51 protein-coding genes and 1 pseudogene (1 of these 52 running past the window's edge) are annotated in these 55,853 nt (G+C 73.4%); 28 read left to right on the top strand and 24 right to left on the bottom strand.

The features are described 5' to 3' along the window. The 3 genes and pseudogenes from ACFOVU_RS13780 to ACFOVU_RS13790 form a co-directional block, all read left to right on the top strand. Positions 1–351, top strand: a pseudogene (locus tag ACFOVU_RS13780) (succinate--CoA ligase subunit alpha); the annotation flags it as partial. Positions 352–708: 357 nt separating this feature from the next. After that, a complete protein-coding gene (locus tag ACFOVU_RS13785; protein ID WP_378533581.1) occupies positions 709–1,350 on the top strand; it encodes an NAD(P)-dependent oxidoreductase in 642 nt (213 codons plus the stop codon). 422 nt (positions 1,351–1,772) lie between these two features. Continuing rightward, positions 1,773–3,434: a cell division protein PerM gene (locus tag ACFOVU_RS13790; RefSeq protein ID WP_449289735.1), complete on the top strand. Its 1,662-nt coding sequence runs from the start codon at positions 1,773–1,775 to the stop codon at positions 3,432–3,434. Between the two features lie 250 nt (positions 3,435–3,684). Here ACFOVU_RS13790 and ACFOVU_RS13795 read toward each other — a convergent pair whose 3' ends face one another. Further along, complete coding sequence (locus tag ACFOVU_RS13795) at positions 3,685–4,104, bottom strand: DUF4190 domain-containing protein (RefSeq protein WP_378533583.1); 420 nt, start codon at positions 4,102–4,104, stop codon at positions 3,685–3,687. A 282-nt stretch (positions 4,105–4,386) separates the two neighbouring features. Here ACFOVU_RS13795 and purN point away from each other — a divergent pair, with 282 nt between their 5' ends. The 3 genes from purN to ACFOVU_RS13810 are packed head-to-tail and all read left to right on the top strand — an operon-like array spanning position 4,387 to position 7,507. Beyond that, positions 4,387–5,040, top strand: a complete 654-nt coding sequence (gene purN / locus ACFOVU_RS13800; RefSeq protein ID WP_378534038.1) for a phosphoribosylglycinamide formyltransferase — start codon at positions 4,387–4,389, stop codon at positions 5,038–5,040. Then, positions 5,037–6,605, top strand: coding sequence for a bifunctional phosphoribosylaminoimidazolecarboxamide formyltransferase/IMP cyclohydrolase (gene purH, locus ACFOVU_RS13805; RefSeq protein ID WP_378533585.1), 1,569 nt, complete (start codon positions 5,037–5,039; stop codon positions 6,603–6,605). Before purN ends, purH begins: the two co-directional genes overlap by 4 nt. A gap of 50 nt (positions 6,606–6,655) precedes the next feature. Then, positions 6,656–7,507, top strand: a complete 852-nt coding sequence (locus ACFOVU_RS13810; RefSeq protein ID WP_378533587.1) for a bifunctional methylenetetrahydrofolate dehydrogenase/methenyltetrahydrofolate cyclohydrolase — start codon at positions 6,656–6,658, stop codon at positions 7,505–7,507. A 129-nt stretch (positions 7,508–7,636) separates the two neighbouring features. Here the strand turns inward: ACFOVU_RS13810 and ACFOVU_RS13815 are convergent, their stop codons facing one another. Next, positions 7,637–8,242 carry an FHA domain-containing protein gene (locus ACFOVU_RS13815; RefSeq protein ID WP_378533589.1) on the bottom strand — a complete coding sequence of 202 codons (606 nt, stop codon included), beginning with the start codon at positions 8,240–8,242 and terminating at the stop codon, positions 7,637–7,639. A gap of 506 nt (positions 8,243–8,748) precedes the next feature. On the opposite strand from ACFOVU_RS13815, the gene ACFOVU_RS13820 reads away from it, so the two are divergent. Beyond that, positions 8,749–9,132, top strand: coding sequence for a DUF3017 domain-containing protein (locus ACFOVU_RS13820; protein WP_378533591.1), 384 nt, complete (start codon positions 8,749–8,751; stop codon positions 9,130–9,132). 252 nt (positions 9,133–9,384) lie between these two features. Further along, positions 9,385–10,602 carry an NADP-dependent isocitrate dehydrogenase gene (locus ACFOVU_RS13825; RefSeq protein WP_378533593.1) on the top strand — a complete coding sequence of 406 codons (1,218 nt, stop codon included), beginning with the start codon at positions 9,385–9,387 and terminating at the stop codon, positions 10,600–10,602. 487 nt (positions 10,603–11,089) lie between these two features. Here the strand turns inward: ACFOVU_RS13825 and ACFOVU_RS13830 are convergent, their stop codons facing one another. The 3 genes from ACFOVU_RS13830 to ACFOVU_RS13840 all read right to left on the bottom strand — a co-directional run bounded on the left by ACFOVU_RS13830 (position 11,090) and on the right by ACFOVU_RS13840 (position 13,361). Continuing rightward, positions 11,090–12,292, bottom strand: coding sequence for an LCP family protein (locus tag ACFOVU_RS13830; RefSeq protein WP_378533595.1), 1,203 nt, complete (start codon positions 12,290–12,292; stop codon positions 11,090–11,092). Between the two features lie 119 nt (positions 12,293–12,411). Next, positions 12,412–12,846 carry a spore-associated protein A gene (locus ACFOVU_RS13835; RefSeq protein WP_378533597.1) on the bottom strand — a complete coding sequence of 145 codons (435 nt, stop codon included), beginning with the start codon at positions 12,844–12,846 and terminating at the stop codon, positions 12,412–12,414. A 275-nt stretch (positions 12,847–13,121) separates the two neighbouring features. Then, positions 13,122–13,361, bottom strand: coding sequence for a DUF6364 family protein (locus ACFOVU_RS13840; protein WP_378533599.1), 240 nt, complete (start codon positions 13,359–13,361; stop codon positions 13,122–13,124). A 110-nt stretch (positions 13,362–13,471) separates the two neighbouring features. Here ACFOVU_RS13840 and ACFOVU_RS13845 point away from each other — a divergent pair, with 110 nt between their 5' ends. Then, a complete protein-coding gene (locus ACFOVU_RS13845; protein WP_378533601.1) occupies positions 13,472–14,176 on the top strand; it encodes a class I SAM-dependent methyltransferase in 705 nt (234 codons plus the stop codon). Between the two features lie 66 nt (positions 14,177–14,242). On the opposite strand, the gene ACFOVU_RS13850 is transcribed toward ACFOVU_RS13845, so the two are convergent. Continuing rightward, entirely contained in the window at positions 14,243–14,404 is a 162-nt protein-coding gene (locus ACFOVU_RS13850) for a hypothetical protein (protein ID WP_378533603.1), read from the bottom strand. Between ACFOVU_RS13850 and ACFOVU_RS13855 the strand changes: the two genes are divergently transcribed. Together ACFOVU_RS13855 and ACFOVU_RS13860 are read left to right on the top strand one after the other, a co-directional pair. Beyond that, a complete protein-coding gene (locus ACFOVU_RS13855; protein ID WP_378533605.1) occupies positions 14,403–15,278 on the top strand; it encodes a helix-turn-helix domain-containing protein in 876 nt (291 codons plus the stop codon). The two genes, ACFOVU_RS13850 and ACFOVU_RS13855, sit on opposite strands and share 2 nt — an antisense overlap. Then, positions 15,275–15,451, top strand: coding sequence for a DUF397 domain-containing protein (locus ACFOVU_RS13860; protein ID WP_378533607.1), 177 nt, complete (start codon positions 15,275–15,277; stop codon positions 15,449–15,451). Before ACFOVU_RS13855 ends, ACFOVU_RS13860 begins: the two co-directional genes overlap by 4 nt. Positions 15,452–15,457: 6 nt before the next feature. On the opposite strand, the gene ACFOVU_RS13865 is transcribed toward ACFOVU_RS13860, so the two are convergent. From ACFOVU_RS13865 to galT, 4 genes are all read right to left on the bottom strand, one after another. Next, the gene (locus tag ACFOVU_RS13865; protein WP_378533609.1) at positions 15,458–17,629 is read right to left on the bottom strand and encodes an alpha-galactosidase; all 2,172 of its coding nucleotides are present in this window, start codon (positions 17,627–17,629) and stop codon (positions 15,458–15,460) included. A 137-nt stretch (positions 17,630–17,766) separates the two neighbouring features. Continuing rightward, a complete protein-coding gene (galK, locus tag ACFOVU_RS13870; RefSeq protein WP_378533611.1) occupies positions 17,767–19,038 on the bottom strand; it encodes a galactokinase in 1,272 nt (423 codons plus the stop codon). A 101-nt stretch (positions 19,039–19,139) separates the two neighbouring features. Further along, positions 19,140–20,126 (bottom strand): UDP-glucose 4-epimerase GalE, encoded by a 987-nt coding sequence (galE, locus tag ACFOVU_RS13875; RefSeq protein ID WP_378533613.1) that lies wholly within the window; start codon positions 20,124–20,126, stop codon positions 19,140–19,142. Then, positions 20,123–21,256 (bottom strand): galactose-1-phosphate uridylyltransferase, encoded by a 1,134-nt coding sequence (gene galT / locus ACFOVU_RS13880; RefSeq protein ID WP_378534040.1) that lies wholly within the window; start codon positions 21,254–21,256, stop codon positions 20,123–20,125. Before galT ends, galE begins: the two co-directional genes overlap by 4 nt. A 330-nt stretch (positions 21,257–21,586) precedes the next feature. Here galT and ACFOVU_RS13885 point away from each other — a divergent pair, with 330 nt between their 5' ends. The 5 genes from ACFOVU_RS13885 to ACFOVU_RS13905 all read left to right on the top strand — a co-directional run bounded on the left by ACFOVU_RS13885 (position 21,587) and on the right by ACFOVU_RS13905 (position 27,430). Continuing rightward, complete coding sequence (locus ACFOVU_RS13885; protein WP_378533615.1) at positions 21,587–22,732, top strand: YihY/virulence factor BrkB family protein; 1,146 nt, start codon at positions 21,587–21,589, stop codon at positions 22,730–22,732. A gap of 477 nt (positions 22,733–23,209) precedes the next feature. Beyond that, complete coding sequence (locus tag ACFOVU_RS13890) at positions 23,210–24,463, top strand: glutamate--cysteine ligase (RefSeq protein ID WP_378533617.1); 1,254 nt, start codon at positions 23,210–23,212, stop codon at positions 24,461–24,463. Continuing rightward, complete coding sequence (locus ACFOVU_RS13895; protein ID WP_378533619.1) at positions 24,450–25,688, top strand: M20 family metallopeptidase; 1,239 nt, start codon at positions 24,450–24,452, stop codon at positions 25,686–25,688. The genes ACFOVU_RS13890 and ACFOVU_RS13895 overlap by 14 nt, the downstream gene beginning before the upstream one ends. 51 nt (positions 25,689–25,739) lie before the next feature. Beyond that, complete coding sequence (locus ACFOVU_RS13900) at positions 25,740–26,837, top strand: adenosine deaminase (RefSeq protein WP_378533621.1); 1,098 nt, start codon at positions 25,740–25,742, stop codon at positions 26,835–26,837. After that, complete coding sequence (locus ACFOVU_RS13905; RefSeq protein WP_378533623.1) at positions 26,834–27,430, top strand: PH domain-containing protein; 597 nt, start codon at positions 26,834–26,836, stop codon at positions 27,428–27,430. The genes ACFOVU_RS13900 and ACFOVU_RS13905 overlap by 4 nt, the downstream gene beginning before the upstream one ends. 551 nt (positions 27,431–27,981) lie before the next feature. Here the strand turns inward: ACFOVU_RS13905 and ACFOVU_RS13910 are convergent. Then, entirely contained in the window at positions 27,982–28,782 is an 801-nt protein-coding gene (locus tag ACFOVU_RS13910; protein WP_378534042.1) for a purine-nucleoside phosphorylase, read from the bottom strand. A 155-nt stretch (positions 28,783–28,937) separates the two neighbouring features. Beyond that, positions 28,938–29,390: a gamma-glutamylcyclotransferase family protein gene (locus tag ACFOVU_RS13915; RefSeq protein ID WP_378533625.1), complete on the bottom strand. Its 453-nt coding sequence runs from the start codon at positions 29,388–29,390 to the stop codon at positions 28,938–28,940. Positions 29,391–29,545: 155 nt separating this feature from the next. On the opposite strand from ACFOVU_RS13915, the gene ACFOVU_RS13920 reads away from it, so the two are divergent. Then, positions 29,546–30,931: an NAD(P)H-quinone dehydrogenase gene (locus ACFOVU_RS13920; RefSeq protein ID WP_378533627.1), complete on the top strand. Its 1,386-nt coding sequence runs from the start codon at positions 29,546–29,548 to the stop codon at positions 30,929–30,931. A gap of 79 nt (positions 30,932–31,010) precedes the next feature. Here the strand turns inward: ACFOVU_RS13920 and ACFOVU_RS13925 are convergent, their stop codons facing one another. The 6 genes from ACFOVU_RS13925 to ACFOVU_RS13950 all read right to left on the bottom strand — a co-directional run bounded on the left by ACFOVU_RS13925 (position 31,011) and on the right by ACFOVU_RS13950 (position 37,691). Beyond that, positions 31,011–32,282: a chemotaxis protein CheA gene (locus tag ACFOVU_RS13925; protein ID WP_378533629.1), complete on the bottom strand. Its 1,272-nt coding sequence runs from the start codon at positions 32,280–32,282 to the stop codon at positions 31,011–31,013. A gap of 157 nt (positions 32,283–32,439) precedes the next feature. Further along, complete coding sequence (locus tag ACFOVU_RS13930) at positions 32,440–33,909, bottom strand: dicarboxylate/amino acid:cation symporter (protein ID WP_378533631.1); 1,470 nt, start codon at positions 33,907–33,909, stop codon at positions 32,440–32,442. 118 nt (positions 33,910–34,027) lie between these two features. Then, positions 34,028–34,108 (bottom strand): putative leader peptide, encoded by an 81-nt coding sequence (locus tag ACFOVU_RS13935; protein ID WP_378534044.1) that lies wholly within the window; start codon positions 34,106–34,108, stop codon positions 34,028–34,030. A gap of 112 nt (positions 34,109–34,220) precedes the next feature. Continuing rightward, positions 34,221–35,567 (bottom strand): hypothetical protein, encoded by a 1,347-nt coding sequence (locus ACFOVU_RS13940; RefSeq protein ID WP_378533633.1) that lies wholly within the window; start codon positions 35,565–35,567, stop codon positions 34,221–34,223. Beyond that, complete coding sequence (locus ACFOVU_RS13945; RefSeq protein ID WP_378533635.1) at positions 35,557–36,909, bottom strand: hypothetical protein; 1,353 nt, start codon at positions 36,907–36,909, stop codon at positions 35,557–35,559. The genes ACFOVU_RS13940 and ACFOVU_RS13945 overlap by 11 nt, the downstream gene beginning before the upstream one ends. Before the next feature lie 11 nt (positions 36,910–36,920). Next, the gene (locus tag ACFOVU_RS13950; RefSeq protein WP_378533637.1) at positions 36,921–37,691 is read right to left on the bottom strand and encodes a hypothetical protein; all 771 of its coding nucleotides are present in this window, start codon (positions 37,689–37,691) and stop codon (positions 36,921–36,923) included. A 76-nt stretch (positions 37,692–37,767) separates the two neighbouring features. Between ACFOVU_RS13950 and ACFOVU_RS13955 the strand changes: the two genes are divergently transcribed. Then, a complete protein-coding gene (locus tag ACFOVU_RS13955) occupies positions 37,768–38,010 on the top strand; it encodes a hypothetical protein (protein WP_378533639.1) in 243 nt (80 codons plus the stop codon). An 82-nt stretch (positions 38,011–38,092) separates the two neighbouring features. Here ACFOVU_RS13955 and ACFOVU_RS13960 read toward each other — a convergent pair whose 3' ends face one another. From ACFOVU_RS13960 to ACFOVU_RS13970, 3 genes are all read right to left on the bottom strand, one after another. Next, positions 38,093–39,856, bottom strand: a complete 1,764-nt coding sequence (locus tag ACFOVU_RS13960; protein ID WP_378533641.1) for an acetyl/propionyl/methylcrotonyl-CoA carboxylase subunit alpha — start codon at positions 39,854–39,856, stop codon at positions 38,093–38,095. Positions 39,857–39,948: 92 nt separating this feature from the next. Next, positions 39,949–40,200 (bottom strand): acyl-CoA carboxylase epsilon subunit, encoded by a 252-nt coding sequence (locus ACFOVU_RS13965; protein ID WP_378533643.1) that lies wholly within the window; start codon positions 40,198–40,200, stop codon positions 39,949–39,951. Positions 40,201–40,263: 63 nt separating this feature from the next. After that, the gene (locus ACFOVU_RS13970) at positions 40,264–41,868 is read right to left on the bottom strand and encodes an acyl-CoA carboxylase subunit beta (RefSeq protein ID WP_378533645.1); all 1,605 of its coding nucleotides are present in this window, start codon (positions 41,866–41,868) and stop codon (positions 40,264–40,266) included. A gap of 319 nt (positions 41,869–42,187) precedes the next feature. Here ACFOVU_RS13970 and ACFOVU_RS13975 point away from each other — a divergent pair, with 319 nt between their 5' ends. From ACFOVU_RS13975 to ACFOVU_RS14010, 8 genes are all read left to right on the top strand, one after another. Beyond that, the gene (locus ACFOVU_RS13975) at positions 42,188–44,746 is read left to right on the top strand and encodes a phosphoenolpyruvate carboxylase (protein WP_378534045.1); all 2,559 of its coding nucleotides are present in this window, start codon (positions 42,188–42,190) and stop codon (positions 44,744–44,746) included. 88 nt (positions 44,747–44,834) lie between these two features. Beyond that, positions 44,835–45,716 (top strand): biotin--[acetyl-CoA-carboxylase] ligase, encoded by an 882-nt coding sequence (locus ACFOVU_RS13980; protein ID WP_378533647.1) that lies wholly within the window; start codon positions 44,835–44,837, stop codon positions 45,714–45,716. A gap of 269 nt (positions 45,717–45,985) precedes the next feature. After that, entirely contained in the window at positions 45,986–46,315 is a 330-nt protein-coding gene (locus ACFOVU_RS13985; protein WP_378533649.1) for a hypothetical protein, read from the top strand. Positions 46,316–46,533: 218 nt separating this feature from the next. After that, positions 46,534–46,785: a hypothetical protein gene (locus tag ACFOVU_RS13990; protein ID WP_378533651.1), complete on the top strand. Its 252-nt coding sequence runs from the start codon at positions 46,534–46,536 to the stop codon at positions 46,783–46,785. 115 nt (positions 46,786–46,900) lie between these two features. Beyond that, the gene (locus ACFOVU_RS13995) at positions 46,901–47,764 is read left to right on the top strand and encodes a hypothetical protein (RefSeq protein ID WP_378533653.1); all 864 of its coding nucleotides are present in this window, start codon (positions 46,901–46,903) and stop codon (positions 47,762–47,764) included. Positions 47,765–48,548: 784 nt separating this feature from the next. Continuing rightward, positions 48,549–49,553, top strand: a complete 1,005-nt coding sequence (locus tag ACFOVU_RS14000; protein WP_378533655.1) for an adenylate/guanylate cyclase domain-containing protein — start codon at positions 48,549–48,551, stop codon at positions 49,551–49,553. 326 nt (positions 49,554–49,879) lie between these two features. Continuing rightward, complete coding sequence (locus tag ACFOVU_RS14005) at positions 49,880–50,965, top strand: S-(hydroxymethyl)mycothiol dehydrogenase (RefSeq protein WP_378533657.1); 1,086 nt, start codon at positions 49,880–49,882, stop codon at positions 50,963–50,965. After that, positions 50,966–51,613 (top strand): MBL fold metallo-hydrolase, encoded by a 648-nt coding sequence (locus ACFOVU_RS14010; protein ID WP_378533659.1) that lies wholly within the window; start codon positions 50,966–50,968, stop codon positions 51,611–51,613. It begins immediately after the preceding gene. 32 nt (positions 51,614–51,645) lie between these two features. Here the strand turns inward: ACFOVU_RS14010 and ACFOVU_RS14015 are convergent, their stop codons facing one another. The 3 genes from ACFOVU_RS14015 to ACFOVU_RS14025 form a co-directional block, all read right to left on the bottom strand. Then, complete coding sequence (locus ACFOVU_RS14015; protein ID WP_378533661.1) at positions 51,646–52,932, bottom strand: sensor histidine kinase; 1,287 nt, start codon at positions 52,930–52,932, stop codon at positions 51,646–51,648. A 61-nt stretch (positions 52,933–52,993) separates the two neighbouring features. Continuing rightward, positions 52,994–53,662 carry a response regulator transcription factor gene (locus ACFOVU_RS14020; RefSeq protein WP_378533663.1) on the bottom strand — a complete coding sequence of 223 codons (669 nt, stop codon included), beginning with the start codon at positions 53,660–53,662 and terminating at the stop codon, positions 52,994–52,996. A 213-nt stretch (positions 53,663–53,875) separates the two neighbouring features. Then, complete coding sequence (locus ACFOVU_RS14025; RefSeq protein ID WP_378533665.1) at positions 53,876–54,346, bottom strand: GtrA family protein; 471 nt, start codon at positions 54,344–54,346, stop codon at positions 53,876–53,878. Positions 54,347–54,492: 146 nt separating this feature from the next. On the opposite strand from ACFOVU_RS14025, the gene ACFOVU_RS14030 reads away from it, so the two are divergent. Continuing rightward, a complete protein-coding gene (locus ACFOVU_RS14030; RefSeq protein ID WP_378534047.1) occupies positions 54,493–55,626 on the top strand; it encodes a 5-(carboxyamino)imidazole ribonucleotide synthase in 1,134 nt (377 codons plus the stop codon). Beyond that, on the top strand, positions 55,623–55,853 hold the 5' end (the start) of the coding sequence (gene purE, locus ACFOVU_RS14035) for a 5-(carboxyamino)imidazole ribonucleotide mutase (RefSeq protein ID WP_378533667.1). 309 nt of this gene lie beyond the right edge of the window; 231 of the gene's 540 nt are visible here — the first part of the coding sequence; the start codon lies at positions 55,623–55,625; its stop codon lies beyond the right edge, outside the window. The genes ACFOVU_RS14030 and purE overlap by 4 nt, the downstream gene beginning before the upstream one ends.

Consider the following 55,853-nt stretch of genomic DNA (forward strand, 5'->3'; position numbering starts at 1 on the left):
TCCACCGCGGTGGGCATCGGCGGCGACCCGGTCATCGGGACCACCCACATCGATGCCCTGGCCGCGTTCGAGGCCGACCCGGGCACGGATGCGATCGTGATGATCGGCGAGATCGGCGGCGACGCCGAGGAGCGGGCGGCCGATTACATCCGCGAGCACGTGACCAAGCCCGTGGTGGGGTATGTGGCCGGGTTCACGGCTCCCGAGGGCAAGACGATGGGCCACGCGGGCGCGATCGTGTCGGGTTCGGCGGGTACGGCGGCGGCGAAGAAGGACGCGTTGGAGGCGGCCGGGGTGAAGGTCGGCAAGACCCCCACCGAAACCGCCCAACTCGCCCGCGCCCTGTTCTGACCCGCACCCGGTCCGACCCGGCCGGTCCGAACCGGATCCGGCCTGTTCAGGCGGCCACAGCCGCCTGAACGACCGGCCGGCCGCCGTCCCGAGGTGCCGCACGACCCGGGATGGCACCGGCCACCGCGCGACCCCGGCCCGGTCCGCCACCGATCCACCGGTGGCGGACCGGGCCGTCGGCGTCTCCGGGGACCGCCGCCCCCGGCGCCTGACCCGCCGTGGCGCCCCATGGACGGTGTTTTCGGGGGATCTCACCTACCATGTTCACCGACGCACCTCCGCAGGCGGCGCCCACCGCGACCGCAGACCAGGCAGGGTCCGACCGGACGCGGCGTCGCATCGGGAAGGCGGAGCGACATGGGCGGCACGCTGGTGGTCTTCGGCGCGAGCGGGGGGACCGGGCGTGCGCTCGTCGACCAGGCCCTCGCTCGCGGGCAGGACGTCACCGCAGTGGTGCGCGACCCCGCGCGGCTCGAGGTCGACCATGAGCGGCTGACCGTCGTGACCGCCGATGTGGCCGACCCCGGCGAGGTCGCCGACGCCATCCGCGGCGCCCGGGTCGTGGCCTCGGCGCTCGGGGGCGCCTCACGCGCGACCCCCGCGGTCTGCGCACCTGCCGTGGCCAACATGATCAAGGCCATGCGCGGCGGTGCGGCGCGCCGCCTCCTGGTGGTCAGCGCGGCCCCGGTCCAGCACGGCGGCGCGGGCGAGCGCCTGCTCTACCGGGCCACCGTCAAGCAGGTCCTGCGCGCCGTCCTGCGGCGGAACTACGCCGACCTCGCCGCCATGGAGCACGAGGTGCGCGCCAGCGGGCTGGACTGGACGATCTTCCGGCCGCCGCAGCTCACCGACGGCCCGGCGACCGGCCACTACCGGACCGCCGCCGACGCCAACGTCCCCGGCGGCTACGTCATCTCCCGTGCGGACCTGGCCGCCGAAATGCTCCGCGCCGCCGAGTCCCCCACCACCATGGGCCGCACGATCGGCATCGGCTACTGACTCTTGTCGGCCGGAACCCCCGCCGCCCCCTGTCGCCTGGATAGGCGCCCGCGGAATCGATCCGTGGGCGGCCGGTCAGACCGAAGGTGAGGGCCGGGCGGACGGTGAACCCGCCGGACCTGGGCGGCCTCCCGGGATGTGGGGGCGACCGCGTTAGCATCGCGGGCCGCCGGAGGGGAAGCGCGACACTCCGACACGCCTGGAGCAAAGCCCCGCGAGACGGTCATAAGGCTGGCAGCATGGGCGGGGTGAGCGCGCCCGCACAGCCTTCCCCACAGCCTTCCCCGAAAGGCGGCCCCGCCGCGCAGTCCGGCCGGTCGCGGCCCAACGGCCGCGGACGGCCCCCCGAGCGGTCCGACGCCGGTCCCCGCGACCGCCGTGCGGGGGAGGGCCGGCGTCCCGGGCGCGGCGGCGGGCCGCCGGTGCCGCCCCCGCCCGCCGATGGCGATCAGCCGCGTCCGCTCTACACCGCCGGGGGGATCGCCGCCGCCTGGGCGGCCGGGGTCGGGCTGGTCGTGATCATGACCCTGACCGTTGTGGGGTGGGTGGCAGCGCCGCACGGCGCCTTCGGCGAGGACTTCCTCGACGTCTTCCGCACCGCGGTCCAGGGCTGGCTGGTCGGGCACAACGTCGGGTTCGCCATCCCCGGCGGCCGGGTCACCATGCTCCCGCTGGGCCTGGTGGTCCTGCCCGGCCTGCTGCTGTACCGGGCCGGGCGCTGGCTGGCGCGCAGCTGTGAGCTGCCCCGGCTGCGCCACGTGTTCCGGGCCGCCCTGGCGATCGCCGGCCCCTACGCGGCCATCGCGGGCACCCTGGCGCTGATCGGCCAGACCGAGGTGATCCGGCCGAGCATGGTGCAGGCGCTGATCGCCGGGTTCGTCCTGGCGTTCCTGGCGGGCGGGCTGGGCGCCCTGGTCCAGCTCCTCAAGGACAAGGGCATCCCGCGGCGCCGGCTGCTGCGGCTGATGCCCGACCGCCCCCGTTCGCTGCTGGTGGGCACGGCCAGCGCCACCGGCCTCCTGCTGCTGACCGGCGCCGTGCTGTTCTGCGCGTCGCTCATCGCCGGGTTCGACGAGGCGGTGGCGACCACCCGCGAGCTGGAGCCGGGGATCATCGGGGGCGCGCTGCTGCTCATCATGCAGTTGGTCTACGTGCCCAACGCGGTCGTCTTCGGTGTCGCCTACGCGGTCGGCCCCGGCTTCGCGGTGGGGGCGGGCACGATGGTGGCGCCCACCGGGGTGGCGGTGGGTCCGCTGCCGCTGTTCCCGATGCTGGCCGCGCTGCCGGAGAACGGGCCCGCGCCCGCGCTGTCGATCATCGCGCTGGCGGCCCCGTTCGTCGCCGGGGGCGTGGCCGGCGTGCTGACCCAGCGCAGCGCGCCGACCGTGGTCAGCGAGGCGGCGCCGCTGTGGGGGTTCGTGTGCGGGGTGACCACCGGACTGGTGTGCGCGGCTCTGTCGATCCTGGCCGGCGGGCCGCTGGGGGCCGACCGGCTGGCGACGGTGGGGCCGTCGGCGTGGCAGGTCGGGCTGATCACGGCGCTGGAGGTGGGGGTCACCGCGGCGATCTCGGCGTGGGTGGCCAACTGGCGGCACTTCCGTGCGACCGGGGCCGAGGAGGGCGCGGGTCCCGATGACGACGCGGCCGGCGGCGACGGCGTGGACGGCGAGACGGGGTACCGGCCGCCCGCGGCGGCACCGGAGGCCGCGGTGGTCCGTCCGATCCGCCCCGCCGCGGCGGACGGCCCCCGAGCGAGGCGGACCGGCCCCGTTGTGCCCGTCCCCGCCCCCGTTGCGCCCGCACCCGCCCGGCCGGCGCGGCGGCCCGTTGCGCGGCCCGAGCCGGACCCGGACCCCGTTCCGGTGGCGGAGGGCGGAGAGCCGGAGGAGGCGGGTCCGCGCCCCGCGCGCCGGGGCCTGCGGCTGCCCGCGGCGCTGCGGTGGCCCGGCAGGCGCAGGGCCGGGGCGGCCGAGGATGAGGACGACGCCGAGGAGCTGTACGGCATCACCTACGAGGCCGGGCCGGATGTGCCCGACCCGGCGGGCGCCGATGCCCCGCAGGAGCGCGACGCCCCTGCCGGGTGAGACCGGCCAGGGCTCCCGCGCGGCCGCGGCCCGGGCAATCCCCCCCCGGCCCCGCGTCCGCCGTCGCTCCGGAAGAGCGCGACGCCCCGCCGGGTGAACCACGGCTCCGGCTCCCGCGCGACCGCGGCGGCGCGGTAGCGCGCACCGGCCCGTGCGTCCCGCGCAGCGGGCCCGGGGCCGGCCTGACGGGGGGCGAAGGCGGCTGTGGCCGTTCTCACGGCCGAGGCGGGCCGGGTCCCGGACCCCCGGCTCAGCCCCCCGCGGTGATCTGGGGGACGCTCTCGACGGGGACCCCGGCGCGTTCGGCGATGCCCTCGCGCAGGGCGAGGTCGCACGCCTGCTGGGAGCTCTCGGTGTGGGCGCGGGCCGTGCACGCGCGGTATTCGGTGTACTCCTGCCAGAAGACCGCGTAGCCGATGAGCGCGAGGATCGAGACGGCCACGCCGATCCACCCGAGGACCTGGCTCAGCAGCGCCCCGGGCGCCACGCCCTTGGCCTGCTTGGCGGCCTTGCGGGCCCGGTGCCCCTGGAAGATCCCCAGGACCGACAGCACGACGCCGAACGGGGGCAGCAGGAGCCCGGCGGCGGCGAAGAAGAGCCCCCACAGTCCGCCTCGTTCCACGGTGGGCTGCTGCCCGTCGGTGCGCGGCTCCGGCGGCTCGATGGTCACAAGGGCTCCTCGGGGAAAGTGCCTGTCGGCGGAAGCGGATCGAACGGCGACCCTAGCGGTGCCCCCGCGGGCCCGCGACACGGGTCTCTTCGAGTAGACGCTACCTGGCGAGATAGGCTGGCCACGCGGACGGGCCGAGGTGTCCTCGCCCGGTCCCGTTCCGGGGGCCGTCGACGGCCCGCCCACAGGCACACCCGGCCCGGATGCCGCGCGCCCGCTCGCGCCCCCGGGGCTGACGGGAACGCGCTGTTCCCGCTGGTTTTCCCATGAGGAGGAAGCACACTGTCGGCGCGAGTAGTCGTTCTCATCTCGGGCACGGGCAGCAACATGGCCGCCCTGCTCGACGCCGCGGCAGACCCGGACTACGGCGCGAGCATCGTCGCCGTCGGGGCCGACCGTGCCAGCGCGAAGGGCATCGTCGTGGCGCAGCAGGCCGGGACCCCGACCTTCGTCACCCCTTTCTCCGATTACGCCGACCGCGCCCGGTGGAACACCGCGCTGGCCGAGCGGATCGCCGAGCACCGGCCCGACCTGGTCGTCTCGGCCGGGTTCATGCGGATCCTGGGCCCCGAGGTCCTGGGCCGCTACCCGGTGATCAACATCCACCCCGCCCTGCTGCCGGCCTTCCCCGGCGCGCACGCCGTCCGCGATGCGCTGGCCTACGGGGTGAAGGTCACCGGCGCCACCGTGCACTTCGTCGACGAGGGCGTCGACACCGGGCCGGTCATCGAGCAGGTGACCGTCCGGGTGGAGCCCGGCGACGACGTGCACTCCCTGCACGAGCGCATCAAGGCGGTCGAGCGGAGCATGCTGGTCGGCGTCGTGGGCCGGCTGGCCCGCGAGGGCTGGACCCTGGAGGACCGTCACGTGCGGCTGGGCTCGGCCGAGCCCGGGCCGACCCCATCAACCGGCAATGTTGCAGAGGAGAACCGGTGAGCCAGCAGCCCATTCGGCGTGCGCTGATCAGCGTGTACGACAAGACCGGGCTGGAGGAGCTCGGATACGGCTTGGCGGAGGCCGGGGTGGAGATCGTGTCCACCGGCTCGACCGCGGCCCGCCTGGCGGCGGTCGACGTGCCCGTGACCCCCGTCGAGGAGGTCACCGGCTTCCCCGAGTGCCTGGAGGGACGGGTCAAGACCCTGCACCCCGCCGTGCACGCCGGAATCCTGGCCGACCGCACCAAGGAGGACCACCGGGCGACCCTGGAGGAGCTCGGCATCGCGCCGTTCGACCTGGTCGTGGTGAACCTCTACCCCTTCGCCGACACCGTCGCCTCGGGCGCCTCCCCCGAGGAGTGCATCGAGAAGATCGACATCGGCGGCCCCGCCATGGTGCGCTCCGCCGCCAAGAACCACGGCAGCGTCGCGGTTGTCGTGGACCCCGCCCGCTATGACGACGTGATCGAGGCCGCCCGCGGCGGCGGCTTCGCACTGGAGCAGCGCAAGCGCCTGGCGGCCCAGGCGTTCGCGCACACCGCGGCCTACGACGCGGCGGTGGCCGGCTGGTTCGCCTCGTCCTACGCGCCCGACGACGTCGCCGCCGAGACCGGCTGGCCGGCGTTCCACGCCACGGCCTACCGGCGGGCCGCGACGCTGCGCTACGGCGAGAACCCGCACCAGAAGGCCGCCCTGTACCGCACCGACGACCCGGCCGGGCCGGGCCTGGCCGGCGCGGAGCAGCTGCACGGCAAGGAGATGTCCTACAACAACTACGTCGACGGCGATTCCGCGCTGCGCGCGGCCTACGACTTCGCCGATCCGTGCGTGGCCATCATCAAGCACGCCAACCCCTGCGGGATCGCCGTCGGCGGCGACATCGCCGAGGCCCACGCCAAGGCGCACGCCTGCGACCCGGTGTCGGCGTTCGGCGGTGTCATCGCCGCCAACCGGCCCGTCAGCGCGGCCATGGCCGAGCAGGTCGCCGACGTGTTCACCGAGGTGCTGGTGGCGCCCGGGTTCGAGGCCGGCGCGGTCGACATCCTCACCCGCAAGAAGAACATCCGGCTGCTGGTGGTCTCCCCGCCCGACCGCGGTGCGCGCCCTGAGGCGCGCGCGATCAGCGGGGGCACGCTGCTCCAGAGCGCCGACGCGGTCGACGCCCCCGGCGACGACCCGGCCAACTGGGAGCTGCGCGCCGGTGCCGCCGCCGATGCGGCCACGCTGGCCGACCTGGAGTTCGCCTGGCGCGCGGTGCGCGCGGTGAAGTCCAACGCCATCCTGCTGGCCGCCGACCGCGCGACGGTCGGTGTGGGCATGGGGCAGGTCAACCGGGTCGACTCCGCGCGCCTGGCGGTCACCCGGGCCGGCGACCGGGTGGGCGGCGCGGTCGCGGCCAGCGACGCGTTCTTCCCGTTCCCCGACGGCCTGGAGGTCCTCACCGGCGCCGGTGTGCGCGCGGTGGTGCAGCCGGGCGGCTCGGTGCGCGACGAAGAGGTCATCGCCGCGGCGGAGCGGGCGGGCGCCACGCTCTACTTCACCGGGACCCGGCACTTCTTCCACTGACGGTTCCCGACACCCTTACATCTCTCCCCGGCACGGAAGGGACGCAACACATGAGCGCGCAGATCCTGGACGGCAAGGCCACCGCGGCGGCGATCCGGGCGGAGCTGGCCGACCGCGTGGCGGCGCTGCGGGCCAAGGGCGTCGTGCCCGGCCTGGGCACGGTGCTCGTCGGCGACGACCCGGGCAGCCACTCCTATGTGAAGGGCAAGCACCGCGACTGCGCCGAGGTCGGTATCGCGAGCCTGCGCCGCGACCTCCCGGCCTCGGCCACCCAGGCCGATGTCGAGGCCGCGGTGGCCGAGCTCAACGCCGACCCGGCGTGCACGGGCTACATCGTGCAGCTCCCGCTGCCCCGGGGGCTGGACGAGAACCGGGTGCTGGGCCTCATCGACCCGGCCAAGGACGCCGACGGCCTCCAGCCGCAGAACCTGGGCAAGCTGGTGCTGATGGAGGAGGCCCCGCTGCCGTGCACGCCGCGCGGCATCGTGGAGCTCCTGACGCGCTACGGGGTCGCGCTGAAGGGCGCCGAGGTCGTGGTGGTGGGCCGCGGGGTGACCGTGGGCCGCCCGCTGGGGCTGCTGCTGACCCGCCGCAGCGAGAACGCGACCGTGACCCTGTGCCACACCGGAACGCGCGACCTCGCCGAGCACACCCGCCGGGCCGACATCGTGGTGGCGGGGGCCGGGGTGCCGGGGCTGATCACCAAGGACATGGTGCGGCCGGGTGCGGCGGTGCTGGACGTCGGCGTCACCCGGACCGAGGAGGGCCTGGTCGGGGATGTGGCGCTGGACGTGCGCGAGGTGGCCGGGCACGTGGCGCCCAACCCGGGCGGTGTGGGGCCGATGACCCGCGCGATGCTGCTGGTCAACGTGGTGGAGGCCGCGGAGCGCCAGGCCGGGTGAGGTGCCGGGCGGGCCTGCGCGGTGTGCCGCCCGGCGCGGTGCGGCGCGGGCTCCGGCGGGGCGCGGGCTCCGGCGCGGCGGCGAAGTGGCAAGGGGCCTCTTCCGGGAGGAGGCCCCTTGTTCGGGGGGTCAGCTGGCTTTGCGTTCCCGGTCCAGCACGGGCATGGGGCGTACCAGGCCGAGGGCGACCACCTCGTTGGCGAGCCGCGTACGGCGGTTGGGGCCCTCGGGGATTCGGAACTTCTGGTAGAGGCGGAGCAGGTGCTGTTTCACAGCGGCCTCGGTCACGACCAGGTCTTCGGCGATCTCCCGGGCGGTGGCCGGGGAGACGAAGGCTTCGTCGGAGAGAGCGGGGCGGCAGAGCGACGTGAGGACGTCGAGCTCCCTCCGGGTGAGTTCGGGAGCGGCTCCCCTGCGCAGTTCCACGTCAGGGTTGAGCTCTTCCCGGGGCAGGCCGCCGATCTTGCAGCGCGCGCTCCCGAAGCTGACGACGTCGCCTTCTTCGAGGACCCGGCGTGCGATGGGGCGGCCGTTGACCCTGGTGCCGTTGCGTGAGAGGCCGAGGTCGACCACGTAGACGTACGGCCCGCGGCGCACCAGCTCGGCGTGGAGCTGGGAGACGCTGGGGTCGCTGAGGTGGATATCGGCTCCTTCGCCTCGTCCGACGGTGGTGACCTCTGTCTTGAGCTGCTGTACGTCCCCGCTTTCCTCGACCCGCATATAGGGCCCGTCCACGGTTGTTCCTCCCAGTGTGGGGCGCGGCCTGTGAGGGAGTGCACGATGGGGCGTGGCAGCGCGCCTTGCTGTGGAGACGGATGGGTCGGGTATCGCTGGTTGAGTGGGATTCATGGGGGGCTGTCCTCGCTCACCGTGGCACTCGTCTCCTCACTGGTTACCCGGGCTCCGGTCGTTCTACGCTCTTACTGCCGAGTTAGACAGGTATCTCAGCACGTTTACGGTATTTCCCGGGAATAGGGTCAGACGCGACAGAGCGGTGCCCGCGGCCGATACGGTGGGGCGTGAGGCGCGAGCGCCGCGGTCTCATTACAATGGGTCCCGCTGTGGCCAGTGACGATGGGTAATCGGACGAAGGCTGCTCCGCCGTCGGTTTCACGCGCGCCGTGATCCGGGTCGCGGCACCGCCGTCCGTGGTCGGTCCGCGCGAGGGCCGGTCCGGTCCGCGGGAGCCGTTTCCCGGATACGTGCGTGCGAGCGTGAGGTTTACGGTGGGCCAAAAAGCGGTGGAGGAAGCGGTAGCACCCGAGGCACACTCACCCCAGGAGGAGCCCGATCCGGCGGCCGCGCCCGAGGACGGGCGGCCCGGCAACGGTCCGGCACCCGGCCCCGGCGGCGAAGCGCCCGGATGGCTCTCCCAGGTCCCCTACTTCCTGGTGCTGGCGACCATGGCGGCGGGGATCGTCGTCGTGGCCGCCGCCTACTTCAAGCGCGGCCCGGCGCTGATCGCCGGCGCCCTGCTGCTGGCCGCGGCGTTCCGGTGGCTGCTGCCCCCCGAGAAGATCGGCATGCTGGCCGTGCGCAGCCGCTGGATCGACATCGCCACCGTCACCGGCCTGGCCTTCGCCCTGATCGTGCTTGCATGGGTAGCGCCGCAGCTGTCGGCGTAGGCGTCTAATAAGCTTGATATCGAGATACCGCATATGTTCGATCGACGGAGCCGCTGACAGGCCGGTGGGGCCGCTGTGCAGGCGTGCAGACCCGGTGCCGGCGCGGTCCACGGCTTTGCGGCCGTCTCACGAGGCACGGCGTGGGCCGCACGCCGGCGTCGCGCCGTGTGAACCCCGGTGCGACCCGCTGCGTCCGGGCCGGGCCTCCCGTCACACGACGGCCAACCGCAATGAAGGGACAGCCACGCAGCCATGGCCAAGATCAAGGTTGAGAACCCCGTAGTCGAGCTCGACGGCGACGAGATGACCCGCATCATCTGGTCGTTCATCAAGGAGCGGCTGATCCTGCCGTACCTGGACGTCGACCTGAAGTACTACGACCTCGGCATGGAGGAGCGCGACCGCACCGACGACCAGATCACGGTCGACGCCGCGAACGCGATCAAGGAGTTCGGGGTCGGCGTCAAGTGCGCGACCATCACCCCCGACGAGGCCCGGGTCGAGGAGTTCGGCCTCAAGAAGATGTGGCGCTCGCCCAACGGCACCATCCGCAACATCCTCGGCGGCGTCGTCTTCCGCGAGCCGATCATCTGTGAGAACGTCCCCCGGCTGGTCCCGGGCTGGACCAAGCCCATCATCATCGGCCGCCACGCCCACGGCGACCAGTACCGGGCCAGCGACTTCAAGGTGCCCGGCCCCGGCACGGTGACCATCACCTACACGCCCGAGGACGGCGGCGAGCCCATCGAGATGGAGGTCGCCAACTTCCCCGAGGGCGGCGGCATCGCCATGGGCATGTACAACTACCGCAGGTCCATCGAGGACTTCGCGCGCGCCAGCCTGAACTACGGCCTCGACCGCGGGTACCCCGTGTACCTGTCGACCAAGAACACCATCCTCAAGGCCTACGACGGCATGTTCAAGGACGTGTTCGCCGAGATCTTCGAGACCGAGTTCAAGGAGCGGTTCGACGCCGCCGGCATCACCTACGAGCACCGGCTGATCGACGACATGGTCGCCGCGGCGCTCAAGTGGGAGGGCGGCTACGTCTGGGCCACCAAGAACTACGACGGTGACGTGCAGTCCGACACCGTCGCGCAGGGCTTCGGGTCGCTGGGCCTGATGACCTCGGTGCTGCGCACCGCCGACGGCCGCACGGTCGAGGCCGAGGCCGCCCACGGCACGGTCACCCGCCACTACCGCCAGCACCAGCAGGGCAAGCCCACCTCCACCAACCCGATCGCGTCCATCTTCGCCTGGACACGCGGCCTGGAGCACCGCGGCAAGCTCGACGGCACCCCGGCGGTGACCGGGTTCGCCACCGCGCTGGAGGACGTCGTCATCAAGACCGTCGAGGGCGGCCAGATGACCAAGGACCTCGCGCTGCTGGTGGGGGCCGACCAGGAGTGGCTGACCACCGAGCAGTTCCTGGCCGCGCTGGACGAGAACCTCCAGAAGCGCCTCGCCTGATCCTCAGCGATCGCGCGCCTGCACGACCCGGGCCGCCCCGCCGCACCGCGGCGGGGCGGCCCCTTGCGTGGGCCCCGGGACGGCCGGCGGGGCTCCGCGGATTCCGGTCATGGGATTCCCGGTTTTCGCCCGCGCGGGCGCACGGGGTGCGAGAATGAATCACGTCGACACGGACGGTGAACGTTCCGGGGTGGTGCGTCGAACGCCACCCCTGTGCGATTCGCGCAGTTCGCGAACATTGCCCTATATTGGGACCATCGGCCCGTCGGCATGCCCGATGGTCCGTGGTCGCGGCCCCGTCTCAGACGAGGCCATCGCAGACCGACGTGCCGGCCACGCGCCCGCTGGGGGGTAGGCGCGCGCGGTGCGGAACGTCAAGGGAAGGGCCCGTCGCTTCGGCGACGGGCCCTTTCTCTTTTCCCGTGTGCTCTTCTCCCGCCGGCCGCGGTGCGCGCCCCGCCGGGGACGCGCACCGCGGCCGCGCGGATCAGTCCTGGAGCGCCGACTCCGGGATCTCGCGGCCCTCCCGCATGGCCGAGAACATCTCCTCCGACAGCGCCTCGTCCCACAGCACCACCGACCCGGCATCGGGCAGCGTGGGCGTGGAGCCCACGGGCACCGAGGTGGTCACCGGATCCTCGCGCATGGCCAGCGCCAGGCCGGCGAGGTCGCTGAGGTGGTCGTCCTGGCCGACCATGAAGGTCTCCGTGCCCTCGGTGACCAGCGGCACCGACTTGAACGGGTTGACCAGGGTCTCGGTGGCGGTGGACTGCTCGATCAGCGCGCTGAAGAACTCGCGCTGGCGCTGGATGCGGTCGAGGTCGGCGCGGATCGTGGCGCGCGTGCGCACGTAGCCCAGCGCGGTCTGCCCGTCCATCTGCTGGCAGCCCGCCTCGATGTCCAGCCCCGCCTTGGGGTCCTCCATCGCCTCCTCCGGGCACATCTCCACGCCGCCCACGGCGTCGACGATGTCGACGAACCCCGCGAAGCCGATCTCGACGTAGTGGTCGATGCGCACCCCGCTGGCGTCCTCGAACGCCTGCACCAGGGTGTCGGGGCCGCCGCCCAGGTCCTCGGAGAACGCGGCGTTGATCTTGTTCTCGCCGATCCCGGGGATGGGGACGTAGGAGTCGCGCGGGACGCTGATGATGGAGGGCCGGGCGCCCTCCTCCTCGGGCACGTACAGCACCATGATGGTGTCGGTGCGCTTGCCCTCGGCCTGGCCGGTGCGCAGGTTGTTCAGGTCGTCGTCGCTGAGGCCCTCGCGGCTGTCGGAGCCCACGATCATGTAGGTCGTGCCCGGCTGGTCGGCGGGGCGCGCCTCGGGCAGGGCGTCGAGCCGCACGAGCCGGGAGTCGGCCCAGAAGTAGAACGCCGCCGGGACCACGATGAGCACGACGAGCAGCACGACCAGGACGGTGGACAACGTCGAGCGGCGGCGACGGCGGCGGTGCTCGCGCTCGCGGCGCGCGCGCCCGGTGCCGTCGAATTCGCGCCCGCGCGGGGGCCGGGGCGTCCCGCCCCCGGACGGGGATCGTCGTTCCGGCCCGCCGGCCGAGCGCTGTCCGTACTCGCGGGGCCGGTACATGCGCTCGATCTCGTCGGCGCCGCCGTCGCCCCCGCGGCGGAACACCGCGGTGCGGTCGGCGTCGTTCCCGCTTCGGTCTCGCCTGCTCGGCCCGTCAGCCATCTCTTCGGTCGCCCATCTGTCGGTCCCCCATGTCGAGGCTTTCGTCCGGTAAGACTCGGCACATGGTAGTTCGGTTCAGAAGTGGCGTGACCAGGACGGGCGCCAGAGGGTGATCCAGGTCACCCGCAGTTGGTGCCGGCCTTGCCCGCCTGCCCGGTGCCGGTGATGCCGCTCCAGGTCACGCACTGTCCCCGGGCCTCCAGGTAGACCGGGCCCGCGTACTCGGTGAAGTCGCCGGTGTCCAGGGCGGCGGAGTCGGGGTCGTCGGAGCGCGCCAGCTGGACGTCCATCGGCAGCCGTTCGCCCGCATCGGCGCGGACGTTGACCGCGCAGTTGCGGCCGTTGGCGGCGTTGTAGGTGAGAAAGACCGTGCCGGCCCCGCCGGGCAGGTCGGCGGAGTTGACGACCCCGTACCCGGAGCCGCAGACGTCGTTGTATGAGGCGGCGGATGCGGGGGCCGCCAGGACGGCGGCCGTGGTGAGGGCCGCGGCCAGGGCCGCGCTCGCGGCGGCCGTCTTCATCGGGAATCGCACGTGGGGACCGGGTTTCGTCATTGCCGGAAGGGGCCGGACGGCGGAGGAGAGGGCCACGGCACCGGGCGGACCCGGCCGGGGCGGCGGGCCACCGATTCTAGGCCATACCCGCGCGGCCGCCCGGCCGGATCCGACCGCCACCGATCAGGCCGCCGGTCGGGCAGCAGGATCACGTATCGAGCAACGGATTCTCGATGAGAAGGCCGCCGAACCTTTGGCCGTGCTGTAGGTCTTCGGAGAGCAGCCTCACGGCTCCCGCCCCGAGTGCCGTCTCGACGGCACGGAGAGTGCGTCGGTCACCGGTCGTACAGCTCCCCGCGGGTCCAGTGAGGCGCCTGGCGCCCCGAGCCGGCGGCCTCGTTCATGGACTCCAGCGCTGCGAGCATCGCCTGGTTGCGTCGGCTCCGGGCCGCGATCCGGTCCCTCAGATTCCGCGCCACCATGGCGCTGACGGAGGTGCCTTCCTCAGCTGCCAGGATCTTCGCCTCGCGGACGAGTTCCTCATCGAGTTGGATGGTCACGTTTCTGGTCGCCATGGCCACAGTCTCGCGTGTGCTCCACCCGTTCGTGTGTTGGCCCGCGGCGTCGGGCGTCGGAGAGTAGCGTGTTCGCTCCCGCCCCGACGACCGCGGAGGCCCATTCGCGTATGAGCACCACGACCACCGCTACCGACCCGGCGGGCTACTGGGACCGCTATGCCTCCGGCGTCGCCGAGGCCACCCCCGAGGAGGCACTGAAGACGGCGTTCGGCTGGTGCCAGTACGACGGGCACGGCCCCGGTGACGAACTCCTCGGTGACCCGGCCACCGCCCTGGAGTTGGGTTCGGGGCGCGGCAACGCGGTCGCCGCCCTGGCCACCAAGGGGATCGCGGCAACCGGGGTCGACGTGTCACCGGCGCAGTGCGAGAAGGCGCATCAGCGGTGGGGGGACCTGCCCGGCGCCGAGTTCGTCGAGGCCGACGTGGTCGACTACCTGGCCGCGGCGGCCACGGCCGGGCGCAGGTGGGATGCGATCTACTCGATCTGGGCCGCCGCCTGGTTCACCGACCCCGAACAGCTTCTCCCGCTGGTCCTCGACCGGCTGGAGCCCGGCGGCCGGCTGGTGTTCTCCCATGCCCCGCCGGTACCCGGCTCCTACGGGGCGCAGGGGATGTACGCGCAGGGCTTCAAGGGCCGACGGGTGTGGATGTACCGGTGGGCCTACGAGCCCGAGGAGTGGACGGCGATCCTGCGCGGCCACGGGTTCGTTGACGTGGACGTGCGCGTCGTGGCGGCGCCCGATCCCGAGCTGGTGGGCACCCTGATCGGTACCGCTCACCGCGACGGCGCCAGGGGCGTTGTGGGCCTGTGAGGGGGTGTTCGACGAGGCCCGTGACCGGAGGGTGCTCTGGCCACGGGCCGAGGGTGAACGACGAGATCAGGTCTGGAAGCCGGTGTTGCCGTACACGGGGTGTTCGCAGAGGTAGTTCCGGAGTTCGGGTTCGGTCATCCGGGCGAGGGTTTCGCGGACGTGGGCGTCCCATTTCTCGCGGATGGCGACGGGCTCGTTCGGGGGGAGTTTGGCCACGCTGGCGTCCATGACTGACAAGGCATCGCCGACCGGGCCTACGGTGGCGCGCTGGATCCTGGCCCGGGAGCTGAGGCGGCTACGTGGCGATCGGGGGTTCACCGCGGTGGTGAAGGCGGCGCAGACGCAGCCGTCGTCGCTCTCGCGGTGGGAGTCAGGAAAAGCGGACGGGCAGGTTCCCGGCGTCCACAGCCTGGAACGGCTCCTTGCGCACTACGAGACCGGGCCGGAGGAGACGGCCCGGATCATGGAACTGCGCGAGGTGGCCAAGACTCCCGGGTGGTGGCAGGGCCACGACGTCGAAAAGCACTATGGCACGTTCATCGGACTGGAAGAGGCCGCGCGCGAGTTTTCAAGCTTTGAGGCGCAGATCGTCCCTGGACTGTTCCAGACGGAGGACTATGCCCGCGCGGTGATTCGCGCCGTCCGCGCCCCCGACCGCGTCAGTGCGGCTGAGGTGGATGACCTGGTCCAGGTGCGCATGCGTCGGCAAGCGGCCTGGATGGAACGTGGAACGCCCCACGTATGGGCGATCATCGGCGAGGCAGCTGTTCGTCAGCGGGTCGGAGGGCCCGCCGTCATGGGTGCCCAGGTTCAGCACCTTCTAGACTTGAGCGACAAGTCGGAACGCGTCACTTTGCAAGTGCTCCCTTTCGCTGCCGGTAGCCACAGCGCCATGGAAATGGCAGGTTTCACGGTCATCGACGTGGAAGACGCGGGGTTGGCGACGGTGTACGTCGAAGGGCCGACGGCGACCCTCTTCCTTGATTCGCCGTCGGATATGCAGCACTACCGGCGCGTTTTCGAACACCTGCGCAAAGCCGCGCTCAACACCCCTGACAGCCTGGCTCTCCTGACCAGCATCAAGGAAGGTCTCGCACATTGAGCACCCTGGAGTTCCGTAGATCGTCCTACAGCGGGGGGTCGGGCAACTGCGTGGAAGTCGCGGACACTCCGACCCTCCACGCCGTGCGCGACTCCAAGACGCCGGGGCAGCCGCCGCTTGCGTTCTCCCACGCGGAGTGGCAAGCATTCCTCACTGACATCGCCAGCCTGTAGGGACGCTCAGCAGACCGTCCGCACCCGCACCAGGCACGCCTGTTCGGGGTGGAGGGCGGGGAAGCGCAGACCCACCGCCGTGAGCACCCGCCCCGGAACGCGTATCGGGCCCTCCGTGCTCCACGGGGCGGCGGGGTGCGGGGGCGGGGGCCCGGCCGGGTCGAGGAGGGTGACCTCGTAGTCGCGCGCGGGGTCGAGTCCCGGCAGTGGGATCGGGTCGGGTGCGGCGGGTTCGGCCGAGGCGAGACGGGCCAGGCAGAACACCGCCTCGGAGCGGTCGGCGGCCACCGTGCCGTGCAGGACGTCCGAGGCGTCGGTCAGGTCGGCGTGGACGGCGTCGCCGCTGTGCAGCAGGGGCCGGAGCTCCTTGTAGAGGGCGATGGCGCCCGCCAGCCGCTCCAGTTCCTCGGGCGGGACCCGGGTGATGTCCCATTCGATGCCGAAGTGGCCGAAGAGCGCCGTCGCGACGCGGAAGGACAGGTCGTGGGTGCGCCCGGTGGTGTGCGAGCGCGCGGCGCCGACGTGGGCGCCGATGAGCTCCGGCGGCAGGAACAGCCCGGTCCACAGTTGCACGGTCTGGCGTTCGAGGGGGTCGATGCAGTCGCTGGCCCAGACGCGGTCGGTGCGCTCCAGGATCTCCAGGTCCACGCGGCCGCCGCCGGAGGAGCAGCTCTCGATCTCGACCCGCGGGTGGCGCGCCCGCAGCTCGTCCAGCAGCCGGTAGACCGCGGTGGTCTGGGCGTGGACGCCGGCGCGTCCTTGGTGGCCGGCCTCGATGAGGTCGCGGTTGTGGTCCCACTTGAGGTAGCCGATGGCGTACTCGCCCAGCAGGGCGTCGAGCCGGGACAGGATGTGGGCGTAGGCGCCGGGGTGGGCGAGGTCGAGCACCTGCTGGTGGCGCCAGGGCACGGGCAGTGCGCCGTCGGGGCGGCGCAGGACCCAGCCGGGGTGGGCGCGGTACAGGGCGGAGTCGGGGTTGGCCATCTCGGGTTCGACCCACAGCCCGAACTCCATGCCCAGGCCGCGCACGCCGTCGACGAGGGGGTGCAGCCCCTGCGGCCACACGTCGGGGTCGACGTGCCAGTCGCCGAGCCCGGCGGTGTCGTCGCGGCGGCCGCGGAACCAGCCGTCGTCGAGCACGAACCGCTCCACGCCGATGCGGGCGGCGGTGCGGGCGAGGCCGAGGAGCCGGCCGGGGTCGTGGTCGAAGTAGACGGCCTCCCAGGTGTTGAGGACGACCGGGCGCGGCCGGCCGGGGCCGGGGTGGCCGGGGCGGGCGCGCAGGCGGCGGTGGAAGGCGGCGGCGATGCCGTCGAGGCCGCGCGCGCTGTAGGCGGCGTGGATCCAGGGGGTGGTGTAGGTGTCGCCGGGGGCGAGGATCACCTCTCCGGGCAGGAGGAGTTCGCCGCCGCCCAGCGCGGCGCCGCCCTCGGGCAGGCGCTCGGCGTAGGTGACGTGGCCGCCGCTCCAGGCGGTGTGCACGCCCCACACCTCGCCGCTGCGGAAGCCGAACCCGGGGGTTCCGGCGAGCAGGCCGATGGTGGCGTCGTGTCCGGTGCGGCCGCGGCGGCTCTCGCGCACCCACGCCCCGGTGGGGAACGGGTGGCGCTGGGGGTGGCGCTCCCGGGACCAGCGGCCGGTGAAGTCCAGGAGCTCGGCGGCGCGCCGGGGGACGGGCAGGGCCGCCTCCAGGCCGTCGAGGACGTAGGGGGTGTCGCCGTCGTTGCGCAGGGTGTGGCGCAGCCGGAGCAGGCCGGAGGGGTCCAGGTGCAGTTCGCCGGTGAGGGTGAGCGCGGCGGAGGCATCGGTGGCGCGGTAGGCGGCCGAGGCGGTGTCGTGGGTGCGGGGGCCGTCGAGGGTGAACGACGCCGCCCAGTCGGTGCCGGAGCGGTGCCCGCGCAGCCCGGGGCGCCCGCTGTAGCCGGTGCCGGGGTCGGGCACCAGCCCGGGCGGTGTCCAGGTGTCGGGGGCGTTGCCGACCTGCGGTGGGGCGGTGGCGCGCAGCAGCGCGTCGGCGGCCGTGCCGTCGAGGTCGCCCAGCGGTGCGCCCCAGTGCGCGACGGCGGGCAGGCCGGGCCCGCGCGCGTCCAGGACGATGCAGGCCTCGTCGGTGCTCAGGTGCAGGATGCCGGAGGGGTGCATGGGGGTGCCGGCTTTCTGGACGGGGCGGATGCCCATTCGGATGCCGGGCGGTGGCCGTGGCGGCCGCCCGGGGCGCGGGGTCGGTGCGGACGGGGTGGCGTGGGCGGTGGCGGCTCGGTCCGGGGCGGCTTATCGGGGGCGGGCTGGTGGGGCCTGGTGGGCGGTGTGCCGCTTCAGCGGATGCGGCGGGCGCCGGGGGCGGCGGTGGCGGCGCGGATGTGCGGGGCCCGCCAGCCGCGGGCGGCGAACGCCTCGGTCACCGCGGTGCGGACCCGGTCGACGCGCTCCTCGGGGACCAGGGCGATGGCGCTGCCGCCGAAGCCGCCGCCGGTCATGCGCGCGCCGCGGGCGCCCGCGTGCACCGAGGCCTCCACAGCGGTGTCGAGTTCGGGGCAGGAGACCTCGAACTGGTCGCGCAGCGACAGGTGGGAGGCGGTGAACACCGGCCCCAGCTGGGCGGTGGCGCCCGCGCGCAGCAGGCCGACGGCGGCGTTGACCCGGTGGATCTCGGTGACCACGTGCTGGACGCGCTTGACCAGCACGGGGTCGCGCAGTTCGCGCAGCGCGGCGGCGAGGTCCTCGACGTCGCGCAGCGCGGCGACGCCCAGCCGCTGGGCGGCGCGCTCGCAGTCGGCGCGGCGGGCGGCGTAGCCGCTGTCGGGGTCGGCGAGCCGGTGCTGCACGCGGGTATCGATCACGAGCAGGCGCAGGCCGGCCTCGGCCAGCCGCAGGGGGACGTTGCGGGCGCCCTCGGTGCGGCAGTCGAGGAACAGCGCGTGGTCCTCCTTGCAGCGCAGCGACGCGCTCTGGTCGAGGATGCCGGTGGGTGCGCCGACGAAGGTGTTCTCGGCGCGGTGGGCGATGCGGACCATGGCCGGGAGGTCGCCCGCCAGGCCGGTCAGGCCGAACGCGTCGACCAGGGCCACCAGGGTGGCCGATTCCAGCGCGGCCGACGACGACAGGGCCGCCCCCACCGGCAGGTCGGAGTCGAGCAGGATGCGCGCCCCACTGTCGGGGTGCAGGTGGCCGGCGTCGCGCGCGGCCCAGAACACGCCCGCGACGTAGCCGGCCCAGCCGGTGACGGCGGGGCGCGCGGGGTCGAGGTCGGCGGTGCGGAAGACGGCGGTCTCGCCGGGGCGCTGGGCGCTGCGGACCTCGACGGTGGCGTCGTCGGCCGGCGACAGCGCCAGCGACACCCCCCAGGGCAGCGCCATGGGCAGCACCAGGCCGTCGTTGTAGTCGGTGTGCTCGCCGATGAGGTTGACGCGTCCCGGCGCCCGCCATACGCCCAGGGGCGGCGCGCCGTAGGCGGCCGCGAACGCCGCGGCCAGCTCACCGGCGTCGACGGTGTCCTTTACCGCCCACTCCTCGGGGGCGGCGGCCCCCGGTGCCGCGGGGCCGGAGGGGCGCCGGAAGGGCGAGAGCAGGCGGCGGATCCGGCTCATCTGATGACTCCTTGCTCAGGGACCCCGGCCCGGCCGGGGAGGAAGCGCGTCCGTGGCCATGGTGGCGTGCCGCAGCGGCACACCGGCAACCGGGCGGGGGGTCAGGCCGGTGCGGCTCCGGCGGCCGGTTCGGCGGAGGAGGTGGTGTGGAAGGCCCAGGCGTCGGCGATGATCTCGTGCAGGCCGGGGCGGGCGGGGGCCCAGCCGAGCCGGGAGCGGGCGAAATCGCTCGCGGCCACCAGGACGGCGGGGTCGCCGGGGCGGCGGGCGGCGTCGGTGTGGGGGATGGGGCGGCCGGTGACCTCGCGGCAGGCGTCGATGACCTCGCGCACCGAGAACCCGGCGCCGTTGCCCAGGTTGAACACCTGGTGTGCGCCGGGCGCGCAGTTCTCCAGGGCGAGCAGGTGGGCGTCGGCGAGGTCGGCGACGTGGATGTAGTCGCGCACGCAGGTGCCGTCGGCGGTGGGGTAGTCGGTGCCGTGGACGGCGACGTGGCCGCGCTCGCCCGCTGCCACCTGGAGGACGATGGGCACCAGGTGGGTCTCTGTGGTGTGGCGTTCGCCGCGCCCCCCGTAGGCACCGGCGACGTTGAAGTAGCGCAGGCTCACGGCGCCCAGGCCGTGCATGCGGGCGTGCTCGGCCAGAGCGGCGTCGATCGCGGCCTTGGAGGCGCCGTAGGGGTTCGTGGGGCGGACGGGGGCGTCCTCGCGGATGGGGACGGATTCGGGCTCGCCGTAGACGGCGGCGGTCGAGGAGAACACGATGCGGCCCACCCCGGCGGCGCGCATCGCCTCGAGCAGGGCGAGGGAGGCCCCGGTGTTGCCGCCCCAGTACAGATCGGGGCGGGCGACGGACTCGGCGACGAGGGACTTGGCGGCGAAGTGCAGGACGGCGTCGATGCCGGTGGCCAGGGCTGCGGCGGCGTGCTCGCGGATGCCGCCCTCGATGAAGGTGCAGCCCTCGGGGACGGCGTCGCGGTGCCCGGTGGAGAGGTCGTCGAGCACGACGACGCCGTGCCCGGCCTCGACCAGCCGGGCGGCCACGACCGAACCGATGTAGCCGGCGCCGCCGGTGACCAGGATCCTCACGCGTCGCTCCTTCCGTCGGCGCCGGAGGCGACCGCGGCGGCGGGCCGGTAGGCGGCGCGCAGCCGGCGGGCGGCGTCCTCGGGCGCGATGTCGTTGATCCAGGCGGCCATCCCGGACTCCGAGCCGGCCAGGTACTTCAGCTTGCCGGGCGCGCGCCTGAGCGTGAACAGCTGGAGGTGCGCGGCGAAGGCGGGGTCGGGCGCCCCGGAGCGGTCGACCGGTGCCTGGTGCCAGGCGGCGATGTAGGGGGCGGGGGTGGGGAAGAGGGTGTCGAAGGCGCGCAGGAGCCCGAGGAGGACCTCGGCGAGGTCGGCGCGCTGGTCGTCGTCGAGGCCGGGCAGCCAGGGGACGCGGCGCCGGGGGAACAGGCGCACCTCGTAGGGCCAGCGGGCGGCGGCGGGCACGTAGGCGGTCCAGTGGGCGGTCTCGGCGACGATGCGCACCCCGGCCGCGCGCTCGGCGGCGAGGACGTCGTCGAAGAGGTCGGTGCCGGTGCGGGCGCGGTGGGCGCGGGCGGAGTCGAGCATGCGCGCGATGCGCGGGGGCACGAACGGGTAGCCGTAGATCTGGCCGTGCGGGTGGTGCAGGGTGACGCCGATCTCCTCGCCGCGGTTCTCGAAGGGGTAGACGTGGGCGACGTCGGGCAGGGCGGCGAGCGCGGCGGTGCGATCGGCGATCGCTTCGATCACGGTGCGGGCCCGGCGCGGGGTGAGGTCGGCGAAGGAGGCGCCGTGGTCGGCGGTGAAGCAGACGACGTCGCACCGCCCGCCGCCGGGGCGCCGCGTGAGCGCGGGGTCGGCCGGGCCGGCGGGCGGCTCCCCGGGGGCCAGGGAGGGGAAGCGGTTCTCGAAGACCACGACGTCGTAGCCGGCCGCCGGGATCTCGGTGTGGCGGTCGGCGGTGCTGGGGTCGAGCGGGCACTGGTCGCTGGGCGGCAGGTGGGTGCGGTTCTGCCGGTGCGCCGCCAGCGCCACCCATTCGTCGAGCAGGGGGTCGTGGCGCAGCTCCGCGGTGGGGGAGAAGGCGTCGAGGGGGCGCCGGTCGGGGGTATCGGCCCTGTTCGTGCCGGGGGATTCGTCGTAGTAGATGATCTCCCGGCCATCGGCCAGCCGGCCGGACGATCGCCATATCTGTCGACTTCGCACAAATTCAGTCTAGTGCAGCTGAATTCCCGGGCGGAAGTGGCCGCAGTTGATCGGAAATGATCGATCGCGCGAGTTGAATGACAGCGGTCGACCGGGAGATCCCGGTCGGCGTGGCTCCGGGGGCCGGGCGGGCAGGTACACCGGGTCAGGGCGGGACAAAGGCCGCGGTGCACGGGCGCGCCCCCTTCTGGGATCGGGGAGTGGGGGCTACGGTCTCCACACCGGCCGGGCCCGGCGGTCGCGCCGGGGCGCCGGGTGCACGACGGGGACCGCTCGGCGGGGCGGACGTGACGACGCAGGAAGGGGGCGGTGCCGGTGGCCTCTCTCGGTGGCGTCAGGGACCGTGCGCGGCACTACGGCCGCCTGGCGATGGAGCGCTACTGGGCGGCCCGGCGCCGCCGCCCCGGGTTCGACCACCTCGTGCGCGCCTACGAGCGCTACGCCGACCAGCGGGGCACCCAGCTCGCCGCGGCCGTGACCTACTACGCCTTCCTCTCCTTCTTCCCGCTGGTGGCCATCGCCTTCGCGGCCGTGGGCTACCTCGCGGCGTTCGAGGCGCCCGCGCGCGCCTACCTGGAGCAGGCCATCACCGGCGCGCTCCCGGGCATCGCCCCCGGCCTGGGGGTGGACCAGATCGCCGGCGCGCGCACCGGCGCCGGGATCTTCGGCGCGGTCGGCCTGGTCTACGTCGGCCTGGCGGGTATCTCCGCCGTGCGCGAGGCGCTGCACCAGATCTGGCTGAAGCACCCCTCCGACGGGCCCAACGTCGTCTGGGCCAAGGTGCAGGACGTGGCGATCATGCTGGCCGTGGGCGTGGCCATGCTGGCGTCGGTCGCGCTCACCGGCACGGCGCAGGCGGCGACGCGGTGGCTGCTGTCGTGGGTGCACCTGGAGGGCTCCCTCGCCGCGGTGGCCGCCACCCGCCTGCTGGGCCCGCTGATCGCGATCGCGGTGAGCATGCTCGTCTTCCTGTTGCTGTTCGGGCGGCTGTCGGGCACCCGCCGGCCCCTGCGGCTGCTGTGGCGCGGGGCGCTGCTGGCGGCGGTGGCCTTCGAGGTCCTCAAGGCCGCCGGGGCGCTGCTCATCAGCGGCACCCTCGGCAACCCGGTCTATGCGTCCTTTGCGGTCCTGGTGGGGCTGCTCGTGTGGATCAACATCGTCATGCGGGTGGTGCTGTTCTGCGCCGCCTGGACCGCGACCTGGCTGCCGGTGCCGCCGCCCTACCAGGGGACGGTGCCGGTCCCGCTGGTCACGGGGCGCGCCGCGGCCGAACCGGTGCACCCCGCCGCCCATCCCGGCGTCGAGCGGGAGGCGCCCTCCGGGGGACGCGGCGCGGCGCTGCTGCGCGGCATCGGGGCCGCGGCCCGGCGGGCGGCGCTGCCCTCGGCCCTCGCCGGCGCCGTCGGGTATGCGGTCTGGGCCCGCCGCCGTTCGCTCCGGCACGGCCGGTCCGCGCGGTGAGTGTGTCCGGCCGGGAGCCGATATGGTGTCCGATACCGGACGCACGCACCGCCAAACATCACGTATTCGTCACTTCCCGGTAAGCCACTCGGATGTTGTGTACCGTGATACGTGATCACGGGGGGTGGCGTGTACCCGGCGTCCGGACGGGCCGACCGCCCACCGGCGCCTACCGGGTGCCCGCGAATCCGCGTCGGCGTGCGCGGATACAGGGGCGGGCCGGGCAGGGCCCGGCGACCGCCTTCCAACGGGGCTCATGGCGCGTCTGACATCCTCGGCCGCCCGATAGGCCGCCGCGCGTTTCCCAGGAGGCCGCAGGCGGCTCCGGCCGGGAGCCCGAGGGGGCGAATCCGCGATCGATCACACCGGGGGAGTGGAATCGGCGATGGCGCACACGGACACGCGGGGCAGCGCCTCGCCTATCGTGCGTCATGTGCCGGTGGGCGAGCCGGTCCGACGACTGTGCGGAGGTTGATCGTGGCCATCCAATTCAACGCATCCGAACGCGCCACCCTCGGAGTGGAGTGGGAACTCCAGCTCGTCGACCTCCACACCCGCCACCTGCGGCAAGAGGCCCAGCAGGTCTTGGGCGAGCTCCCCGACCTCAGCGAGACCCCCGCCCACCCGCCGCTGCGCCACGAGCTCATGCAGTGCACGGTCGAGGTGGTCACGGGCATCTGCGAGACCGTCGACGAGGCCAAGGCCGACCTCGCGCGCACCATCGGGCGGCTCGACGACGTCCTCGAGCCGCGCGGGGCGGGCCTGCTGTGCGCGGGCACCCACCCGCTCGACGACTGGCGCGACCAGACCCTGTCGCCGGTGCAGCGCTACGGCGAGCTCATCGACCAGATGCAGTGGCTGGCGCGGCGCATCCTCACGTTCGGCGTCCACGTCCACGTCGGTGTCCGCTCGCAGGAGAAAGCGGTCCCTATCCTCAACGCGCTCTCCAAGTACCTCCCCCACTTCCTCGCGCTCACGGCGTCCAGCCCCTTCTGGAGCGGCCACGACACCGGCCTGGCATCGAGCAGATCCATCATCTTCGGCGCCCTGCCCACGGCCGGCCCGCCGCCGCGCCTGTCCGACTGGGGCGCGTTCGAGGACTACATGGAGACCCTGCTGCGGGCCGACACCATCTCCAGCATCAAGGAGGTGTGGTGGGACGTCCGGCCGCACCCCGACTTCGGGACCATCGAGATCCGGATGTTCGACGGCATCCCCACACTGCGCGAGGTCGGCATGGCGGCGGCGCTCTCGCAGTCCCTGGTGAGCCTGTTCGACCAGCAGCTCGACCGCGGCTACGGCCTGCCCGCCCCGCCGCCCTGGGTGGTCGCCGACAACAAGTGGCGGGCCACCCGCTACGGACTCGACGCCCGCGTCATCACCGACGAGCACGGCACCACCGTGCCGCTGCGCGACGACCTCTATGAGCTGATCCGCGAACTCGAACCGGTGGCCGCCCGCTTGGGCTGCGCCGACGACCTCGACGTGGCCTCGGAGATCCTCGACAAGGGGGCCTCCTACGAGCGCCAGCGGGCCGTGATCGAGCAGGGCGGGACGCTCAACGACGTCGTCGACGCACTCACGGCCGAATTCCGCGCCGGGGGGATCGGCCCGTCCACGGGCGCCGACATCCCCCCTGGGCGCACAGCACCCGACGACGCCGGCGACGGCACAGGAGCCGGCCGGCACCATCCGCCGAGGAACAGGGGACCATCCCATGCAGGGGCGTGACCTGCGCGAACAGCTGACCGCGTTTCTGGCTCGCCGTGAGCGCGAGTTCATCGAATTCCGGCGCGATCTCCACATGCACCCCGAGCTGGCGTTCGCCGAGCATCGGACCACACAGAGACTGGCCGAGCGGCTGCGCGCCGCCGGCCTGGCGCCGCGGACCCTCCCGCAGGGGACCGGCCTGATCTGCGACATCGGATCGGGCGACGGCCCCACGGTCGCGCTGCGCGGCGACATCGACGCGCTTCCGCTCACCGACGAGAAGGACGTCCCCTACCGCTCCACCGTCCCGGGCGCCGCGCACGCCTGCGGCCACGACGTGCACACCACGGTCCTGCTGGCCACCGGGTTGTTCCTGGCCCAGCAGGCCAACGCCGGCGCGCTGCCCGGGCGGGTGCGGCTCATCTTCCAGCCCGCCGAGGAGCTGCCCGGCGGCGCCCGTGAGGTGATCGACGCCGGCGGGATCGAGGGCGTCGACCGGATCTTCGCGCTCCACTGCGACCCCCGCCTGCTGTGCGGGCAGGTGGGGCTGCGCACCGGCCCCATCACCGCCGCCTGCGACCAGCTGCTGGTGCGGCTCTCGGGGGCGGGCGGGCACACGGCCCGGCCGCACCTGACCACGGACCTGGTCTACGCGCTCGGCAAGATCGTCACCGAGCTGCCGGCGGCCCTGTCGCGGCGCGTCGACCCCCGCGCGAGCTTCAGCCTCGTCTGGGGCCGGGTCAGCGCCGGGTCGGCGCCCAACGCCATCCCCGACGACGGCGTGGCCGAGGGCACGGTGCGCTGCCTCGACGACGACGCCTGGCACGCCGCCCCCGACATCATCAAGGAACTCATCGACTCCGTGGCCTCGGCCTACGGCGCCGCCGCCGAGCTGGACTACCGGCGCGGCGTGCCGCCCACGGTCAACGAGGCCGGCAGCGTGCAGATGCTGCGCGACGCCTGCGCCCAGACCCTGGGGCCCGAGGCCATCGCCGCCACGCCGCAGAGCCTCGGCGGCGAGGACTTCGCCTGGTACCTCGAGCACGTTCCCGGTGCGCTGGCCCGGCTGGGCACGCACTCGCCCACCTCCGACGCGCCGATGCTGGACCTGCACCGGGGGACCTTCGACGTCGACGAGCGCGCGATCGGGGTCGGCGTCCAGGTCATGGCGGCCGCCGCGCTCACCTCCCTGTGGGAGGGCGCGCGCCCGGCCGGCGACCAGATGGAGGACGCCGCTCTGGCCTGACCTGGGGGTGGGAAGGGCGACGCACCGGGCCGCCGGTGGCATCCTGAACGCATGAGCCACGACGTGACCCTCGACCGGATCCGGCAGGCCCCCAAGGTGCTGCTGCACGACCACCTCGACGGCGGCCTGCGGCCGGCGACGATCGTCGACCTCGCCGACGCCGCCGGCTACGCCGAGCTGCCCACCAAGGACCCCGCCGAGCTGGGCGTGTGGTTCCGCGAGGCGTCGCACTCCGGCGCGCTGGAACGCTACCTGGAGACCTTCCGGCACACCGTGGGCGTCATGCAGACCCGCGAGGCCCTGGTGCGGGTGGCCGCCGAATGCGCCGAGGACCTCGCGGCCGACGGCGTGGTCTACGCGGAGGTCCGCTACGCACCCGAACAGCACCTGGAGGCCGGGCTCACCCTGGACCAGGTGATCGAGGCGGTGCAGGAGGGCTTCGAACTGGGCCGGGCGCGCGCGGCCGAGCAGGGGCACACCATCACGGTGGGCACGCTGCTCACCGCCATGCGCCACGCCGCGCGCTCGCGCGAGATCGCCGAGCTGGCCGTGCGCTACCGCGACTCCGGGGTGGCCGGGTTCGATATCGCCGGGGCCGAGGCCGGCCACCCGCCCACCCGCCACCTGGACGCCTTCGAGTACCTGCGCCGCGAGAACGCCCACTTCACCATCCACGCGGGCGAGGCGTTCGGGCTGCCGTCGATCTGGGAGGCGCTGCAATGGTGCGGTGCCGACCGGCTCGGGCACGGGGTGCGGATCGTCGACGACATCGAGCAGGCGCCCGGCGGCAAGGCCCGCCTGGGCCGGCTGGCGGGCTACGTCCGCGACAAGCGCGTGCCGCTGGAGATGTGCCCGACCTCCAACGTGCAGACGGGCGCGGCGCCCTCGATCGGAGAGCACCCGATCGGGCTGCTGCGCAGGCTGAACTTCCGGGTGACGGTGAACACCGACAACCGGCTCCAGAGCGGCACGACCCTGTCGGCGGAGTTCGCGAAGCTGTGCGAGGCTTTCGGCTACGACTGGGACGACCTCCAGTGGTTCACCGTCAACGCCATGAAGTCGGCGTTCCTGCCGTTCGACGAGCGGCTGGCGCTGATCAACGGGCGGATCAAGCCGGGGTTCGCGCAGCTGAAGTGGGCCTCCAGATGAAGCCGCTGACCGCGCCCGTGTCGCGGGTCATGGCGTGGGTCTGGGCCGGCATCGTGGTCGTGCTGCTGGGGGATCTCGCGCTCAACGGGTCGGGGCGCAGCTCGCTCGTCGCCGGCGCGGTGCTGCTGGTGAGCGTGGGCGCGGCCTACGTCCTGTGGATGCGGCCGCGCGTGGTGCCCACGCAGCGCGGCCTGCGGATCATCAACCCGATGCGCGAGACGTTCGTGCCGTGGTCGGCGTTCACCTGGGCCGACGTCACCGATGTGCTGCGGGTGCACGCCGGCGACCGGGTCGTGCGGGCGTGGCCGCTGCGCGAGACCAAGCGCGCGCAGGTCCGCGAGAACCTGCGCCGTGCGGGCGACGGGGTCGCGCTGGACGACGACGCCGACCCCCGTGAGCTGCGCCCCATGGACCTGGCGGCCCGGGAGCTGCGCCGTGAGGCCGAGCGCCGCAAGGCCGACCCGGCGCCCTCGGGGCCAGAGCCGGCGGGCGCCCCCGGTGTGACCGAGCCGACGACGGTGTGGTCGCCCGACTCCGTGGCGGCCCTGCTGATCCCACTGTTCCTGCTGGCCATGGCCCTTTTGGTCGGCTGACGAACGGGGGCGGTGCACACCGCGGGGGGCGTCCGGATGCCGGGCGTCCCCCGTTTTCGGTGCGGGCGGGGTTGACCCCGGCGATCAATGCTGATTAGGTAAGGCATGCCTAAGGAAATGGGCGCGGGGTTCCGGTGTCTGCGCGGATCACCGGAGCCCCGCTCGGCCGCTTCCGCGGGCATGCGGGTCTCAACTGAATAGCGGGCGCGTCGCAGGCACGGATCGCCACCCGTGCCGCCGGAACCGGGGGTCGCGGGGACCCGTCACCGGGCACCGGCACCGCGGCGCGCGAGATCGGACCGATCGACGACCGGCACGGCCCCACCCCTCGCCCCGCGAGGGGCGCGGCCCCGCCGGCCCGCCGCGGCCGGCCCCGGCGTTCACCATCCCCGGCCTCGGGATGCTGCTCGCCACGCAGGCGCCGGGCACCGGAAGCGGACGGGGTGCGATCACCCACGGGGGAGGAGCCCCGGAGCCCTGCGCGGATGAGCCCGGGGCTCTTCCCCCGAGCTTCTTGGCTTCTTCCGGATGGGCCCCCGCACCGCGGCCCGTCAGAGCCGCATGAGGACCTTGTTCAGCAGCTCGCCCAGGCGCAGTGCCCGCTGGCGGACCACGTCGAGCGCCTTCTCGGAGTCGAACGGGTCGAAGACCGCGCCCACGGCGTCGTTGCTCACCATGGCCAGCCCCAGCACATCGGCGCCCATCTCCACCGCGGCGATGGTCTCCAGCGCGATCGAGCGCCCCACCAGGTCGGCGCCGGCGTTGCGCAGCATCACCAGCTCGGCCTGGGTCTGGAACTGCGGGCCCAGCACCGCCGCGTAGACCCCCTCGGCCAGCGACGGGTCGGCGTCGCGCACGATATCGCGCAGCCGCCCGCTGTAGGCCCCCGTGAGGTCCACGAAGTCCGGCCCGGTCAGCGGGGACATCGAGGTCAGGTTGATGTGGTCGCGGATGACGATGGGCTGGCCCACCGAGAAGTCGGCGCGCAGAGACCCCGCCGTTCCGGTGAGCACGACGGTCGAGGCCCCGGCCGCGACACCGGTGCGCACCGCGTGCGCCACCCGCATCGGGTCGTGCTCCTCGTACAGGTGCGTGCGGCCCAGGAAGACGGCGACGCGCTTGGCGCCCACCCACATGCTGCGGACCTTGGTGGAGTGCCCGGCGGCCGTCGGCGGGGTGAACCCCGGCAGGTCGGCGACGTCGAGTTCGATGTCCGGCGTCCCCAGGGAGTCGGCGGCCCCCGACCACCCCGATCCGAGGACGACCATGGCGTCGTAGCCGTCGGCGCCGCTACGGTGTTTCAGCTCGTCCGCGGCGGCGTCGGCCAGCTCCTTCGCGTCGGCCGTCCGCATTTCAGGATGCGCTTGCGTGGATTCGCTCACACTTCCGGAGCGTACCTTTTCGTGACCGTTTCGTTCCGCAGCGTTATCGGTGTGTCCCCGTACCCGCCCGGCGCGGATCATCCCGCGGCCCCTCCCGGCGCGCCGGGCGTGGTCCGCAACGGGGCTCAGGCAGTGGGGCGCGACAGCAGGTCGGCGATGTAGGACGCGGGCGCGCCGGCCTTCCCGGCGGCGTCGGCCAGCCGCCCCAGCCGTTCCGGCGTGGGCAGGCCGCCCTCGTAGTCGTCGAGCACGTGGGCCCACGCGGTGGCGTCGCCGTCGAGCAGCGTGCGCACCCGCACCCGGATCCGCGTGTAGGCGGCCGATCCGGCCTCGTCACCCCCCGCCACGTGGGGTTCGTCCCATTCGCAGACGTCGTAGACGGCGACGAACACGCTGGAGCCCGGATGCTCCACCACGGTCGGCAGCGCCCCGCCGGGCCGGGCGTGCCCGCCGCCGAAGGTCAGCCGCCAGCCCTCCAGCCAGCCGGTACTCCACAGCGGTGATCGCGGCGCCCGCGCCCCCATCCGGTCGGGGTCAAGATTGGCGCTGTAAGCGGCGTACAGAGGCACGCGGGCCATCGTACGACGCCGCGGGTATCCCCGCTGCGTATTCCGCGACCCGGGATGGCGGAGAATGGATACGGCGAAAGAGGCGAAAGACCCAGGCGGAGGCCCATAGGGCCGGAGCCGCCCGCGGTGCGGGTGGCCGGTCCGCCAGAAGGAGTGAAGCAGTCGTGACGAAGGTCGTGATCATCGGTGGCGGTCCCGGGGGCTATGAGGCGGCACTGGTCGCAGCCCAGTTGGGAGCCGACGTGACGGTCGTGGACCGCGACGGCATCGGCGGCGCATCCGTGCTCACCGACTGCGTCCCCTCCAAGACGCTCATCGCCACCGCCGTCCGCAACGCCTACATCAAGGACGCCCCCAACCTGGGGATCCGCGTCGGCGGAGCCCCGGGCGACGACACGTGCAGCACCGCCGCCGACATGAAGCGGATCAACGAGCGGGTCAAGCGCCTGGCCGTGGCCCAGTCCGAGGACACCGCAGCGCGCCTGGTGAAAGAGGGGGTCGAGATCATCCCGGGCGAGGCGCGCCTGGTCGACCCCCGGATCGTCGCGGTCGGCGACCGCCGTATCACCGCCGACGTCGTCCTCATCGCCACCGGCGCCCACCCGCGCGAGCTGCCCAGCGCCCGGCCCGATGGCGAGCGCATCCTCACCTGGCGCCAGCTCTACGACCTGGAGTCGCTGCCCGAGGAGCTGATCGTGGTGGGGTCCGGCGTCACCGGCGCCGAGTTCGCCAACGCCTACCAGGGGCTGGGCTCCCGGGTCACCCTCGTCTCCTCGCGCGACCGCGTCATGCCCACCCAGGACGCCGACGCCGCCGAGGTCCTGGAGGGCGTCTTCCGCCGCCAGGGCATGCAGGTGCTGGGCAATACCCGCGCCGAATCCGTGGTCAGAACCGACGACGGCGTGCTGGTCACGCTCTCCGACGGCCGCACCGTCACGGGCACCCACTGCCTCATGACCGTCGGCATGATCCCCAACACCGACGGCCTGGGCTTCGAGGAGGCCGGCATCCGGCTCGACGGGGGCGGGTTCGTCCAGGTCGACCGGGTCTCGCGGACCTCGACCCCCGGGGTCTACGCCGCCGGCGACTGCACCGGCGTGAACATGCTGGCGTCGGTGGCCGCCATGCAGGGCCGCATCGCCATGTGGCACGCGCTGGGCGAGGCGGTGGCCCCGCTGAAGCTGTCCACCGTGGCCTCGACCGTGTTCACCCACCCCGAGCTCGCGGCGGTGGGGGTGAGCGAGGAGGACGTGCGCAGCGGCAAGGTCGACGCGCGCATCGTCAACCTCCCGCTCGACACCAACTCGCGGGCGAAGATGAACAACAGCAAGGACGGCTTCGTCAAGCTCATCTGCCGCCAGCACACGGGCATCGTCCTGGGCGGCGTCATCGTCGGCCCGCGCGCCAGCGAACTCATCCTGGGCGTGTCCATCGCCGTCCAGCAGCGCCTGACCGTCGACGAGATCGCCCACACCTTCGCGGTCTACCCGTCCCTGTCCGGCAGCGTCACCGAGGCCGCCCGCTCCCTCATGCTGGCCTCCCCGGAGTAGCCCCGCGCCGCGACGCGAAGGACCCCCGGCCCATTGGGGCCGGGGGTCCTTGTGCTCTGGGGCCGCTCAGCGGGGCGGGCTAGAAGTCGAAGCCTCCGAAGTCCCCGCCGCCGAAGTCGCCGCCTCCGAAATCGCCGCCGAAGTCGCCTCCGCCGGCGTCACCGGCGCCGATGTCGCCCATGCCGGCGCCCATCAGGCCGCCGCCCATCATGGACCCCATCATCGAGCCCATCATCATGCCGGTGAACATGCCCATCATCATGTCCATGCCGAAGTAGCCGCCCGCGTAGGGGGCGTAGGCCGGGCCGGCGTCGTAGTAGGGCCGGCGCTCGCCGTTGACCTCGACCAGCCGGACATCGGGGTCGTAGCCCGACAGGACCGCCTGGGAGCAGGCGGGGCAGGCCGGGACCGACCGCGCGGAGCCGCCGGGGGGCGCCCACTGGACGTCCTGCTGCGACGGGCCGTGCTGCGGGTTGAAGAAGCAGGGCTTGCGCCGCTCGGGCACGGTGTCGCCGTTCATCCGCGCCCGGGTGGCCACCATGTAGTAGCGGCCGTCCTCCAGGGCGTTGGTGACCTGCTGGATCTCCTCGGGGGAGCGGATGCCGTCGAGCGTGGCCTTGGCGCGGTCGTAGGAGTCCATGGCGTGGGTGTAGTCGGTGCGCGTGGGGTCGTCGACCTTGGCGAGGTCGATCTCCAGGCGCGCGATGTCCTCACCCAGGCGGACGACGTCCTCGGTGGCCATCTGCTTGATCTCGGCGAGCTCCTTGGCCTCCTTGGCCTCGCGCTTCTTCTTCGAGTTGTAGACGAAGAAGCCGCCGCCCGCGACCGCGAGCACCAGCAGGCCGACCAGCACGCCGCCGAAGACGCCGGAGGCGGCGTCGGCGGACTGCTCGGCCGCCGCGGCGTCGGGGATCGAGGCGAGGGTGTCGATCTGGTTGCCGCCGCCCTCGGCATAGGCGTCCTGCTGAATCGACTCCAGGGCGGAGGTGTCGAGGTCGGGCGAGCGGACGAAGTACCCCTCGGAGCCGACGAAGCCGGCGTAGACGCCGTCGCCGACGTCGCTCATGATCGGGTCGAGGTAGGCCTCCAGCGCGCTCTCGGAGGAGAAGGTGCCCTCGGGCAGCAGCACGTAGTAGACCGGGACCTCGGAGTTCTCCGCCGCCTGGACCAGGACGTCCTGTTCGGCCTGCGGGAACACGTCGGAGATGCTCTCTTCGATGAACACGTGGTCGTCGCGCAGGTCGCCGGCGACGTCACCGGCGGCGGGGGCATCGGCGAACGCCGGTGCGGCGGCCATGACCACGGAGAAGCCTGCGGTGAGCAGGGCGGGTATTACCAAGCGGCGCAACATGATCGTTCCTCTCGCCTCCCTCACCCACTTGTGACGAACGGTGGGAGGGGAAGGTTCCCGCCTGCGCCGTCCGCGTGGGGCCCGTGGCCACCCACACTACGGGCGGCCCGCCCCGTGGGACAGGCCGCCCGTACATGCTCTGCCGAAGGCGCCGCCGTCAGGAGGACGGCGGAGTTGGCGCGGAGCCGGCGGTGACCGTGTCGCCACCGGTGTCCGTGCCGGAGCCGTCGGCGTCGGCGTCGGTGCCGGACGCGGCGTCCGCCGCCGGCGCGTCCTTCGCGGCGGGCGTGTCCGCGTCGCCGGAGAACTCCGGGTCGACGAAGCCGTCGAGCCCGCGCGGGGCGTTGTAGCGCGCCAGGTCGAGGATGTTCTCGCGCTTGGCGACGATCGCGGGGATGAGCGCCTGGCCGGCGACGTTGGTGGCGGTGCGGCCCATGTCCAGGATCGGGTCGACGGCCAGCAGCAGGCCGACGCCTTCCAGCGGCAGCCCCACGGTCGACAGGGTCAGGGTCAGCATGACCGTGGCGCCGGTGGTGCCCGCGGTGGCGGCCGAGCCGATGACCGAGACGAACGTGATCAGCAGGTAGTCGGTGATGCCGAGCTGGATGCCGAAGAACTGGGCGACGAAGATCGCCGAGATCGCCGGGTAGATGGCCGCGCAGCCGTCCATCTTGGTGGTCGCGCCGAAGGGGACGGCGAAGGACGCGTAGTGGCGCGGGACGCCGAAGTTGGTCTCGGCGACGCGCTCGGTCACGGGCATGGTGCCCATCGAGGACCGCGAGACGAACCCGAGCTGCACCGCGGGCCAGGCGCCGGTGAGGTATTTGGTGACCGAGAGCCCGTGGACGCGGGCCAGGATCGGGTAGACCACGAACATCACCAGGACGAGGCCGATGTAGATGGCCGCGGTGAACCGGCCCAGGGCGCCGATGGTGGTCCAGCCGTAGCTGTAGACGGCGTTGCCCAGCAGGCCGACGGTGCCCAGCGGGGCGAGGCGGATGATCCACCACAGCACCTTCAGCACGATCTTCAGCGCCGACTGGGTGAAGGCCAGGAAGGGCTCGGCCGCCGCACCGACCCGCACGGCGGCGACCCCGACCGCGATCGCGATGACGATCAGCTGGAGCGCGTTGAAGTCCAGCGCCGTGGTGAGGGCGCCCGCGTCGTCGGCGGAGGTGCTCGCGGTCAGCCCCAGGAAGTTGGCGGGGACCAGGCTCTCCAGGAACGCGATCCAGGAGCCCTGGGTGTCGGGGACCTCCGCGCCGCCGGGGCTGACCCCGCTGTTGACGCCGGGGCGGATGATGAGCCCCAGCGCGATGCCGATCACGACCGAGACCAGCGCCGTGATGGCGAACCACAGCAGCGTCTGGCCGGCCAGCCGGGCGGCGTTGGAGACGTTGCGCAGGCTGGCGATGGAGGAGATGACGGCGAGCAGGATCAGGGGCGGGACGATCGTCCGCAGCAGTGTGACGAACGTGGAGCCGATGGTGTCGAGGGTGACGGCGAGCCAGTTGGGGTCATCGGCCGAACCGCCGAGCTGGCGGGCGACGACACCGAGGGCGACGCCCAGGACGAGGGCGGCCAGGACCTGGACGGCGAAGGGGATTCGGCGCAGTGCTGATGGCACGGTGGTGCTCCAAGCGAAAGGAGGATGCCGGGGTGCTCGCGGATGGGCGGGGCGGCCGGCGGACGAGGGAGCGGCGCCGCTCAGGGCGCGCGGTCACGGGGAACGGTGGGCGGAGGCGTCAGGAACGCCGACACGCCTGGCTGGCGACACGGCACAGGTCGATGTGCCGGCGCTCGGTGAGGCCCCAGATATTCGTCACGTTCCAGAACAATAGCCAGCACCACGCGGTTATTCCCTACGCGACGGAGTGACAATCCGGTCTCAATTGTCGCCCTTGTCGGGAATGACCGCTTTTAACGAGGTGGGGGTGCTCAGCCGTGGCGCAGATCTCCCCGGAGGACGCGCTGTACGAGGTCGTCGCTGAGGCTGCCGTACCCGGTGGCCGACCAGACGCTCTCATCGGCGGGGACCTCGTAGTAGGCGACTTGTTCACCGCCGCGCAGGTCCGGCAGCGCGACCGGCGCCCGGTGGCCGCGAACGGCCGCGGTGCAGTCGGCGCACGCGTGCACCCGGACCTTGCGGGAGGAGCCGAGCGCGCGCCAGTTCAGCGGCCGGGTGTCGGTGGCGTGCAGGGGGTCGAAGTAGCAGTGGCGGCGCGCGGCCGGTGGCCTGCGCCCCTGCTGGCGCGCCTCGGCGGCGCGCAGCGCGTCCTCGCTCATGTGCAGCAGGACCCGGGCCCCGGCGAGGTCGGCCATCCCATGGGCCGTGTCGAGGGCCTTGCCGGCCGCGTGCTGGGCGTCGAGCGCCGTCCTGTACTGTTCGGCGGCCTCTGCCGCCTGGGGCGCGTCCTCGGCCAGGGTGAACGCGCCCAGCCGCTCCGCCACCTCCACGAGTTCCCGTTCGACCTCAGCGCGCAGCCGGGCCAGCCGGGCGTCGTCGGCGTTGTCGAAGGCCACCAGGCGCGGGACGGCGGGCGTGCGCCTGCGGTACAGCAGCAGGCCGCCGACCGCGGCGGCCGCTACCAGCACCGCCGCCCCGGCGGCGAGCCACGGCGCCACTCCGGGGCCGGGGGCGGTGGCGTCCGGGGCCGCGGAGTCGTACCACAGGCTCTGGTCGAGCGCTTCGCTCGCGCGCTCATAGGCGGCGTCACCGGTTCCGGTGTCGATCAGCTCCACCGTGTCGCTGAACAGCGCGGACAGTGGGGCGTCGCGGTCGGCGTCGAGGCTCACGGCCATGGCGGCCTCGTGCGCCTGGTGCTCCCGGCCGGTGCCGAAGTCGGTGCCGGTGATCCAGGGGGTTCCGCCCAGCTCCGCGGTCAGGTAGGAGCCGTCCTCGCCGAGGCGGTCGTGCACGGCCCCGAGGAGCTGGTCGGGCTCCCCGTTCCAGGGATCGCCCGCTACCAACGGCACGACGACCACGTAGACCGGCTTGCCCGTCTGCGCGATCTGCTCGGCGAGCTCGATCCGGGCGTTCTCCGGCAGAGCGGACTCGATCGACGGGTCGACGTAGACGGGGGATTCCCGCAGCTCACCGGCGATCCGCTCGGCGGGGCTCACCGTGTCGGCCGCGGCGGCGGACCCAGCCGGGACGACCGTGCCCCCCACTATCCCGGTCGCGCACGCCATCACGGCGAGGATTCGCAGTCCCCGCACGAGGGACTGCGGCCACGGGTACCGGAAGCGGGCGGAGGACGGGAGTGCGAGCGGTCTAGTCGGCATCGAGTTCCTTGAGGACGCGCCGGGGCAGGTCGGGGATGCGGCGGCCGTACTGGGTGGCCGTCCAGAAGCCGTCGGCGAGGTAGTGGGGGCGCCATTCGCCGTCGGAGCGCAGCCGCAGTACCCGGCCGGTCAAGGGCCGGTCGAGGCCGGCCACCGCGTGGCAGGCGGCGCATACGGCGCCCTGCGGGCCCTTTGCGGGCAGGCGCACAGTCGGCTTGCCGTACCGGGTCGCGGCCCGGCCCTCCAGAGCGGCGCCGTGCAGGGGGTTGGCCAGGCAGAACGCGCGGCCGGAGTCGGGCTCGGGGGTCGTCAGCGCCGCACGGGCCGCCCGGACCATGACGATCCCGCCGACCAGCCACTGGTCGTCCCGCCCGCCGTTGCGGATCAGCATCGCGGCGTCGTAGGCGGCGACGGCCGCCGCATGGTCGGCATGCCCGTGGGGGGTGCCGGCGAGTTCGCGGGTGAGGCGGCGCAGCTCGGTGTCGAGCATGCGCACCAGGCGCCGGTGCGAGGGCCGGGTGGGCGCGCGGCGGGCGCGCAGGGATTCGGGCAGGTGGCGCTCCGCCTCTGGCGCGACAACCGGTCGCACCCTCAACCGCCGGCGCAGGAGCGCCGCAATGCCCGCCACGGCTCCCAGCAGGGCACCGCCGAGCAGCGCCCCCACGAACAGGCCCGGCCCGAGGTCAGTGGTGTAGTCGCCGGCGGCCGGCTCTTCGGGGACGAACCCGGAGTCGGTCGAGGGTTCGGGGGCGGCCAGGGGGACCGGGCTCTCGGCCGGCGCGGATGGCGCGGTGTCGACGCCCTCCAGCACCGTGGCGACCTGCTGGGCGAGCAGCCGGCCCTGCGCCGTGGGGATGTCGTCGGCGGGCGGGTCGGGGGCGTCTTCGGGGTACAGGGCGGCCCACTCATCGACCGGAACGCCGAACAGCACGGTCGTGAGGCGGTAGGGGCCGGTGCCGAGGTCCGGCGGGGCGGCCGCGATGTACACGCCGTCGCCGTCCTCGCCCATCGCGTGCCGGACGGCGTGCAGGAACAGCTCGCGATCGCCGCCCGACTCGTCATAGGGCGTGGAGGGCGCCACCACGACGTAGACGGGGTGGTCGGCCCCGGCGATCAGATCGGCGAGTTCGCCGCGCTCCTCGGCGCCGACGAATTCGGCCGCCTCGGGGTCGACGAACAGTGGGTCGCCGTGCAGGGCCTCGGCGATGCGTTCGGTGCGGGTGGTGTCGCCCACGTAGGGCGGGTTTGGCGAGGGCGAGGGAGCGAGCCCGTCGGCCGCAGCGGGAGCCGCGCTGGCGGCCGTCAGCGCGGCGGCGAACCAGAGGAGGGCGGTCGCGACCATGCCGGAACGGTTCACCGCGGCCCCCCGGGGAGCAGGCGCCCGGCGGCGCGCCGCAGCGCGCGGCGGGCGCAGTAGGCGGCGATCGCGAGGGTCGCCCCGATCAGAATGCCGGCCGAGAAGCCGATGTTGTTCCGGCCGACGACACTGTCGGGGTCGAGGTCGTCCGCCAGGTCCGACCACGCGCTCCCGGCGGGGTCGGGAGAGGCCGTGGCCTCGTAGAGGGCGGCGTCGCGTTCGATGCGTTCACGGGTGGCGTCCAGCCGTCCGGCGGCCTCGCCGGAGGAGATGTTGCCCACCGCGCGCTCGATGCAGGTGACCGGGGCGGTGCAGCTCTGGTGGAGGTCGGCCTCGGCGACGGAGTCGGCGAGGCCGGGGACGTGCACCCCGTAGGCGACCCCGGTCACGTTCAGCGCGGACCCGCCGCCCGTGACGGACAGGTACAGGCCGTCCTCGCCCAGCCGGTCGTGGACGGCGGCGAGCAGCGGTTCCTTGCTGTAGTCGCCGCCGGGCGCGGGCGCGGCGATGACGAACACGGGGACGTCGAGCGGCGCCACTGCCGCGGCCATCGCCTCACGGGTGGCGGGGAGGTCGCCGCCGGCCATGTGGTCACTGACGTAGACGGGGTCCTCGGCGAGCCGGCCGGCGAAGAGCTCGGCCTGCCCCAATGCGGCGGCGTCCCCGGACGCGGCGGCGGCCGGTCCGGGAGCGCAGGCGACGGCCGCGGCCACGGCCGCCACAACGGTCACCCGGGCGGCGTGCGGACTCAAGCGGATACGGACCACCGCAAAAGCGTACTGAACCCCCATCGGGCCGTGTTCGAGACCCCAACGGCGCTCGGCGGCAGTGTAGGAATCAGGGATGTTCCCGTACGAGAATCTTCCGGACATCCATCGGTTCTGCCATGAGCAGCTGGACGAGCTTCACCGGGAAGGCGGCGACGAGGCGCCTGAGCTGCGGGCGCGGCTGGAGACCGCCGTGCACGCCCTTCGCGCACTGGACCCCGAGACGTGGGGGCAGGCCGAGGAGGACGTCCGGCACGTGGCAGGCCGCTTCGCGGCGCACCCCGGGTACGCCGCGCTCGGGCTCGACGACGACGAGTGAGAGGGACCTCGCGCCATTCGGCCGGGTGGGCACATGCAGACGCCCCCCGGCCGGACCCGCCGGGAGGCGCCCGTGAACGCCGTCAGGCGTCCTTGATCTCGCAGACGACGCCGCCATTGGCGATGGTCGCGCCCGCCGCGATGACCAGGCCGGTCACCGTTCCGGCCTTGTGGGCGGTTAGGGGCTGCTCCATCTTCATCGCCTCGATGACGACCACCGTGTCGCCCGCGGCGACCAGGCCGCCGTCCTCGGCCACGACCTTGACGACCGTGCCCTGCATGGGCGACACCAGCGCGTCTCCGCCCGCCGCCGCGGCCGCCGCACCGGCGCCCCGCCGCGAGGGCTTCTTGGCGGCCTTGCGCGCGCCCGCGCCCGGGTCGGCACCCAGGCCGGCGGGCAGCACGACCTCCACGCGCTTGCCCCCGATCTCCACGGTCACGGAGTCGCGCCCGCCCGGCTCGACCTGGGTGACCGGGCCGGCGTAGGGGGCCACGGTGTTGTGGAACTCGGTCTCGATCCACCGCGTGTACACGCCGAACGGCTGCGCGGGGTCGGCCGGCGCGAACGCCGGGTCGTCGACCACCGCCTGGTGGAACGGGATGACGGTGGGCATCCCGCCGACCTCGAACTCGCCCAGCGCCCGCCGCGCCCGCTGAAGGGCCTCGACCCGGTCGCGCCCGGTGACGATGAGCTTGGCCACCATCGAGTCGAACGCCTGCGGGACGGTGAACCCGGCCTCGCAGCCGGTGTCGACCCGCACCCCCGGCCCGCCGGGCAGGGTGAAGGAGGTGATGGTGCCGGGAGCGGGCAGGAAGCCGCGGCCGGCGTCCTCGGCGTTGATGCGGAACTCGATGGAGTGCCCGCGCAGCACAGGGTCGGTGTAGCCGAGATCCTCGCCGTCGGCGATGCGGAACATCTCGCGCACCAGGTCGATGCCGGTCACCTCCTCGCTGACCGGGTGCTCCACCTGGAGCCGGGTGTTGACCTCCAGGAAGGAGACCGTGCCGTCCTGCCCCACCAGGAACTCGCAGGTGCCCGCCCCCACGTAGCCGGCCTCGCGCAGGATCGCCTTGGAGGAGGCGTACAGCAGTTCCTGCTGGTCCGCCGACAGGAACGGCGCGGGCGCCTCCTCCACCAGCTTCTGGTGGCGGCGCTGGAGGGAGCAGTCGCGGGTGGAGACCACGACGACGTTGCCGTGGGCGTCGGCCAGGCACTGGGTCTCGACGTGGCGCGGGCGGTCGAGGTAGCGCTCGACGAAGCACTCGCCCCGCCCGAACGCCGAGACGGCCTCGCGGACCGCGGACTCGTAGGCGTCGGCGACCTCGGCCAGGGTGCGGGCGACCTTGAGCCCGCGGCCGCCGCCGCCGAAGGCGGCCTTGATCGCGATCGGCAGCCCGTGCTCCTCGGCGAAGGCCACGACCTCGGCGGCGCCGGAGACCGGGTCGGCGGTGCCGGCCACCAGCGGGGCGCCGACCTTCTGCGCGATGTGGCGGGCCTGCACCTTGTCGCCGAGGGCGCGGATGGCGTCGGGCGGCGGGCCGATCCAGGTCAGCCCGGCGTCGATCACCGCCTGGGCGAAATCGGCGTTCTCGGCGAGGAACCCGTACCCCGGATGCACGGCATCGGCGCCGGACTGAGCGGCGACGGCCAGGATCTTGCCGGCGTCCAGGTAGCTGTCGGCGGGGGTCGCACCGCCGAGGGCGTAGGCCTCGTCGGTGACCTTGGCGTGGAGGGCGTCCAGGTCGGGTTCGGCGTAGATCGCCACGCTGCCCAGGCCGGCGTCGCGGCAGGCGCGCGCGAGCCGGACCGCGATCTCGCCCCGGTTGGCGATGAGAACTTTGCGCACGGTCGAAATTCCTCCTGGTACGGCGGTGGCTGGTCCCGCGCCTGGTCGTGAAGGGTCGTGAAGAGGGGTGATCACACGCGGCCCGGCGCGGGTCACCCCGGGTGGAAGCTGCGGCGCCACGCGCCGGCGCCGCGGGGCGGGTGCCCGCCCGCCGGGTGCGACGGGGCGCGCCAGGCGGAGCGCGGGGCGGGCGCGGCGGCCTCGGCGTCGCGCGCCGCCTGGACGGCCCGGGCGCGGGCGGTCAGCACGGCGACCAGCGCGGCGGCCTCCTCGGGTGTGGGGTTCCCGCGCACCAGGCGCAGGAAGGGGGCGGGGCTCTGCCGCTCACCGGATGCGTCGGACATCGGTGGTCCTCCTTCGCTCACCGCCGTAGACCCGCTTCCCCCCGGGGCGAAGGGGAGTCGCGGTCACAGCGGAATGTTCCCGTGCTTCTTGGGAGGCAGCCGCCGCCGCTTGTCGCGCAGCGACCGCAGCGCCTTGGCGACCGCGACCCGGGTCTCCGACGGCAGGATCACGCCGTCGACGTAGCCCCGTTCGGCCGCGAGGTAGGGGTTGAGGAGCGTGTCCTCGTACTCCTGGACCAGCCGGGCGCGCTCGGCCTCGACGTCGTCGGCGGCGGCCAGCGTGCGCCGGTGCAGGATGTTGACCGCGCCCTGGGCGCCCATGACCGCGATCTGCGCGGTCGGCCAGGCGAGGTTGATGTCGGCGCCCAGGTGCTTGGACCCCATGACGTCGTAGGCGCCGCCGAACGCCTTGCGGGTGATGACGGTGATCAGCGGGACCGTGGCCTCGGAGTAGGCGTAGATCAGCTTGGCGCCGCGGCGGATGATGCCGTTCCACTCCTGGTCGGTGCCGGGGAGGAACCCGGGGACGTCCACGAAGGTGAGAACGGGGACGTTGAAGGCGTCGCAGGTGCGCACGAACCGGGCGGCCTTCTCGGAGGCGTCGATGTCCAGGCACCCGGCGAAGCTCATCGGCTGGTTGGCGACCACGCCCACGGGGCGGCCCTCGACGCGCCCGTAGCCGACGATGATGTTGGTCGCGAACTGCGCCTGGACCTCCAGGAACTCGCCGTCGTCCAGCACGTGCCCGATGATGTCGTGCATGTCATAGGGCTGGTTGGCGGAGTCGGGGATGAAGGCGTCGAGTTCGAGGTCGGTGTCGCTGATCTCGCGGTCGGGCTCGACGGCCTCGGCCGGCGGATCCTCCATGTTGTTGGCCGGGAGGTAGGACAGCAGGTCGCGCACGTAGTCGAGCGCGTCCTGCTCGTCGGCTCCCATGTAGTGGGCCACGCCCGAGGTGGCGTTGTGGGTGCGCGCCCCGCCCAGGTCCTCCATGGAGACGTCCTCGCCGGTGACGGTCTTGATGACGTCGGGCCCGGTGATGAACATCTGCGAGGTCTGGTCGACCATGACGATGAAGTCGGTGAGCGCGGGCGAGTAGACGTGCCCGCCCGCTGCGGCCCCCATGATCAGCGAGATCTGCGGGACGACCCCGGAGGCGTGCACGTTGCGCCGGAAGATCTCGCCGTAGAGCCCCAGGGCGACCACGCCCTCCTGGATCCGTGCGCCGCCGCCCTCGTTGATCCCCACGACCGGGCAGCCGGTGGCCAGCGCGTGGTCGAGGACCTTGACGATCTTCTCGCCGTAGACCTCGCCGAGGGAGCCGCCGAACACCGTGACGTCCTGGCTGAAGACCGCGACCGGCCGGCCGTCGACGGTGCCGTGGCCGGTGACGACGCCGTCGCCGTAGGGCCGGTTGGCCTCCAGGCCGAAGCTCGTGGAGCGGTGCCGCGCCAGGGCCTCGAACTCGACGAACGACCCGGGGTCGAGGAGGGCGTCGATGCGCTCGCGGGCGGTCATCTTGCCCTTGGCGTGCTGCTTCTCGATCGCCCGCTCGGACCCCGCGTGGACGGCCTCGTAGCGGCGTCGCTGGAGGTCGGCGAGCTTGCCCGCGGTCGTGTGGATGTCGATCTCCGCCGAGGGAAGCGGTTCAGGGGCTTGTGTCGCCATAACGCTTCACGATAGTCGCGCCGGGCGGCGGCCACGGTCGGTGACCCCCGATACTCCGGATTCAGGGGGCGCACCCGCTGCGCGGACCGGCTTTCCGGCCGGCGGCAGGGGGGACATCGGGGTGGTCTCCGGAACAGTGGACAGGTCTCTGTGCCATCTCCGTGCCACCATTCGACACCCGTTTCGCCGCCCCCGTTTCCTAGAGGTACAGACCAATCTCGGTAGGCTCGGTCCCATGACAGCGGTTAGCGCGGAACGCGACAGTGCCCGCCAGGAGATCCCCGACCGGTTGCGCGGCGACGTCCGGCTGCTCGGGGAGATGCTCGGCACCGTCCTGGCCGAGAGCGGCGGGCAGGACCTGCTCGCCGACGTCGAGCGGCTGCGGCGGGCCGTCATCGGCGCGCGGGACGGTTCGGTCTCCGGCGATGAGATCACCCGTCTCGTCGCCTCGTGGCCCCTGGAACGGGCCAAGCAGGTGGCGCGCGCGTTCACCGTGTACTTCCACCTGGCCAACCTGGCCGAGGAGCACCAGCGGATGCGGGCCCTGCGCGAGCGCGACGACGCCGCGCACCCGCCGCGCGAGTCGCTGGCCGCGGCCGTGCGCCACATCCGCGAGACCGGCGGCGAGGACCGGCTGCGCGCGTTCGTCGGCAACATGGAGTTCCACCCCGTCCTGACCGCGCACCCCACCGAGGCGCGCCGCCGCGCGGTGTCGACCTCCATCCTGCGCATCAGCGAGCAGCTGGAGCGCTACCGCGACTCCCACCCCGGCAGCTCCGTCGAGGCCGAGGCGCGGCGCCGCCTCCTGGAGGAGATCGACCTCCTGTGGCGCACCTCTCAGCTGCGCTATACCCGGCTCGACCCGCTCGACGAGGTCCGCACGGCTCTGGCGGCCTTCGACGAGACCATCTTCCGGGTGGTCCCCGAGATCTACCGGTCGCTGGACGCCGCCATCGACCCCGAGGGCAGCGGCCGCGAGCCGGCCCGCGCCCCGGCGTTCGTCCGCTACGGCAGCTGGATCGGCGGCGACCGCGACGGCAACCCGTTCGTCACCCACGAGGTCACCCGCGAGGCGATCTCGATCCAGTCCGAGCACGTGCTGCGCGCCCTGGAGAACGCCTGCGGCCGGATCGGGCGCACGCTGACCGCCTACGCCAACCTGACGCCCGCCAGCAGCGACCTCGCGGCCACCCTCGCCGCGAACGAGGCCGGCTACCCGCAGGTGATGGCCCGGATCGCCAAGCGCTCGCCGAACGAGCCGCACCGCCAGCTCGTGCTGTTCGCCGCCGAACGCCTGCGCGCCACCCGCGAGCGCGACGCCGACCTCGCCTACCCCGGCCCCGACGCCTTCCTCGCCGACCTGCGCACGGTGCAGCGCTCGCTGGCCGACGCGGGAGCGGCCCGCCAGGCCAACGGGGAGCTCCAGCACCTGATCTGGCAGGCCGAGACGTTCGGCTTCCACCTGGCCGAACTGGAGATCCGCCAGCACAGCGAGGTGCACGCCGAAGCCCTGCGCGAGCTGCGCGCCGGTGCCGAGCCCTCCGAGCGGACCCGGGAGGTGCTGGCCACGTTGCGCGTGGTCGCCTGGATCCAGGAGCGGTTCGGGGTCGAGGCCTGCCACCGCTACATCGTCAGCTTCACCCGTTCCGCCGAGGACATCGCCGCGGTCCACGAGCTGGCCGGATACGCGCTGCCCGCGGGCAAGGAGCCCGCGCTCGACGTCATCCCGCTGTTCGAGACCGGCGCCGACCTCGAAGCCTCGCCCACCGTCCTTGACGGCATGCTGGAGCTGCCGCAGGTCCGCACGCGCCTGGAGCAGACCGGAGGGCGCCTGGAGGTCATGCTCGGCTACAGCGACTCCGCCAAGGACGTCGGGCCCGTGAGCGCCACCCTGCGGCTCTACGACGCCCAGGCGCAGCTCGCCGAGTGGGCGGAGCGCAACGGCGTCACGCTCACCCTGTTCCACGGCCGCGGCGGCTCCCTGGGCCGCGGCGGCGGCCCCGCCAGCCGCGCGCTGCTCGCCCAGGCACCCGGGTCGGTGGCGGGCCGGTTCAAGGTCACCGAGCAGGGCGAGGTCATCTTCGCCCGCTACGGCCAGCGCGCCATCGCCCACCGCCACATCGAGCAGGTCGGCCACGCGGTGCTCATGGCCTCCACCCAGGATGTGCAGGACCGCGCCCGCGCGGCGTCGTCGGCCTACCGCTCCCTGGCCGACGGTGTCGCCGAGGCCGCCCACACCGCCTATCGCGCGCTCATCGACACCGAGGGCTTCGCCGAGTGGTTCTCCCGGGTCAGCCCCTTGGAGGAGCTGGGCGACCTGCGCCTGGGCTCGCGCCCCTCCCGGCGCGGCGCGGCCAAGGGCCTGTCCGACCTGCGGGCCATCCCGTGGGTGTTCGCCTGGACCCAGACCCGCGTCAACCTGCCGGGCTGGTTCGGCCTGGGCACCGGCCTGGCCGCGGTCGACGACATCGGCGCGCTCCAGGCCGCCTATGAGGAGTGGCCGCTGTTCTCCTCGCTCCTGGACAACGCCGAGATGAGCCTGGCCAAGACCGACCGGTCGATCGCCGAGCGCTACCTGGCCCTGGGCGGGCGCCCCGAGCTGACGGAGCTGGTGCTCGCCGAGTACGACCTGACCCGCGACCTCGTCCTCAAGGTCACCGGGCACCGGCGGCTGCTGGAGAACCGGCGGGTGCTCTCCCGGGCGGTCGACCTGCGCAACCCCTACGTCGACGCGCTGTCGCACCTTCAGCTGCGCGCCCTCGAGGCGCTGCGCGGCCCCGAATCCGACGCGCTCTCAGAGGACGACGCCCGCCACTTGGAGCGGCTGCTGCTGCTGTCGGTCAACGGCGTGGCCGCCGGGTTGCAGAACACGGGCTGACGTCCGCGCCGGCCCCGGTGCTCCGGGGCCGGCGCCGGCGGCCGCGGGCGGGGCCGCCGCTCCGGTGCGGGCACGGTTGAATGGGGGGATGGCAGCCGACCCGTCCCGCTCCGCAGCGTCCCCCTACACCGATCTGGACCGGCCCCCGCTGCGCGCGGGCGCGCTGGAGCGGGCGCTCGTGCGCCCCGGGGGGCTCTGGCGCGCGATCGAGGTCGCGGCCGAGCTCCCGTCGACCAACACCGAACTCATCCGGCGCGCCCGCGAGGGCGCCCCCGGCGGCACGGTCCTGGTCACCGACCACCAGACCGCCGGCCGGGGAAGGCTGGACCGCGCATTCCACACCCCGCCGCGCGCCGCGCTGACCTTCTCCGTGCTGCTGCGCCCCGAGGTCCCCGCCCGCCGCCTGGGCTGGCTGCCACTGCTCATGGGGGTCGCCGCGGTGTCCGCGATCGAGCGGATCGCCGAGATCCCCGCCGGCCTGAAGTGGCCCAACGACGTGCTCACCCGCGCCGATGACGGACGCCCCGACCGCAAGCTCGCCGGGATCCTCTCGGAGGCGGCCTTCACCGACGGCGACCCGGGCGTCGTGATCGGCATGGGCCTCAACGTCGCGCAGACCCGCGCCGAGCTGCCCGTGGACACCGCCACCTCCCTGGCGGTGGAGGAGGCGGCCTGCACCGACCGCGACCCCCTGCTGCGCGCCGTCCTGCGCGGGCTGGCCGATCGGTTCGAGGCCTGGCAGGCGCACGGCGGCGACGCCGAGGCCAGCGGGCTGGCCGCCGAGTACCGCGGCCGGTGCACCACGATCGGCCGCCCGGTGCGCGCACACCTGCCCGGCGACCGCGTGCTGGAGGGCGAGGCGACCGGGGTGGACGCCGACGGCCGCCTCATCGTCCGCGGCCCGGGCGGCGAGGAGCCGCTGAGCGCCGGGGACGTCGTGCACCTGCGCCGCGCCGACGGCGGCTACTGACCGGCCGGTGCGCCCGCCGGGCCCGGCACAGCGGACCCCCGCGGGGTCGATCCGCGCCTTCCGCCGCGTCCGCCGATCGGCCAATGGAAACGCCGAATCGGACAAATATTACTTTGAGTATCCAACTGAATTCACAGCGTTATTCGCCATCTTTCCAGGTCAGATGAGGCGATGGCACCCACGGAGTTCTGGGCCTGGAGGGTCGGGACGCGGGCCGGGGGAGCCGCGGCCGGGCAGGGAGCCGGGCCACCTGGAAGGGGATTTCACTGATGAAGCGCACCTCAATTCGCCGCATTGCTTTCGTCTCGGTCGCCGCTCCGGCGCTGGTCGTGGGGGGACCCGCGCTCGCCATGGCCGACACCGTGTTCTCCAGCGAGACCGAAGCGGCCGGCCCGCACGGCGCGGCCTCGCACGAGATCTTCGCCGCGGCGTTCGAAAAGGAGCACGGCGAGGAGAAGGGCAAGGACGAGGGCCACCGCGAGGGCAAGGGCGAGGAGCACGGCGAGAAGGAGAAGGAAGGCGTGATCTTCAAGGAGAGCGCCGAGGCCGCCGGCAAGCACGGCGCCGTCTCCACGAGCACGATCAGCAAGGCGAACTGACCGAACGTGCGCCATCACGGGTGCCAACGGGTGGCCCACACGTCCCGCACCCGTGAAGGCGAGGGCGGCCGTCCATCGGGACGGCCGCCCTTTTCCCGGTCCGCACGCGCCCGGCCCGGAGCTCCGGGACCGGGCGGAAAGCGCCGGCCGCTCATGGGAGCGCCCGGCCACCGACGACCACCGATCCGCCGGTCCGCCGGCAGAGAGTGCAGGACGCCATGACCACCACGGTTCGCCGTCTGGCCTTCATCGCCGCGACGGTTCCCGCTCTGGCGCTGGGGGCGCCGATCGCCGCCATGGCCGACGCGAAGTTCGTCGACCAGCAGACCGCCGCAGGAAAGCACGGGGCATCGCTGACCGTCGTCCGCAGCGTCGCCGACGAGGACGGCAAGGTCTCGTTCAAGCACATCACCTACACCGTCGGCCCGAAGGGCGCCGCGATCACCGACACGCACAGCAGCGCACGGTGAGGCTGAGGCGGCCGCCGCCGCTCCGGCGCGGCGACTCCGGTGGCGGCCGCACCACATTCGTTGAAGCATTCCCCCCGAGGCCACGGCCAGGGGGTTCCCAGCCAAGGAGCATGGAATGATCCGCACGATCTTCACGACAGCGGCGGCCGCCGGAGCCTGTGCCGCCGCGGCCGTGTGCACCGCCTTCCCCGCTGCCGCCGCCGACGCGCCGCCTCCGCCGGAGCCCTGGCCTTTCGGCCCGGCGCAGCAGGAGCAGCAGGAGCAGCACGAACAGGAGGACCCTGCCGGTAACGGGCAGCCGGAGGGCACCGGAGACCAGGGCGGTACCGGCCCTGGCGACGAGACCGCGCAGGACGGAGAAGCCGGCCAGGGCGAAGGGACCGGGCAGGAGGACCCGGCCGGTGATGCGACCGGTTCCGGCGAGCCCCCCGCAGAGGACGGCACTGAGGAAGCGCCGGCGGGTGGCACCGAGGAGCCCCCGGCAGAGGACGGCACCGGGGAGAGCCCCGAATCCGGCGGGGAGGCCGCCGGTGAGGAGCCGGCCGGTGGTGAGGCGGGCAACGGGGACGCCGAAGAGGCGGCCGGCCCGAAGGAGCACGACTTCGACGTCTGGATCCCCGGCCGCCCCGACCTGGAGTGCAAGATGCGGGAGTCCGGGCTGTCGGGGCTGGAGCCGATGCTGGAGTCCGACGACGAGTTCACCTCAGAGGAGCTGTCCGGCGAGGTCGACCGCCCCGGGCTGATCTGCCGTCCCAAGCAGGGCGCGGAGCCGCCCCCGGCGGACGAGGAGCCCGAGGGCACCGAGGCCCCGGCCGAGGACAAGCCCCAAGAGGGCGGCGCGGGCACCGGCACGGAGGACTCCGGCGCTCCCGCGGCCGGGGACGGGTCCGAGGACGGGGCCGCCGCCCCGGAGGACGCCGAGCAGGCCGACCCCGCCGGGGAGGAAGAGGCGCCGATCACCGCCCTGCCCGTCGGCTGACGGGCGGGTGACGCTCCGGCCGCAGACGGCCGGACCGCGTCGTCTTTCCCTTCCGGGGATGCCCGGGCGGCACGCCCGGGGAGAACGGACCCCTGCGGAGCAGGGGAGGCACCGGCGGTCCGCCCAAGGGCGGGCCGCCGCCCTCATGCGCGGAGGGAACCGCCGGCCGCCGATCAGCAGGCCCCCATGGGCCGCGGATCGGGCGGGAAGGGCCCCATGCGACCGGCGTGCTCCCCGGGCCCGGCGGAGCCGGGCTGCTGCGACCGCAGGGGCGCGGCCGGGATGCGCCGTCGTGCCGCCCTGCGACCGGACGCCCGCGCCGGCACCGGCCCCGGAACGTGGTGACCGGTCCTGCCGCGCCGGATCACGGCGCCCGGGCGGAGGCCACCGCAGCGGTGGCGACACCCGCCGCGTTCGTACCGGTGCGTTTCCGGGCATTCCGGGGCGAGCCTTGGACTGGACCGGTATCCGTTCGTTCACCGCCGGGTGTGACCGGGGTCTCCTGTGCGAGGATCGCACCATGGCCCTCTGCGGACCGCCGTACCCGCTGCGCGCCGTGTGCGCTCGATCGGCCGGGGTCGCCCCCGTGGCCGGCCGCGCCGCCACGGGCGGTTACCGGGGTGTGCGGTGTCGCCGCAGGCCGGGGCCGCGGGATCGGGCTTTTCTTGACGCGCCCGCCCTCCACGTATTAAACCGACAGTGACACGCAGGTGACCGTGCCACCCACACCTGGACGGTGCCGCGCCTCCCCGCCGCCGCACCGGCCTCGAACACGAGAGAACGTATGTCGTCGCGTCCCGACCCCAAGGAGATCGAAGCCGTCCTGCTCGGAGGCGAAGCGCGCTATTCCCGCGACGAGGCGGTGCGGCTGGCGGGGGCGTCTCCCGAGTTCTCCGACCGTGTCTGGCGCGCCCTCGGCTTCGCCACCCGCGAGGACGGCCCCGCCTTCACCGACAGCGACGTCGAAGCGCTGCGCATCGCAACGGAGCTGCTGAAGAACGGCGTCGTCGACGAAGAGGCGGCGATCCGGCTGGCCCGCGCCATGGGCCAGACCATGGCCCGGCTGGCCGAATGGCAGACCAGCATCCTGTCGACCCTGTCCTACCCCCCCGACCAGGGGCCCGAGGAGACCGGCGTGGGCCCCCTCGTCGGTCTGGCCCAGGACCTGCTGCCCGACGTCGAGCGCCTGCTGGTGCACATCTGGCGGCGCCAGCTCGCGGCCTCGGCCGCGCGCCGGCTGGCGTTCATGGAGAGCAGCGAGGACGCCGCCCCCACCTACTTCCCGCTGGCCGTCGGCTTCGCCGACCTGGTGTCCTTCACGACGCTCAGCCGCGAACTCGACGAGGTCGAGCTCGCCGAGGTCGTCGAGGGCTTCGAGTCCACCGCCACCGACATCGTCGCCTCCGGCGGCGGCCGGGTCGTCAAGACCCTCGGCGACGAAATCCTCTACGTCGCCAACACCGCCCGCCAGGCCGCCGAGATCGCGCTCCAGCTGGCCGATGGCGTCAAGACCCACATCGAGGTCCCCGACGTCCGCGTGGGGCTGGCCTACGGCCCCGTCCTCGCGCTCCTGGGCGACGTCTTCGGCACCACCGTCAACCGCTCCAGCCGCCTGACCTCCTTCGCCCGCCCGGGGACCATCCTCATCGACGACGCCCTGGCCGGGCAGCTCCGCGACGAAGCATCCCTCCAGGTCGTCGCAGTGCGCCCCCGGCACGCGCACGGGCTGGGCCAGATCCAGCCCTATGCGCTGCGCCGCAGCTTCGAACCCGCCGGCCCGCAGAACTGACCCCCGCCGCCGCACCCCGGACCGGACCGCACGAAGGTGCCCTTGGGTCGCGCTCGTCGGCTCGCTCGGCTCCAACGGCCCCGCGAGGCGCGGCGCCGCCTCCGCTCGCTCGTCGGCTCGCCGCTCGGTGCTCCTGGGTCGCGCTCGCCTCCTCGCTCGGCTCCAACGGCCCAGCGGAGGGGCCTTCGGCGGTGGGCAGCGCCGCCTCCGCTCGCTCGTCGGCTCGCCGCGACGTATCCACAGTCGGGCAGAAAGTCCTTCCGTGCGGCACCGGGATCGGGCATGTTGGGAACCACGACCATCGTGACCCGTCACAAGGAGCCGCAATGGCGCATGAAGTCCAGGCCGTCGTCTCACGGAAGAAGGGCGACCCCGTGGGGGTCGAGACCGTCATCGTCCCCGACCCCGGGCCCGGGGAGGCGCTCGTCGAGGTCCGGGCGTGCGGTGTGTGCCACACCGACCTGCACTACAAGCAGGGCGGCATCAACAACGACTTCCCCTTCCTGCTCGGGCACGAGGCCGCGGGGGTGGTCGAGGCGGTCGGCGACGGCGTCACGGGAGTGGCGCCGGGCGACTTCGTGATCCTCAACTGGCGGGCCGTGTGCGGCCAGTGCCGGGCCTGCCTGCGCGGGCGCCCCCAATACTGTTTCGACACCGCCAACGCCACCCAGCCCATGACTTTGGCCGACGGCACCCCGCTCAGCCCCGCCCTGGGGATCGGCGCCTTCGCCGAGAAGACCCTCGTGGCCGCCGGCCAGTGCACCAAGGTCGATCCCGCCGCGGGCGCCGAGGTCGCCGGCCTGCTGGGGTGCGGTGTCATGGCCGGGCTGGGGGCGGCGATCAACACCGGCGGGGTCACCCGCGGCGACTCCGTCGCGGTGATCGGCTGCGGCGGCGTGGGCGACGCCGCGATCGCCGGGGCCCGGCTGGCCGGCGCCTCGACCATCGTCGCCGTCGACGTCGACGACCGCAAACTCCAGTGGGCGCGCGACTTCGGCGCCACGCACACCGTCAACTCGCGCGAGCGCTCCCCGGTCGAGGCGGTCCGCGACCTCACCGGCGGCAACGGGGCCGATGTCGTCATCGACGCCGTCGGCCGCCCCGAGACCTACCGCCAGGCGTTCTACGCGCGCGACCTCGCCGGTACCGTCGTCCTGGTGGGCGTGCCCACCCCCGATATGACCATCGACCTGCCCCTGGCCGATGTCTTCGGCCGCGGCGGCGCGCTGAAGTCGTCGTGGTACGGCGACTGCCTGCCCTCCCGCGACTTCCCCATGCTGATCGACCTGTACCTGCAAGGGCGGCTGGACCTGGACCGCTTCGTGTCCGAGCGCATCGCCCTGACCGACGTCGAGGAGGCGTTCGACAAGATGCACCGCGGTGATGTTCTCCGTTCGGTGGTGGTCCTCTAGATGCCCCCTGCCTCCGCCGCCCCCATCCACAAGGTCGTCACGTCGGGGAGCTTCCGCCTCGACGGCGGCTCGTGGGACGTCGACAACAACGTGTGGATCGTCGGCGACGAACGCTCCGCGATCGTGATCGACGCCGCCCACGACCACGAGGAGATCGCCCGCGCCCTGGGCGACCGCGAGCTGATGGCGATCGTGTGCACCCACGCGCACAACGACCACATCAACGCCGCGGCGGATCTGGCCGACCTCTCCGACACCCCGGTCCCGATCCTGCTCCACCCCGACGACGCCGAACTGTGGAGCCTGGTCTACCCCGACCGCGAGCCCGACGCCCCGCTCCTCAACGGCGAACGGCTCCAGGCGGGGGGCGTGGAGCTCGAGGTGATCCACACACCCGGGCACGCCCCGGGTGCGGTCTGCCTCTACGCGGCCGAACTGGGCGTGCTGTTCTCCGGCGACACCCTCTTCCAGGGCGGCCCGGGGGCCACCGGCCGGTCGTTCTCCGACTTCCCGACCATCATCGACTCCATCCGCCACCGGCTGCTGACCCTGCCCGGCGACACCGTCGTGCACACCGGGCACGGCGACTCCACCACCATCGGCGCCGAGCTGCCCCATCTCCAGGAGTGGATCGACCGCGGGCACTGACCCGCGGGGCCCGCGCGTGCGCGGGCGTGTGCTCAGAACGGGCCGGCGCCCTTCGACAGGCCGCCGGCCCGCGGGGGCAGGAACAGCGCGAACGTCGCGGGGCGCATCCGCACCAGCTCCACCCGTGCACCCTCCGACTCCGCGATGTGGCGGGCCAGGGCCAGCCCCAGGCCCGTGCCGTCGTTGCCGCTGACCTCGCGTTCGAAGATCCGGCCTGCGATCTCCTCGGGGATCCCCTCGCCCTCGTCGCTGACCTCGATGCGCACGGAGGTGCCGCCGTCGACCCGGCGCACGGTCACGGTGCCCGCGCCGTGCTTGTAGGCGTTCTCGACCAGGGTGGCCAGGATCTGTGCCAGGTCGTTGGGCACGGTCATGGCCGTGAGCCCCTTCTCACCGGTCAGCTTCAGCTGGCGGTCGGCCTTGCGGAACATCGGCGCCCACTCGGCGACGAACTGCTTGAGCACGTCGTCGACCGCCACCGGCTCGACCTCGGGGTTCTGGCTCTGGCGGGCGCGGCCCAGCAGGCTCTCGACGGTCTCGACCAGGCGTTCGGCCTGGGTGAGGGCGGCCTCGCCCTCCTCGCGCACCACGTCGGGGTTGTCGGCCTCGGCGATGATCTCCTCCAGCCGCATCGACAGCGCGGTCAGCGGGGTGCGGAGCTGGTGCGAGGCGTCGGTGGCGAAGTGCCGCTCGGTGGCGATGAGCCCGGCGATCCGCTCGGCGCTGCGGTCGAGCACCTCGGCCACCCGGTCGGCCTCGGGGATGCCGTAGCGGTGCCCCCACGGGGTCGTGACGCCCGATCCCAGCCGCTCGGCGGTCGCGGCGAGGTCGACGAGGGGGAGGGTGAGCCGGCGCGCCTGGAGCATCGCCAGGCCGACCGCCACGCCGATGGCCAGGAGCGACAGGGAGGCGATGCCGAGCCAGGCGTTGAGGACGCTCTCCTGGACGCGTGCGGTGTCGCGCCAGACCTCCACCCGGACCCCGCCGCCCGAGGTGGCGGAGGCGTGCAGGGTGGTGGTCGTGTGCTGCTTGTGGGGGTCGAACTTCCAGCCGCCCGCGTCGATGGTCCGGCTGGAGTTGGGCAGGGTGATCTCGATGTGCCGCGACGGGTAGGCGGAGGCGAGCTGGGCCCGGTCGATCTGACCGCCGCCGCGGATCTGGACGTCGGCCTCCGCGGCGATGATCCCGGCCTCCTGCTGCAACTGGCGCACGTTCTCTTCGTAGAGCGACGTGTAGGTGAGCGCGCCCAGCGGCAGGCCGAGGAGCATCACCGCGATGACGGTGACCACCAGGGTCGAGAACAGCATCCGCCGGCGCATGACACTCCTTGTCGCCGCGGGCCCCGGCCGGGCGGGTGCCCGCTACGGCGTGCAGGCCGCGCTAGTCGCGTTCGAACCGGAAGCCGACACCCCGCACCGTGGTGATGTACGACGGCTGGTTGGCATCGTCGCCCAGCTTGCGGCGCAGCCACGAGATGTGCATGTCGAGCGTCTTGGTGGACCCCCACCAGTTGGTGTCCCACACCTCGCGCATGATCTGCTCGCGGGTCACCACCTTGCCTGCGTCGCGCACCAGCACCCGCAGGAGGTCGAACTCCTTGGTGGTGAGCTGGAGCTCGCGGTCACCCAGCCACGCGCGGCGGGAGTCGTTGTCGATGCGCACCCCGTGCACCACGGGCACCTCGGCGCCGCCCCGGCGGAGTAAGGCGCGGACCCGGGCGAGGAGCTCGGCGAGCCGGAAGGGCTTGGTGACGTAGTCGTCGGCGCCCGCGTCGAGCCCCACGACGGTGTCGACCTCGTCGGCGCGCGCGGTGAGGATCAGGATCGGCGTTCCGTGGCCTTCGGCGCGCAGCCGCCGGGCCACTTCGAGGCCGTCCATTTCGGGCAATCCGAGATCAAGGACCATGAGGTCGATATCCCCGGCGCGGGCGCGGTCGAGAGTCTCGGTGCCATTGACGGTCACATCGACCGTATACCCTTCGCGGCGCAGTGCGCGGGCAAGCGGCTCGGAGATCGAAGTATCGTCTTCGGCCAGCAAAACGCAGGTCATGTACCCGATCGTAAGTCGAGTCGGGGGCATTTCCCTATTATGCGCGCCGTATGGACCCTGGTTGACCGAAAATACGCATCCCCCATTTCGGACAAAAATCGCCAACCGTTCTGCCGCGACCGGGATCTGTCCTTCCTTGACCGTAACTTGGCCGAAAGACCGGGGGCGGCGCGGCCATTACGGCGCCCCGCTCCGGAGCCGCAGCGGTGGACATCATGACGGCCGGCCGGCGGCGGGCGGGGGCGCCTCGGCGGGGCTCGGCGGGAACACCCACGTGCGGTAGGACCAGAAGCGGAACAGGGTGCCCAGGCCCACCCCGATCAGGTTGCCCGAGATGTTGCGTGAGAGCGGGTCGTCCAGGCCCAGCCCGTAGACCGCCACCCCCACGCAGGCGAGCTGGATGGCCAGTCCGATACCGTTCATCAGGAAGAAGAGCGCGTACTCCCGGCCCAGGCCGGTCCGCGCGCGGTGCCGGAACGTCCAGAACCGGTTGCCGAGGAACGCCACGAACGTCGCCACCACCACCCCCGCCGCCTGGCCCGCCAGCGCGGACACCCCGAGCGCCCAGAGCAGGTTGGTCGTGGCGAGCTGCACGACGTAGGCGATGCCCCCGACCGTCCCGAACTTCGCGATCTCGTGGATGAGGTGGGAGAAGCGCCGGTAGAGAGCTGTCAGCGTCCGCACAAGGGGTTTCCGATCCTTTGCCCAGGTGGTCACTACAATTTCGGGGATGCCCCGGCGGGTCCGCGGCGGCCCCGGCCGCCCCCGTCACGCGAGTCAACGAATGAGGCACTGTGAGCGAGAGTAATCGCCCCGTACCCCGCGTCGGTATGGTCGGCGGCGGGCAGCTGGCCCGGATGACCCACCAGGCCGGGATCTCCCTTGGGGTGGACTTCCGCGTCCTGGCGGCGTCGGCGGGCGACAGCGCGTCCCTGGTCACCGGCGGCGTCACCGTGGGCGACGAGCGCGGGGCGCCCGACCTGCTGGCCTTCGCCAAGTCCTGCGACGTCCTCACCTTCGACCACGAGCACGTGCCCGAGCCCGTGCTGCGCGAGCTGGAGGAGGCCGGCGCCGTCCTGCGGCCCGGCCGCGACGCGCTGGGCTTCGCCCAGGACAAGCTGCGCATGCGCACGCGCGCCGAGGAGCTGGGCGCCCCCTGCCCCCGCTGGCGCGCCGTCACGACCGCCTCCCACGTCGAGGCGTTCGCCGACCCCGCCCAGGGCGGGACCGGCTGGCCCGTGGTGCTCAAGGCGGCGCGCGGCGGCTACGACGGCAAGGGCGTGTGGGTCGTGCGCGACGCCGATGAGGCCGCCGGGGTGGTGGCCCGCGCGGCCGCCGCCGAGGTGCCGTTGCTCGTCGAAGAGCTGGTCGCCTTCGAGCGCGAGCTCGCCGTGCAGGTGGCGCGCTCGCCCTACGGCCAGATCGCGGTCTACCCGGTGGTCGAAACCGTCCAGCGCGACGGCATCTGCCACGAGGTCATCGCGCCCGCCCCCGGGCTCGACGAGGACAAGGCCGTCCGCGCCCAGGAGCTGGCGATCGAGCTGGCGCACGCCCTCGGCGTGGTCGGCATGCTCGCGGTGGAGCTGTTCGAGACCGCCGGCGGGGTCGTCGTCAACGAACTGGCCATGCGCCCGCACAACTCCGGCCACTGGACCATGGACGGCGCGGTCACCTCCCAGTTCGAGCAGCACCTGCGCGCGGTGCTCGACCTCCCGCTGGGCGCGCCGCGCACCACCGCGCCCTTCACCGTGATGGCCAACGTCCTCGGCGGCACCGACCCCGATGTGCACGGCCGCTACATTCATGTCATGGCCAAGGACCCCGCGCTGAAGGTGCACTTCTACGGCAAGGAGGTCCGTCCCGGCCGCAAGATCGGGCACGTCAACGTCGCCGGCGACGACTACCGCGACCTGCTCGAACGCGCCCGCGACGCCGCCGCCTACCTCAAGGGAGACCAGCAGTGACCGAGACCGCCCCCACCGTCGGCATCGTCATGGGCAGCGACTCCGACTGGCCCGTCATGCAGGACGCCGCCGCGGTCCTGGAGGAGTTCGGGGTCTCCTACGAGGCCGACGTCGTCTCCGCGCACCGGATGCCCCACGAGATGATCGCCTACGGCACCGAGGCGGCCGGCCGCGGGCTCAAGGCGGTCATCGCCGGCGCCGGGGGTGCGGCGCACCTGCCGGGGATG

The organism is Nocardiopsis sediminis (assembly GCF_042650565.1).
Taxonomy (GTDB): domain Bacteria; phylum Actinomycetota; class Actinomycetes; order Streptosporangiales; family Streptosporangiaceae; genus Nocardiopsis_B; species Nocardiopsis_B sediminis.

Bases quoted from the DNA above. Each gene is read 5' to 3' on its own strand.
- ACFOVU_RS13785 (WP_378533581.1), top strand. From the start codon at position 709: ATGGGCGGCACGCTGGTGGTCTTCGGCGCGAGCGGGGGGACCGGGCGT.
- ACFOVU_RS13810 (WP_378533587.1), top strand. From the start codon at position 6,656: ATGAGCGCGCAGATCCTGGACGGCAAGGCCACCGCGGCGGCGATCCGG.
- ACFOVU_RS13825 (WP_378533593.1), top strand. From the start codon at position 9,385: ATGGCCAAGATCAAGGTTGAGAACCCCGTAGTCGAGCTCGACGGCGAC.
- ACFOVU_RS13830 (WP_378533595.1), bottom strand. From the start codon at position 12,292: ATGGCTGACGGGCCGAGCAGGCGAGACCGAAGCGGGAACGACGCCGAC.
- ACFOVU_RS13835 (WP_378533597.1), bottom strand. From the start codon at position 12,846: ATGACGAAACCCGGTCCCCACGTGCGATTCCCGATGAAGACGGCCGCC.
- ACFOVU_RS13840 (WP_378533599.1), bottom strand. From the start codon at position 13,361: ATGGCGACCAGAAACGTGACCATCCAACTCGATGAGGAACTCGTCCGC.
- ACFOVU_RS13845 (WP_378533601.1), top strand. From the start codon at position 13,472: ATGAGCACCACGACCACCGCTACCGACCCGGCGGGCTACTGGGACCGC.
- ACFOVU_RS13855 (WP_378533605.1), top strand. From the start codon at position 14,403: ATGACTGACAAGGCATCGCCGACCGGGCCTACGGTGGCGCGCTGGATC.
- ACFOVU_RS13850 (WP_378533603.1), bottom strand. From the start codon at position 14,404: ATGGACGCCAGCGTGGCCAAACTCCCCCCGAACGAGCCCGTCGCCATC.
- ACFOVU_RS13865 (WP_378533609.1), bottom strand. From the start codon at position 17,629: ATGGGCATCCGCCCCGTCCAGAAAGCCGGCACCCCCATGCACCCCTCC.
- galK (WP_378533611.1), bottom strand. From the start codon at position 19,038: ATGAGCCGGATCCGCCGCCTGCTCTCGCCCTTCCGGCGCCCCTCCGGC.
- ACFOVU_RS13895 (WP_378533619.1), top strand. From the start codon at position 24,450: ATGCAGGGGCGTGACCTGCGCGAACAGCTGACCGCGTTTCTGGCTCGC.
- ACFOVU_RS13900 (WP_378533621.1), top strand. From the start codon at position 25,740: ATGAGCCACGACGTGACCCTCGACCGGATCCGGCAGGCCCCCAAGGTG.
- ACFOVU_RS13905 (WP_378533623.1), top strand. From the start codon at position 26,834: ATGAAGCCGCTGACCGCGCCCGTGTCGCGGGTCATGGCGTGGGTCTGG.
- ACFOVU_RS13910 (WP_378534042.1), bottom strand. From the start codon at position 28,782: ATGCGGACGGCCGACGCGAAGGAGCTGGCCGACGCCGCCGCGGACGAG.
- ACFOVU_RS13915 (WP_378533625.1), bottom strand. From the start codon at position 29,390: ATGGCCCGCGTGCCTCTGTACGCCGCTTACAGCGCCAATCTTGACCCC.
- ACFOVU_RS13925 (WP_378533629.1), bottom strand. From the start codon at position 32,282: ATGTTGCGCCGCTTGGTAATACCCGCCCTGCTCACCGCAGGCTTCTCC.
- ACFOVU_RS13940 (WP_378533633.1), bottom strand. From the start codon at position 35,567: ATGCCGACTAGACCGCTCGCACTCCCGTCCTCCGCCCGCTTCCGGTAC.
- ACFOVU_RS13945 (WP_378533635.1), bottom strand. From the start codon at position 36,909: ATGGTCGCGACCGCCCTCCTCTGGTTCGCCGCCGCGCTGACGGCCGCC.
- ACFOVU_RS13955 (WP_378533639.1), top strand. From the start codon at position 37,768: ATGTTCCCGTACGAGAATCTTCCGGACATCCATCGGTTCTGCCATGAG.
- ACFOVU_RS13965 (WP_378533643.1), bottom strand. From the start codon at position 40,200: ATGTCCGACGCATCCGGTGAGCGGCAGAGCCCCGCCCCCTTCCTGCGC.
- ACFOVU_RS13970 (WP_378533645.1), bottom strand. From the start codon at position 41,868: ATGGCGACACAAGCCCCTGAACCGCTTCCCTCGGCGGAGATCGACATC.
- ACFOVU_RS13975 (WP_378534045.1), top strand. From the start codon at position 42,188: ATGCTCGGCACCGTCCTGGCCGAGAGCGGCGGGCAGGACCTGCTCGCC.
- ACFOVU_RS13980 (WP_378533647.1), top strand. From the start codon at position 44,835: ATGGCAGCCGACCCGTCCCGCTCCGCAGCGTCCCCCTACACCGATCTG.
- ACFOVU_RS13985 (WP_378533649.1), top strand. From the start codon at position 45,986: ATGAAGCGCACCTCAATTCGCCGCATTGCTTTCGTCTCGGTCGCCGCT.
- ACFOVU_RS13990 (WP_378533651.1), top strand. From the start codon at position 46,534: ATGACCACCACGGTTCGCCGTCTGGCCTTCATCGCCGCGACGGTTCCC.
- ACFOVU_RS13995 (WP_378533653.1), top strand. From the start codon at position 46,901: ATGATCCGCACGATCTTCACGACAGCGGCGGCCGCCGGAGCCTGTGCC.
- ACFOVU_RS14000 (WP_378533655.1), top strand. From the start codon at position 48,549: ATGTCGTCGCGTCCCGACCCCAAGGAGATCGAAGCCGTCCTGCTCGGA.
- ACFOVU_RS14005 (WP_378533657.1), top strand. From the start codon at position 49,880: ATGGCGCATGAAGTCCAGGCCGTCGTCTCACGGAAGAAGGGCGACCCC.
- ACFOVU_RS14010 (WP_378533659.1), top strand. From the start codon at position 50,966: ATGCCCCCTGCCTCCGCCGCCCCCATCCACAAGGTCGTCACGTCGGGG.
- ACFOVU_RS14015 (WP_378533661.1), bottom strand. From the start codon at position 52,932: ATGCGCCGGCGGATGCTGTTCTCGACCCTGGTGGTCACCGTCATCGCG.
- ACFOVU_RS14020 (WP_378533663.1), bottom strand. From the start codon at position 53,662: ATGACCTGCGTTTTGCTGGCCGAAGACGATACTTCGATCTCCGAGCCG.
- ACFOVU_RS14030 (WP_378534047.1), top strand. From the start codon at position 54,493: ATGGTCGGCGGCGGGCAGCTGGCCCGGATGACCCACCAGGCCGGGATC.